This window comes from Nocardiopsis sp. CNR-923, assembly GCF_001942255.1.
In the GTDB taxonomy this organism is placed as follows: Bacteria; Actinomycetota; Actinomycetes; order Streptosporangiales; family Streptosporangiaceae; genus Nocardiopsis.
The window spans coordinates 1-57,671 of record NZ_MKKC01000033.1 but is presented as its reverse complement, the minus strand read 5'-3'; the positions used below and the strand labels follow the sequence as shown (position 1 = coordinate 57,671).

General features: G+C 72.7%; 37 protein-coding genes and 12 pseudogenes (1 of these 49 running past the window's edge). 40 read left to right on the top strand and 9 right to left on the bottom strand.

The window, feature by feature from the left end; all coding sequences use genetic code 11:
• Both metK and BJF83_RS28285 read left to right on the top strand, forming a co-directional pair.
• A pseudogene (gene metK / locus BJF83_RS02220) lies at positions 1-474 on the top strand (methionine adenosyltransferase) (it extends 719 nt beyond the left edge of the window).
• 180 nt (positions 475-654) lie between these two features.
• The gene (locus BJF83_RS28285) at positions 655-1,251 is read left to right on the top strand and encodes a DUF11 domain-containing protein (protein ID WP_083678382.1); all 597 of its coding nucleotides are present in this window, start codon (positions 655-657) and stop codon (positions 1,249-1,251) included.
• A gap of 71 nt (positions 1,252-1,322) precedes the next feature.
• Here BJF83_RS28285 and BJF83_RS02210 read toward each other — a convergent pair whose 3' ends face one another.
• The 4 genes and pseudogenes from BJF83_RS02210 to BJF83_RS28280 form a co-directional block, all read right to left on the bottom strand.
• On the bottom strand, positions 1,323-2,330 hold the full coding sequence (locus tag BJF83_RS02210) for a cell wall metabolism sensor histidine kinase WalK (RefSeq protein WP_262391248.1): 1,008 nt from the start codon (positions 2,328-2,330) through the stop codon (positions 1,323-1,325).
• A 492-nt stretch (positions 2,331-2,822) separates the two neighbouring features.
• Positions 2,823-3,536, bottom strand: a complete 714-nt coding sequence (locus tag BJF83_RS02205) for a response regulator transcription factor (RefSeq protein ID WP_075924970.1) — start codon at positions 3,534-3,536, stop codon at positions 2,823-2,825.
• Between the two features lie 103 nt (positions 3,537-3,639).
• Positions 3,640-4,871: pseudogene (locus tag BJF83_RS02200) on the bottom strand (DUF349 domain-containing protein).
• The gene (locus BJF83_RS28280) at positions 4,868-5,122 is read right to left on the bottom strand and encodes a hypothetical protein (RefSeq protein ID WP_075924969.1); all 255 of its coding nucleotides are present in this window, start codon (positions 5,120-5,122) and stop codon (positions 4,868-4,870) included. The pseudogene BJF83_RS02200 and the gene BJF83_RS28280 overlap by 4 nt, the downstream one beginning before the upstream one ends.
• Before the next feature lie 243 nt (positions 5,123-5,365).
• On the opposite strand from BJF83_RS28280, the gene BJF83_RS02190 reads away from it, so the two are divergent.
• Together BJF83_RS02190 and aspS are read left to right on the top strand one after the other, a co-directional pair.
• Positions 5,366-6,040 carry an MBL fold metallo-hydrolase gene (locus BJF83_RS02190; RefSeq protein WP_075924968.1) on the top strand — a complete coding sequence of 225 codons (675 nt, stop codon included), beginning with the start codon at positions 5,366-5,368 and terminating at the stop codon, positions 6,038-6,040.
• Positions 6,041-6,307: 267 nt separating this feature from the next.
• Positions 6,308-7,992, top strand: a pseudogene (aspS, locus tag BJF83_RS02185) (aspartate--tRNA ligase).
• Between the two features lie 102 nt (positions 7,993-8,094).
• Here the strand turns inward: aspS and BJF83_RS27755 are convergent.
• Positions 8,095-8,235, bottom strand: coding sequence for a hypothetical protein (locus tag BJF83_RS27755; protein WP_187347061.1), 141 nt, complete (start codon positions 8,233-8,235; stop codon positions 8,095-8,097).
• 601 nt (positions 8,236-8,836) lie between these two features.
• On the opposite strand from BJF83_RS27755, the pseudogene BJF83_RS02180 reads away from it, so the two are divergent.
• Together BJF83_RS02180 and BJF83_RS02175 are read left to right on the top strand one after the other, a co-directional pair.
• Positions 8,837-10,854, top strand: a pseudogene (locus BJF83_RS02180) (SpoIIE family protein phosphatase).
• Between the two features lie 35 nt (positions 10,855-10,889).
• A complete protein-coding gene (locus tag BJF83_RS02175; protein ID WP_075925026.1) occupies positions 10,890-12,227 on the top strand; it encodes a replication-associated recombination protein A in 1,338 nt (445 codons plus the stop codon).
• On the opposite strand, the gene BJF83_RS02170 is transcribed toward BJF83_RS02175, so the two are convergent.
• Entirely contained in the window at positions 12,217-13,779 is a 1,563-nt protein-coding gene (locus BJF83_RS02170; RefSeq protein WP_075924967.1) for a serine/threonine-protein kinase, read from the bottom strand. The two genes, BJF83_RS02175 and BJF83_RS02170, sit on opposite strands and share 11 nt — an antisense overlap.
• 374 nt (positions 13,780-14,153) lie before the next feature.
• On the opposite strand from BJF83_RS02170, the gene BJF83_RS02165 reads away from it, so the two are divergent.
• The 33 genes and pseudogenes from BJF83_RS02165 (at position 14,154) to BJF83_RS02010 (ending at position 52,849) form a co-directional block, all read left to right on the top strand.
• The gene (locus BJF83_RS02165; RefSeq protein WP_075924966.1) at positions 14,154-14,546 is read left to right on the top strand and encodes a DUF948 domain-containing protein; all 393 of its coding nucleotides are present in this window, start codon (positions 14,154-14,156) and stop codon (positions 14,544-14,546) included.
• Positions 14,543-14,824, top strand: coding sequence for a hypothetical protein (locus BJF83_RS02160; protein ID WP_075924965.1), 282 nt, complete (start codon positions 14,543-14,545; stop codon positions 14,822-14,824). Before BJF83_RS02165 ends, BJF83_RS02160 begins: the two co-directional genes overlap by 4 nt.
• Positions 14,825-15,243: 419 nt before the next feature.
• On the top strand, positions 15,244-17,913 hold the full coding sequence (gene alaS, locus BJF83_RS02155) for an alanine--tRNA ligase (protein ID WP_075924964.1): 2,670 nt from the start codon (positions 15,244-15,246) through the stop codon (positions 17,911-17,913).
• 473 nt (positions 17,914-18,386) lie between these two features.
• Positions 18,387-18,874 (top strand): annotated as a pseudogene (gene ruvX / locus BJF83_RS02150) (Holliday junction resolvase RuvX).
• Positions 18,875-19,615: 741 nt separating this feature from the next.
• On the top strand, positions 19,616-21,478 hold the full coding sequence (mltG, locus tag BJF83_RS02145) for an endolytic transglycosylase MltG (protein WP_075924963.1): 1,863 nt from the start codon (positions 19,616-19,618) through the stop codon (positions 21,476-21,478).
• Between the two features lie 17 nt (positions 21,479-21,495).
• On the top strand, positions 21,496-22,329 hold the full coding sequence (locus tag BJF83_RS02140) for a shikimate dehydrogenase (protein ID WP_075924962.1): 834 nt from the start codon (positions 21,496-21,498) through the stop codon (positions 22,327-22,329).
• A gap of 291 nt (positions 22,330-22,620) precedes the next feature.
• Complete coding sequence (infC, locus tag BJF83_RS02135; protein WP_083678385.1) at positions 22,621-23,283, top strand: translation initiation factor IF-3; 663 nt, start codon at positions 22,621-22,623, stop codon at positions 23,281-23,283.
• Between the two features lie 188 nt (positions 23,284-23,471).
• Complete coding sequence (gene rpmI / locus BJF83_RS02130; RefSeq protein WP_075924961.1) at positions 23,472-23,666, top strand: 50S ribosomal protein L35; 195 nt, start codon at positions 23,472-23,474, stop codon at positions 23,664-23,666.
• A gap of 166 nt (positions 23,667-23,832) precedes the next feature.
• Complete coding sequence (rplT, locus tag BJF83_RS02125) at positions 23,833-24,201, top strand: 50S ribosomal protein L20 (protein WP_187347060.1); 369 nt, start codon at positions 23,833-23,835, stop codon at positions 24,199-24,201.
• A 20-nt stretch (positions 24,202-24,221) separates the two neighbouring features.
• Entirely contained in the window at positions 24,222-25,079 is an 858-nt protein-coding gene (locus BJF83_RS02120; protein WP_075924960.1) for an RNA methyltransferase, read from the top strand.
• A 480-nt stretch (positions 25,080-25,559) separates the two neighbouring features.
• A pseudogene (locus BJF83_RS02115) lies at positions 25,560-26,799 on the top strand (ATP-binding protein).
• Positions 26,800-26,968: 169 nt separating this feature from the next.
• A pseudogene (pheS, locus tag BJF83_RS02110) lies at positions 26,969-28,078 on the top strand (phenylalanine--tRNA ligase subunit alpha); the annotation flags it as partial.
• Positions 28,079-28,085: 7 nt separating this feature from the next.
• On the top strand, positions 28,086-30,575 hold the full coding sequence (gene pheT / locus BJF83_RS02105; RefSeq protein ID WP_075924959.1) for a phenylalanine--tRNA ligase subunit beta: 2,490 nt from the start codon (positions 28,086-28,088) through the stop codon (positions 30,573-30,575).
• A gap of 650 nt (positions 30,576-31,225) precedes the next feature.
• Positions 31,226-32,452, top strand: a complete 1,227-nt coding sequence (locus BJF83_RS02100) for an aspartate aminotransferase family protein (RefSeq protein ID WP_075925023.1) — start codon at positions 31,226-31,228, stop codon at positions 32,450-32,452.
• A 400-nt stretch (positions 32,453-32,852) separates the two neighbouring features.
• Positions 32,853-33,344, top strand: a complete 492-nt coding sequence (locus tag BJF83_RS02095; RefSeq protein WP_075924958.1) for a MarR family winged helix-turn-helix transcriptional regulator — start codon at positions 32,853-32,855, stop codon at positions 33,342-33,344.
• Positions 33,345-33,540: 196 nt separating this feature from the next.
• Entirely contained in the window at positions 33,541-34,965 is a 1,425-nt protein-coding gene (locus BJF83_RS02090; protein ID WP_262391247.1) for an FAD-binding oxidoreductase, read from the top strand.
• A gap of 173 nt (positions 34,966-35,138) precedes the next feature.
• Positions 35,139-36,165: pseudogene (gene argC, locus BJF83_RS02085) on the top strand (N-acetyl-gamma-glutamyl-phosphate reductase).
• 78 nt (positions 36,166-36,243) lie between these two features.
• A pseudogene (locus tag BJF83_RS02080) lies at positions 36,244-37,013 on the top strand (bifunctional ornithine acetyltransferase/N-acetylglutamate synthase); the annotation flags it as partial.
• Between the two features lie 34 nt (positions 37,014-37,047).
• Positions 37,048-38,073: an acetylglutamate kinase gene (gene argB, locus BJF83_RS02075; RefSeq protein WP_075924957.1), complete on the top strand. Its 1,026-nt coding sequence runs from the start codon at positions 37,048-37,050 to the stop codon at positions 38,071-38,073.
• Positions 38,070-39,281 (top strand): acetylornithine transaminase, encoded by a 1,212-nt coding sequence (locus BJF83_RS02070; RefSeq protein WP_075925021.1) that lies wholly within the window; start codon positions 38,070-38,072, stop codon positions 39,279-39,281. Before argB ends, BJF83_RS02070 begins: the two co-directional genes overlap by 4 nt.
• Positions 39,278-40,225, top strand: a complete 948-nt coding sequence (argF, locus tag BJF83_RS02065) for an ornithine carbamoyltransferase (RefSeq protein ID WP_075924956.1) — start codon at positions 39,278-39,280, stop codon at positions 40,223-40,225. The genes BJF83_RS02070 and argF overlap by 4 nt, the downstream gene beginning before the upstream one ends.
• Positions 40,222-40,749, top strand: coding sequence for an arginine repressor (locus tag BJF83_RS02060; protein ID WP_075924955.1), 528 nt, complete (start codon positions 40,222-40,224; stop codon positions 40,747-40,749). The genes argF and BJF83_RS02060 overlap by 4 nt, the downstream gene beginning before the upstream one ends.
• A gap of 111 nt (positions 40,750-40,860) precedes the next feature.
• The gene (gene argH / locus BJF83_RS02055) at positions 40,861-42,261 is read left to right on the top strand and encodes an argininosuccinate lyase (RefSeq protein ID WP_075924954.1); all 1,401 of its coding nucleotides are present in this window, start codon (positions 40,861-40,863) and stop codon (positions 42,259-42,261) included.
• 375 nt (positions 42,262-42,636) lie between these two features.
• A pseudogene (locus BJF83_RS02050) lies at positions 42,637-45,215 on the top strand (nitrate- and nitrite sensing domain-containing protein).
• A 1-nt stretch (position 45,216) separates the two neighbouring features.
• Positions 45,217-45,651, top strand: coding sequence for a roadblock/LC7 domain-containing protein (locus BJF83_RS02045; protein ID WP_075924953.1), 435 nt, complete (start codon positions 45,217-45,219; stop codon positions 45,649-45,651).
• Positions 45,652-45,805: 154 nt separating this feature from the next.
• Positions 45,806-46,165 (top strand): DUF742 domain-containing protein, encoded by a 360-nt coding sequence (locus BJF83_RS02040; protein WP_143831760.1) that lies wholly within the window; start codon positions 45,806-45,808, stop codon positions 46,163-46,165.
• Entirely contained in the window at positions 46,146-46,763 is a 618-nt protein-coding gene (locus BJF83_RS02035) for an ATP/GTP-binding protein (RefSeq protein WP_075924952.1), read from the top strand. Before BJF83_RS02040 ends, BJF83_RS02035 begins: the two co-directional genes overlap by 20 nt.
• A 155-nt stretch (positions 46,764-46,918) precedes the next feature.
• Positions 46,919-47,836: a sirohydrochlorin chelatase gene (locus BJF83_RS02030; protein WP_075924951.1), complete on the top strand. Its 918-nt coding sequence runs from the start codon at positions 46,919-46,921 to the stop codon at positions 47,834-47,836.
• 311 nt (positions 47,837-48,147) lie between these two features.
• Positions 48,148-50,445 (top strand): nitrate- and nitrite sensing domain-containing protein, encoded by a 2,298-nt coding sequence (locus tag BJF83_RS02025; protein WP_075924950.1) that lies wholly within the window; start codon positions 48,148-48,150, stop codon positions 50,443-50,445.
• Between the two features lie 19 nt (positions 50,446-50,464).
• Positions 50,465-50,941: a DUF742 domain-containing protein gene (locus BJF83_RS02020; RefSeq protein ID WP_075924949.1), complete on the top strand. Its 477-nt coding sequence runs from the start codon at positions 50,465-50,467 to the stop codon at positions 50,939-50,941.
• 47 nt (positions 50,942-50,988) lie between these two features.
• Positions 50,989-51,366: pseudogene (locus BJF83_RS30790) on the top strand (FAD-dependent oxidoreductase); the annotation flags it as partial.
• Positions 51,248-52,204: an FAD-dependent oxidoreductase gene (locus BJF83_RS02015; RefSeq protein ID WP_394329287.1), complete on the top strand. Its 957-nt coding sequence runs from the start codon at positions 51,248-51,250 to the stop codon at positions 52,202-52,204. The pseudogene BJF83_RS30790 and the gene BJF83_RS02015, both read left to right, overlap by 119 nt.
• Before the next feature lie 138 nt (positions 52,205-52,342).
• The gene (locus tag BJF83_RS02010; RefSeq protein ID WP_075924948.1) at positions 52,343-52,849 is read left to right on the top strand and encodes a hypothetical protein; all 507 of its coding nucleotides are present in this window, start codon (positions 52,343-52,345) and stop codon (positions 52,847-52,849) included.
• Between the two features lie 102 nt (positions 52,850-52,951).
• On the opposite strand, the gene BJF83_RS02005 is transcribed toward BJF83_RS02010, so the two are convergent.
• From BJF83_RS02005 to BJF83_RS01995, 3 genes are all read right to left on the bottom strand, one after another.
• The gene (locus BJF83_RS02005) at positions 52,952-53,683 is read right to left on the bottom strand and encodes an HNH endonuclease family protein (protein ID WP_075924947.1); all 732 of its coding nucleotides are present in this window, start codon (positions 53,681-53,683) and stop codon (positions 52,952-52,954) included.
• A gap of 463 nt (positions 53,684-54,146) precedes the next feature.
• Positions 54,147-54,773, bottom strand: a complete 627-nt coding sequence (locus BJF83_RS02000; RefSeq protein ID WP_083678380.1) for a TetR/AcrR family transcriptional regulator — start codon at positions 54,771-54,773, stop codon at positions 54,147-54,149.
• Positions 54,766-55,575 (bottom strand): alpha/beta fold hydrolase, encoded by an 810-nt coding sequence (locus tag BJF83_RS01995; RefSeq protein ID WP_075924945.1) that lies wholly within the window; start codon positions 55,573-55,575, stop codon positions 54,766-54,768. Before BJF83_RS01995 ends, BJF83_RS02000 begins: the two co-directional genes overlap by 8 nt.
• Positions 55,576-55,779: 204 nt before the next feature.
• On the opposite strand from BJF83_RS01995, the pseudogene tyrS reads away from it, so the two are divergent.
• Positions 55,780-57,083 (top strand): annotated as a pseudogene (gene tyrS / locus BJF83_RS01990) (tyrosine--tRNA ligase).
• Positions 57,084-57,671 lie beyond the last annotated feature (588 nt).

The window sequence follows — 57,671 nt, the reverse complement described above, 5'->3', positions numbered from 1 at the left end:
GGTCGCTTCGAGATCGGCGGCCCGATGGGTGACGCCGGCCTGACCGGCCGCAAGATCATCGTCGACACCTACGGCGGCTACGCGCGCCACGGCGGCGGCGCCTTCTCCGGCAAGGACCCGTCGAAGGTCGACCGCTCGGCGGCCTACGCCACCCGCTGGGTCGCCAAGAACATCGTCGCCGCCGAGCTCGCCGAGCGCGCCGAGGTCCAGGTCGCCTACGCGATCGGCAAGGCGCACCCGGTCGGTGTGTTCATCGAGACCTTCGGCACCGAGAAGGTGGCCCCCGAGCTGATCGAGAAGGCGGTCAAGGAGGTCTTCGACCTGCGGCCCGCCGCGATCGTGCGCGACCTCGACCTGTTGCGCCCGATCTACTCCAAGACGGCCGCCTACGGCCACTTCGGCCGCGAGCTGCCCGAGTTCACCTGGGAGCAGGCCGACCGCGCCGCCGCGCTGCGGTTGGCCGTCGGCGCCTAAAGCCAACGAGACAGGCCCCCTCTGACCTGGAAGTATCACACATGGCCACATATGATGTGCGCACAGTGATTATGGTCATCGGAGGGGGTCCGTCATGTCCGCGTTCACGGCGCTGTCCGCCGGAGGACTGGCCGCCCTGCTGATGGCCCCCGTCCCGGGCGCGACACCCTCCACGTCGTCCTGGAGTCCACCGTCGCGGAGACCCCGCTGCGCCGGGGCGGACACGTCGACTTCACCATCCGGGTCCGCAACGCCGGCGGCGAGAGTCTCCCCGAGGCCCAGGTGGTGCAGTTCATCCCCCCGGGCATGACGGTCCGGCCCACCTCTCCCGGGGCCGTCGCCGAGGACGACCGGATCGTCTGGACCGGCGCGCTGGAACCAGGCGAACGCGCGGTCCTGCACGCCGTCGGCGAGGTCACGGGCACCGCCGACGCGGCGCGTACGGTCACCACCGTGTGCGTTCGGCCCGACCCCGGCGCCACGCTGGCGACGTGCGCGTCGTCGGCCCAGAATGTCCGCGGCCCCGCGATCGTCCCGTGGATCATCGGCGGCGCGAGCCTGCTGGTGCTGCTGGTCACGGGTGCGATCGCGCTGTACCGGCGGCTGCGGCCACCCGCGTCCGCGACGCCGGTGCCGGAGGGACCCGAACGGCGGGGGCCGGAGACGGCGCCCGGTGCCGAGGGCCCGGAGACGGCGGCGCGGGAGCGGGAGTCCGAGGGGGAACCGGACGGGGAGCCCGCGCCGACGAACGTCTACCACCTGGACGCACGCCGCTGAGGCACGGACGGGCGCCGACCCGGGTGGCCGTGCGGCTCACCCCGTGACGGGCGGCGTCCACGGACCCCGCCCTAACCCAACGGCAGCAACATCCGAAAGAGCGTGCCGTCGCCGGGCCCGCCGACCGCCTCCAGGACCCCGTCGTGCGCGGTCACGATCGCGGCCGAGATCGACAGGCCGAGCCCGCTGCCGCCCTCCCGCGGCGAACGCCCGTGGTCGGCGCGGAAGAACCGGTCGAACAGCCGCTCCCGGTCCTCGGGGCGGATCCCGGGCCCCTCGTCGCGCACGCACACCGCGACCACCCCGCGCACGTCCTCCGGGAGCGCGCCCACGCGGACCGTCTCCGGTGGCGGGGCCACGTCCCCGGCCGCGTCCTCGCGCACCTCCATCCAGACCCGCACCGGAGTTCCCGGCGGCGTGTGCGTCTGCGCGTTGGCGATGAGGTTGTCCAGCACCTGCCGCAACCGAGACCGGTCCCCGACCACCCGGACTCCGGGCACGTCCCCCAACGACAGGCGGTCCCCGCCCTCCCCCTCCCGGGCACGCGCCGCCGCCACGCTCTCCCGCACGAGACCGGCCAGGTCGACGTCATCGGCGGCCACCTCCGGGTGCTCGTCGTGACGGGTCAGCAGCAGCAGACCCTCCACCAGCGACCCCATGCGTTCGGCCTCGGACTCCACCCGCCGCATCCAGTCGTCCACCACCGGATCGGCCGCGATCCGGCCGCGTTCCCGGCCCAGGCGAAACAGCTCCGCGAAGCCGCTGACCGACGCCAGCGGGGTGCGCAACTCGTGCGAGGCGTCGGCGACGAACCGCCGCATCCGCTCCGCGGTGGCCTCCCTCTCCCGCAGCGCCTCCGACAGACGCGCCAGCATCGTGTTGAGCGCCGCACCCAGGCGCGCGGTCTCCGAGGCCCCGCCTCCGCGGTCCCACGGAACGCGCGCCCCGAAGTCACCGCCCGCGATGGCGTCGGCCGCCCGCTGCATCCGTTGCAGCGGGCGCAGCTGCACGCGCACGATCGCGACCGTTCCCGCCGCCAGCACCGCCAACACGACGCGCCCGACCCGACCTGCACCCACGCGAGCGACGTCAACGTGGTGTCCACCCCGTCCAGGGACTGCGCCATCATCGCGACCGTCCCGTCCGGCGCCTCCCTGACCACGGCCCGCCAGTCGGATCCGCCCTCGGTGTCCGGCAGTTCGACGACGGTCCCCTCCGCCGCGCGCAACCCCCGCGCGTCCAGCCCCGACACGTCCGGTCCCGAGGGGTCGTCGTCGGTCTGGCCCACGCTCCACAGCAGGTTCCCGTCGTCGTCGAACCGCAGCTCCCGCAGGTCGGAGGGGAGGGCGGGCGGCTCGGCGCGCCGCCTGACGGGCGGTGTGTCCCCGCCAGCGACGGCCGGCGCCACCATCCGGTTCAGCCGGTGGTCGACCTCCGCGACCAGGGAACCCCGGAGCAGCACGGACCCGGCGACCCCGAACACCCCCATCGCGAGCGTGGTCAGGACCAGCACCGACAGCACGAGCCGCCCCCGAAGCGTCCCGGGCGCCAGACGCGGGACCGGCCGCCGCTCAGCCATGGTCGCGGCTCCGCCGCAGGCTGTACCCCACGCCCCAGACCGTGTGGATCAGCGGCGGCCCGGCCCCGTCCACCTTGCGGCGCAGGTAGCTGATGTACGTCTGCACCACACGGCTGTCGTCGCCCTCCTGCCCCCACACCGTCCGCAGGATCTGCGGCCTGGTCAGCACGCGTCCGGCGTTGGCCATCAGGTATCTGAGCAGGGCGAACTCAGTGGGGGACAGGCGGATCGTCCGACCCGCGCGCCGCGCCTCGTAGGCGTCCTCGTCCAGCTCCAGGTCCCCGTACCGCAGGACCGGTCCCTCCTCGGCCTCCTCCGCCGGGCGCACGCGCCGCAGGATCGCCCGGATGCGGAGGACCACCTCCTCCACGCTGAACGGCTTGGTCACGTAGTCGTCGGCTCCGGCCCGCAGACCCGCCACCCGGTCGCTGACCGAGTCCCGCGCCGTCAGGAACAGCACGGGCAGGCCCGGGTGGTCGGCACGCAGGTCGGCGGCGAGCGCGAAACCGTCCGCGTCCGGCAACATGACGTCCACGACCGCCAGCGCGGGCCCGTGCTCCCGAGCGCTCGCCAGCGCGTCCGCCGCGTTTGCGGCCCGGACCGCGGTGAAGCCGTCCAGTTCCAGCGAGGCGGCCAGGAGCTCTCGGATGTTGGGTTCGTCGTCCACGACCAGGACGGTCGGCGACGGCGCGGTGGAGTCGGGCATGGGGACCTCGGAGCGTGTCGGCGGGCGCGGGCCCAGCGCCCGGACCCGGAATACCTCCATTCTCGCCAATGCCGACGGGCCGCACTCCCACCAGGAGCACGCGCTAGCTCAGTTCGCCGAGCGCCTTCTCCGCCTCGGCCAGCCAGGAACGGCGCGCCTGCAGCGCGTCCTCGTGCTCCCTGATCCGTCGGGCGTCGCCGCGTTCGCGGGCCTTCTCCAGCTTCGCCTCCAGGTCGCTGATCGCGGACGCCAGCTGTTCCACCGTGGCCTGGGCGCGGGCCCGGGCCTCCGGGTTCGTGCGCTCCCACTCCGCGTCCTCGTCGCGCCGGACGCCGTCCTCGATCTGCCGGAAGGCGCCCTCCAGCTGGTCGCGCACGTCGCGCGGCAGCTCACCGGCCTCCTCCCAGGCCTCCTGGAAGTCGCGCAGGCGCGCGCGGGCGCGGCGCGGATCGGAGATCTGGGCGATCTCGTCCTTGGCCTCCGCCAGGATCCGCTCCTTGGCCTCGGCGTTGACCCGCAGCTCCGCGTCGCGTTCGGCGAAGACCGCGTTGCGCGCGTCGAAGAACTGGTCCTGCGCCGCCTTGAAGCGCGCCCACAGGCGGTCCTCGCTGGCTCGGTCGGCGCGACCGCTGCTCTTCCACTGCTGCATCAGGTCGCGGTAGGCGCGGGCCGTGGCGCCCCAGTCGTCCGAGCTCGCCAGCGCCTCGGCCTCGGCGACGATGCGCTCCTTGACCGAGCGCACCTCCTCGCGCTGCTGGTCGAGACCGGCGAAGTAGGCCTTGCGCCGTTTGGAGAAGGAGTTGCGGGCCGCCGACATGCGCTTCCACAGCGCCTGCTCCGTCGGGCGGTCGGCGCGCGGGGCCTTCTTCCACTCCTCGATGAGCTGGAGCATCCGCTCGCCGCCGGACTTCCAGTGGGTGGTCTCCACCGCGACCCGCTCGGCCTCGGCGACGATCCGCTCCTTGATCTCGCGAGCGTGGCCGCGCGCCTGCTCCTGGGCGTGCTTCTGCTCGACCTTGCGCTCCTCGGCGCGCCCGGCGAGGGCGTCCAGACGTCTCGCCAGGGAGTCGAGGTCGCCGACCGCGTGCGCCTCCCTCACCTGGGTGCGCAGCTTGTCGACGCTGGACATCGCCGAGGCCGCGGACAGGTCGGTGCTGCGGAGCCGCTTCTCCAGCAGCTCCACCTGGGTGACCAGGCGTCGTACTTCTGGCGGAAGAAGGCCAGGGCCTCCTCCGGGGCCCCCGCCTGCCACGATCCGACGACCCGTTCGCCTTCGCTCGTGCGCACGTAGACCGTGCCGTCGTCGTCTACGCGGCCCCAAGGGTCCGTGGTCACCGTGTCCTCCTGCTGTCATGAGCCCGGCTGTAGGCGGGTTCGGGTCGTCGCGGCGTACCGCACCGGATCGTGATGGGAACCACCGCGCTCAGCACGATATCCATCAGTTGGGGCGGCATCGACGCGCCGTGGTTCACTCCTGCGCGGATCGCCGTGTCCGCGGCGGCGCCCTCGTGTGCCTGGCCGGGCCGGGGACCCGCCGTGGAGAGGCGCTGGTCGGCGGTCGCGGCGCACACGGCACCGGTGACCAATATGGCATTACCACGCGGTTTGGCAAAGAGGCCGGACGCGTGCGGTGATCGAATGGTGATCAAAGCCGCGCACCCCCTCAGACGCCGGTTCGCCGCCTCGACGGCGCGTCGGTAGGCTCTGTACGTAGGGTACGTCCGCGCTGGACCGCCGGGACGGACCCGCGACGGGGCTTCGGGCGGGGCTCGCACCCCATCCTCCCCCCGCAGCCAGACGGACCCCGACCGAGGAAGCAGGACGACGCCGTGCTCATCACCGCACTCGCCACCGGACCCCTCGCCGCGAACTGCTACATGGTCGCTCCGGCCCCGGGTGGTGACTGCGTCCTCGTCGATCCGGGCCAGGACGCCGTGGAACGGGTGGACAAGGTCCTCGCCGAGCACGGTCTGACCCCGACCGCGGTGCTGCTCACGCACGGCCACTTCGACCACGTGTGGTCGGCGGCCGAGCTGGCCGACCGCGCGGGACTCCCGGTCCACCTGCACGCGGCCGACCGCCGCCTGCTCACCGAACCCGGCGCGGGGGTCGACCCCGGCTTCGCCGCGCAACTGTCGGCGCTGCTCGGCCCGGGCCCCTTCCGCGAGCCGGAGCACCTGGTGGAGGTCGGGAGCGGTGACACCCTGACCCTGGCCGGGCTGGAGTTCACCGTCGAGCACACCCCCGGGCACACGCCGGGATCGGTCGTCTACCGCCTGGCCGCGGGAGACGGCCACCCGTCGGCCATGCTGGCGGGCGACCTGGTCTTCGCCGGGTCCATCGGCCGCACGGACTTCCCGGGCGGGGATCCCGCGGCCATGGACGCCAGCCTCGCCTCGGCCGTCCTGGCGCGCGGAGACGACACCCAGATCCTGCCCGGCCACGGCCCCGCCACCACCGTCGGGCGCGAACGGGCCGCCAACCCGTACCTGCGCGCCCTCTGACCGATCGCCGACCGGTCCCGGCCCTCGCGCGGTCAGGGGTGTCGCCGGGGCCTGGAAACCGGGCGGTCGGGTCACGGTCGTGGCGGTAGGATTCCAGAAGTCAAGGGGCATGCCGTGCCTCCGGCCGGACCCGCTACCGGGATCCCCGGCATTCTCGCCCAGCCGTGTAGTTAGTGGACTTGGTAACTCATGCATCGTTACAGGACTCATTCGTGTGGTCAGCTCCGGAAGGAGCACGTCGGGCAGCAGGTGCGCCTTTCGGGCTGGGTGCACAACCGCCGCGATCTCGGTGGTCTGCTCTTCGTCGACCTGCGTGACCACTACGGCGTCACACAGCTCATGGCGCGCCCTGAGTCCCCGGTGTTCGAGCAGCTCAGCCGTATCCCCAAGGAGTCGGTGATCCAGGTCACCGGGCAGGTCCGGGCCCGCAGCGACGAGAACGTCAACCCCGGTCTGCCCACCGGCGAGATCGAGATCGAGGCCGCGGAGCTGGAGGTCCTGGGCACCACCGAGGAGCTTCCCCTCACCGTCTTCCCGGAGGACAACACCTCCGAGGAGCGCCGCCTCACCTACCGCTTCCTCGACCTGCGTCGCGAGCGGATGCACCGCAACATCATGCTCCGGTCCCGGGTGATCGCGTCGATCCGCGAGAAGATGACGAGCCTGGGCTTCAACGAGTTCCAGACCCCCATCCTGACCAGCTCCAGCCCCGAGGCGCCCGCGACTTCCTGGTGCCCTCCAGGCTCCACCCTGGCCAGTTCTTCGCCCTTCCCCAGGCGCCGCAGCAGTTCAAGCAGCTCCTGATGGTCTCCGGCTTCGACCGCTACTTCCAGATCGCGCCGTGCTTCCGTGACGAGGACAGCCGCGCCGACCGCTCGCCCGGCGAGTTCTACCAGCTCGACGTGGAAATGAGCTTCGTCGAGCAGGAGGACGTCTTCGAGGTCATCGAGAAGGTGATGACGGACGTCTTCCGGGAGTTCTCCGACGGCTGGGAGATCACCTCGCCCTACCCTCGCATCGCCTTCCGGGACGCTCTGGAGTGGTACGGGACCGACAAGCCCGACCTGCGCGTGCCGATGAGGATGCTCGACGTCACCGCTCTGTTCGGCAAGACCGACTTCCGTGCCTTCGAGGGCAAGAGGGTGCGCGCCCTCGCGGTCCCGGGGGTGGGCGACAGGCCCCGGAAGTTCTTCGACGGCATCGGCGACTTCGCCGTGGAACAGGGCGCCAAGGGGCTGGCCTGGCTCAAGGTCGGCGAGAACGGTGAGCTCACCGGTCCCATCGCCAAGTTCGTCACCGGGATCAGCGACGAGCTCCTGTCCACCCTGGGCGCCGGCCCCGGCCACGGCCTGTTCTTCTGCGCGAGCGAGGACGAGGCGGAGATCAACCGCATCATGGCACCGGTGCGTGTCGAGGCGGGCAGGCGCGCTGACCTGTTCGAGGAGAAGGTCTACCGCTTCTGCTGGATCGTCGACTTCCCGATGTTCGAGATCAACGAGCAGGGCGACGTCGCGTTCAGCCACAACCCCTTCTCCATGCCGCAGGGCGGGATGAAGGCTTTGGAGACCCAGGATCCCCTGGACATCCTCGCGTGGCAGTACGACATCGTCTGCAACGGCGTCGAGCTGTCCTCCGGGGCGATCCGGAACCACTCGCCCGAGATCATGTACCGGGCCTTCGACATCGCCGGGTACGACAAGGAGGCCGTCGAGGCCGAGTTCGGCGGCATGCTCAGGGCCCTGAAGTTCGGCGCCCCCCCGCACGGCGGCATCGCGCCCGGCGTGGACCGGATCGTCATGCTCCTCGCGGACGAACCCAACATCCGCGAGACGATCGCCTTCCCCCTGAACCAGAACGCGCAGGACCTGATGATGGGAGCACCCTCCACGGTCTCCGAACAGCAGCTGCACGACGTGCACATCCGCACGGCCCTGCCCCCGGCGGGGAAGTAGTCGCCGGGACGGCGGCGGAGGGAACCGAAGGGGGGCGGTTCGCGACGCGCGTGCCGCCCCCTCCTGCGGCGGGGCCGCCGGACGTCGCGCGGCGGTGTGGCGTCAGCGCTTCATCGCTCCGCAGCGCTGGCAGCAGATGTCCTCGTCGTCCGGATTGCTGTGGCTGCACAGTCGACAGGTCCAGTTCCAGGTGGTGCCGTGGACGGTCAGGTCCACCACGGCGGCCTCGCATACCAGGTACATGAATGCGTCCTTGCGGCTTCGGCGAGTTTTCGAACCTGACAAGTGGGGTGCCCGGATTCCTTGGACTTTGAACCTGCCACATTCGGTCACTTGGCGGCATTCCGGGATTATGGGACATCACTCGCAGGCGGGAATTGTGGCCGGACTTGGCTGCGGACGACCTCAGATCCCCGCCACGGATGCGGATAGGCGCGTCATCCCCTACGGTTGGGGGCGAATCACCCTTTCCGAACCGCGGTTCGCCCGTGTCAGGGGAGTGAACGCGGGCAGCGGCGGGTTCACCGCTTTCGTGGTCGGATCGGTGACCGAGTGCATTGTGCGCCAATGAGTCACACGAGCGTAACGATTTGCGCCCTGAGGTCGGTCAAAGTCCCACCTCAAGTGGGGTCGGCCGCTCAGCCCCGCCCCAAGCCCCCTCTCCGCGTCCCGTGTCGCCCCAGGTCACACGGGTGGGGAAGGCGCCGACCGGCGGGCACGGCAGTGGGCTCCCCACCCGAGGCATACGGTCCCCGACACTAGAATGGCCCGAATCGGAACGTTCCGGGGGTACCGCGTCCGGGCGCGGGTGTGACGTCCGAGACGACATGAGGATGAGTCATACGTGAACGGAAAACGCGCCTCAGGCGACGGCTCCGAGAACGCGCTCGCGGGGGCGTTCTCCCACGCCCCGGAGCCCATGGTGCTGACCCGGGACGACGGCGCGATCCTGCACGCCAACCTGGCCTTCGCCGAGCTGGTCGGTCTCGACGGCGAGGGGCTGGCCGGACACGCCTGGTACGACCTCCTCGACGGTGACGACGCCGCCCGAGGCGCCCGGATCCACGGCGAGGTCGCCGGCGGACGCCGTGCGGAACGCACCCACCTGCGACTGGGGCCCGCGGCCGCCCGCCCCGGTGTCGTCGAGGCCGAGCTGCGCCCCGTGCCCGGTTCCAACGGCGACCGGCCCGGCGCGCGGGTGGTCGTGCTTCTGCACGTGCTGTCCGCCAACGACGCCGATCTGCGGGTGGTGGGCGAGCTGCGCACGGACAGCTCCGACTCCGTGCTCTGGAGCCTGGACCTGACCACCGGGCGTCTGCGCGAACTGTTCGGCCCCACACCCCTGGGCGATCTCCTCGCGGGAGGGGAGCGCCAGCTTGAGACCATCCTGGAGCGCGTGCACCCCGACGACATCGCCCGCGTCCGCGACGCGATGTCGGCCGCCTTCATCGGCCGCGACTACGAACAGCGCTTCCGTGTCTTCGACCGGCTCGGCGACGAACGTTCCCTGCACGTACGGGCGCGTTTCGTCCCCGGGCAACCCGACCGGCTCGTCGGCATCGTCGACGACGTCACCGAGCACGTGCAGCTGGTCCGCCGCCTGGCCGACCGCCGCCGCACCGAGGCCGAGCACGGCCGCCTCGTCACCGAACTGTCCTCCAAACTCGTGTCGGCCACCACCGTCGACGACGTCATGGACCTGCTCAGCGAGGAGTTCCTGCCGATCTTCGGCGGTATGAACGCCACCGCACTGTACGTCCAGGACGGGCTGCTGCGTTCCTCGCCCAGCGCACGCTCGCGCGGCGGCAACATCGAGCGGCTCGACGGCCGCCGGGCCGACGACACCGACTTCCCGATGGGCGCCGTCATCCAGGACCGCCAGCCCCGCTTCTTCGAGAGCCGTGCCGAGATCATCAGCCGCTTCCCCGCGGCCGTGGGGCTGATGCGCAACGTGAGCGGACAGGCCTGGGCGACCGTCCCGATCTTCGGCGACGGCAAGGTCGCCCTCGGCGTGTGGCAGATGACCTGGGACCGCCCCCACCACGCCAGCCGCGACGAACGCGCCCTCATGCTCACCTTCGCCGGTCTGGCCGGACAGGCGCTCCAGCGGATCAAGGCCCAGCAGGCCGAACTCGAACTCGCCGACGCGTCCAGCGCCGGATGCTGCCCCGCCAGGTCGCCAGCTTCCCCGACATGGCCATCGCCACCAAGTACCTCCCCTCCCGCGCCGACTGGCGGATCTGCGGCGACTTCTACGACGTCATCGAACTCCCCGACAACCGCGTCGGGCTGCTCGTCGGCGACGTCCAGGGACACGGTGTCGAGGCGGCAGCCGCGATGGGGCAGATCCGCGTGGCCTTCCGCGCCTACGCCACCAACCAGTCCGACCCCGGCGTGGTCCTCGGAGAGACCAACCGGTTGCTCACCGAGACCGGCGAGATCGTCTTCGCCACCTGCGGCTACCTCGTGCTGGACCGACAGACCGGCGTCATGCAGGCCGCATGGGCCGGACAGCCGCCCGTGGTCCTGGCCACCAAGGGCAGCTACGAGTTCTGGGAACCGGAGACCGGCCCGCCGCTGGGCGTCCTGCCGGACACCGAGTACGCCGTCTCCACGCGATCGCTCCCGCCCGGCGGCGCCCTGCTGCTGTGCTCGGACGGTCTCGTGGAGAGTTCGGACCTGCCCATGGCGGACGGGCTCGCCCTCGTGGGGGAGGCCCTGGCCGAGCACGGCGAGGACCCGGAGGCGGCGGCCGACATCCTGGCCGAGATGGCGCCCGCCGGCCGCGGGGACGACATCGCCCTGCTCATCACGCGCATGACCGACGTCGAGGACGCCGACGGCGACGAACCCCGGGACTGACCGGCGTCCCGGAGCGGGTGCCCTACCCTGGGTGGGTGTCCGAAACACTGTTCGACGACGCCGGAGCCGAGGCCGCCAAGGGGCAGGAACCGCTTGCCGTGCGCATGCGCCCCCGCACCCTGGACGAGGTCGTGGGCCAGCGCCACCTGCTCGGTGAGGGCAGCCCGCTGCGCCGCCTCGTCGAGGACGACGCCCCCATGTCCGTCTTCCTGTGGGGGCCGCCGGGCACCGGCAAGACCACCCTGGCCACCGTGGTCAGCCACGTCACCGAGCGCCGCTTCGTCGAGCTCTCCGCGGTCAACGCCGGGGTCAGGGACGTGCGCGCGGTCGTCGACGAGGCGCGCAGGCGCCTGGGCATGCACGGCACACGGACGCTGCTCTTCGTCGACGAGGTGCACCGTTTCAACAAGACCCAGCAGGACGCCCTCCTGCCCGCGGTCGAGAACCGCTGGGTCAGCTTCATCGGCGCCACCACGGAGAACCCCTTCTTCTCCGTGGTCAGCCCCCTGCTCTCCCGGTCCCTACTCCTGTCCCTGGAGTCCCTGGACGACGCGGACGTGCGCGCCCTGCTCGACCGGGCGCTGACCGACGAGCGCGGGCTGGACGGTCGCTACGTGCTCGCCGACGACGCCGTCGAGCACCTCGTCCGCCTCGCCGGGGGCGACGGACGGCGTTCGCTGACCTACCTGGAGGCCGCGGCGCTCGTCGCCGGAGCGCCGGCGGCCGAGCCCGTGACCGTCACCGCCACCCACGTCGAACGCGCCGTCGATCGGCACGCCGTCCGCTACGACCGCTCCGGAGACCAGCACTACGACGTCGTCAGCGCGTTCATCAAGAGCATGCGCGGCAGCGACCCCGACGCGGCCCTGCACTACCTCGCCCGGATGATCGAGGCGGGGGAGGACCCCCGGTTCGTCGCCCGCCGCCTCGTCGTGCACGCCAGCGAGGACGTGGGCATGGCCGACCCCACCGCCCTGCGGACCGCGGTGGCAGCCGCACAGGCCGTGGACCTGGTGGGCCTGCCCGAGGCGCGGATCAACCTCGCCCAGGCGGTCATCCACATCAGCCTCGCGCCCAAGTCGAACGCGGTGATCACCGCGATCGACGAGGCGATCGCCGACGTGCGGGCGGGCCACGCCGGACCGGTCCCCGCCCACCTGCGCGACGGTCACTACAAAGGCGCGGCCGAATTGGGCCATGGCGAGGGCTACCGGTACGCGCACGACTACCCGGGCGGGGTGGCGCCCCAACGGCACGCGCCCGACGGGCTGGGCGACCGGGAGTACTACCGGCCGACCGGGCACGGCGCCGAACGCCGTTTCGGCGAGGTCCTGCGGCGGATCAAGGGCGTCCTGCGCGGCGTCAGTCCGTGAACAGCTCGGTGACCGCCACGATCTCCCGGGGCCCGTCCTCCTCGGAGGACTCCTCCGCGAAGGTGACCTCCACGATCATCACCGGGCCCCACGACAGGTAGTCGATGAAGTCGGAGCCCGTCAGCTCCCAGGTGCCGCGCCCCTCCACGTCGATGAACAGGTGGTCCGGCGCGGCACAGAACTTGGCGCACAGCACCGCGGCGTCCTCCCGGACGACCGCCTCCCGGGGCTCGCCCGACGCGTCCCACTGCTCGGCCCACTCGTCGTGGGTCGGCACGCCCCGGCCGCGCACGGGTTCGTCCTCACGGTCGACCGGTGTGAACACCCACGGCCCCTCCACCGGGTCCTCCTGCTCGGCGGGGTCGAACCGGACCACCATGGTCAGCGGCTCCTCCTCGCTGGGTTCGGGGGAGACCTCCTCGGCCACCTCCGAGACCAGGGCGTCCTCCTCGTCCTGGCCGAAGAGCCCGAAGAGGAACCACCCGCCGCCCCCGATCATGCCGAGCGCGAGCGCGCCGGTCCCGGCCATGGCCAGGGCCCTGCGTGGCCGGTGGCGGGCCAGGCGGCCCTCCAACCGCACCACCTCGGGTACCCGAGCGGGGGGTTCGACGCCCTCCCATGCGTGCTCCAATTGGCGCAGCAGCTCGGCGCGGTCGGAGACGGGCGAGCCGCCCTCCTCCGTCTCCTCACGGGCCGCGCACTCGGCCGCCCACACGGCGAGGACCGCCTCGACCGCCTCGGCCACGGTGGGCCGGCGGACCGGGTCCGGGGCCAGTGCCCGGGACACGATCGGTCGCAGGCCCGAGTGCAGGCCGCCGAGGTCGAACGCCCCGCGGGCCGCGCGTTCGACGATCTCCTCCGGCTCTCCCGAACCGAACGGCAGGCGGCCCGTCCCGGCGAACGCGACCAGGGAGCCCCAGGCGAACACGTCCGCCGCCGGGGTCGCCGCGCCGCCCCGCGCGCGCTCCGGGCCCGTCCAGCTGGGGGCGGTGGCGCGCAGGCGCTCCGCTGAGGCCACCACGGCGCACTCCATCACCTGCGCGCCGTGCGGTCCCACCACCACGTCGCTGGGGCGCAGCGACCCGTGGGCGACACCGCGCGCGTGCAGGGCGGACAGGGCCTCGGCCAGTCCGACCGCGAGCGCGACCACCTTCCCGCTGGCCAGGCCGCCCCGCGCTGAGACGTAGTGCGACAGGCGCTGCCCGGCGACGTAGGGCAGGGCCACCCACGGCGGTTCGGCGTCGGAGTCGAAGGCCAGGGGCGTGACCACGCGCGTCGAGTCGACACCGGCCAGCGCGCGCAGACGTCGTGCGAGCGCGGGGTAGGCCTCGGGCGGGTCGAGTTCCGGGCAGACCAGTGTCTTCACCGCGAGCAGACGGTCCCCGGGCGAGGCCGCGCGTACGTCCACGGCCGCGTAGACCGTGCCGGTGGCGCCGTGGCCGAGCCGACCCAGGACCAGGTAGGGGCCGATCCGCTCGGGGTCGGTCGGGTACAGGGGAGACAGGTCCGCGGGTACCAGTACGGAGATCTCTCGGGGAGGACGAGCGCTCATCAAGGGTCCTGTCAGTGCGGCCCGGGTGGTGTGGCGGAGTGTCGGGACTTCATGGGGAAGATCCCACCCGGTACAGATTCTTCCGGAAGGCTGCCCGGCCGTCGATCCCTCGCGCCGGTCACCAGCGTAGCGGTGATGGACCCGTGACCGTTTCCTCCCGGGGCTCGCCGAGGCGCGCCCGGTCGAAGGGTGTCCGGACGCGATAGGGTCAGCCGAAACCGGGCGCCCCGACCCATCCCGGGGCCGCCCTGCACGGTTCCTGCGGCCCGACCCGGCGCAGTCGACGGCCACACCCGGGAGCCTCCCTCGACGCCCGTGCGCGAGGGACCGTTCACACACCCTCGATTCGTCCCCGATCTGCTCACGGAGCCCGCATGCTTACCGGAGGAGAGGTCGCCGCGCTCGTCGCCGCGGTGGTCTGGGCGGTGCTGGCCACGTTCCTGTGCGTGGCGCTCGTCAAACTCATCAAGCTCATCAACGCGGCCACCGCGGTGGTCTCGGACCTCGGGGAACGGACCCCGCCGCTACTGGAGGACGTCGCCTCCACGGTGGAACGCACCAACACCTCGCTGGAGCGGGTCGAGGAGATCACCGCCAACGTGCAGGCCACCTCCGAGGACGTGTCCACCATGACCGCGCTGACCCGTGCGGTGTTCACCGGCCCGCTCGTGCGCGTGGCGTCGGTCACCTACGCGGTGCGCCGGGTCGTGGGCCAGCGCCGGGCGCTGGCGGTCGTGCGTTCGCGCAGGCGGAAGGAGAACCGGTGATCGGCAGACTGTTCTACCTCGCGGCCGGGGCCGCCCTCGGCGGATACGTCGTCCACCGGGTCAACCGGGCTCGCCGCGCGCTCACGCCCGGCGGCCTCGCCGAACGAGTCGAGGTCCAGGTCACGGAGTACAGGGGGGCCCTGCGCGAACTCAACGAGGACCTGGCCGAGGAGGTGCGCGCCCAGGAGAGCGAACTCCTCGCGCGGTACGCGCCGAGGAGGGGCCGGGCCCGGCTGACCGCCCCGCGGGACGTCCCGGAGCGCCTCTCCGGTCGGTGAGGCGCCGCGCGCGACGCGATCCGGGACGCGCCGGGACGTCGCGTGAGGTGTCGGGGGCGCACCGTGGGGTCCGGGTCCCGGTTGCACACCACGAGGGGCGCGCGGTGCATCCCAGGTCCCCTCGCGACCGTCCCCACGGCCACGGGCCGGAGCCCCGGCGCCAGCCGCGCGGGCCCTCCTCGCACGGGGCCCGTGCGGTGGTCGGCGGCGATAGCCTTGGACCAACACCCAAAGCCTCGGAACAACCGGGCTGCCGCCGTTGTCGTCATCAGCACGGGCCCCGGCGGCCACCGCAAACCACGCGCGCTGGCGGAGCGGTCCCCTCTACGATGGGCCGGTCACCAGATCACCGCGCCACGACGGTCCCGAGGGACCCCCACGTCGCCCAGGGCGGCGCAGGCGAGCACAGGAGGGCATCAATGGAGACGGCAGAGATCGCGCGCCGCTTCCTCAGTTTCTTCGAGAAGAACGGACACACCGTGGTGCCCTCGGCAAGCCTGATCGCCGAGGACCCCACCCTGCTGCTGGTGCCCGCAGGCATGGTCCCGTTCAAGCCCTACTTCCTGGGCCAGCGCACCCCGCCGTGGGACACCGCCACCAGCGTGCAGAAGTGCATCCGCACCATCGACATCGAGGAGGTCGGCAAGACCTCCCGGCACGCCACCTTCTTCCAGATGCTGGGCAACTTCTCCTTCGGCGACTACTTCAAGGAGCGGGCCATCCCGCTCGCGTGGGAGCTGGTCACCAGCCCCGTCGAGGACGGCGGCTTCGGCATCGACCCCGAGAAGCTGTGGGTGACCGTCTACCTCGACGACGACGAGGCCGCCGGGATCTGGCGCGACGAGGTCGGTGTGCGGCCCGAGCGCATCCAGCGCCTGGGCAAGGAGGAGAACTACTGGGACATGGGCGTTCCCGGACCCTGCGGCCCCTGCTCGGAGATCTTCTACGACCGCGGCCCCGAGCACGGGGCCGAGGGCGGACCCGCGGCGGACGACAACCGCTACATCGAGATCTGGAACCTCGTCTTCATGCAGTACGAGCGGGGCGAGGGGTCCGGCAAGGACTACCCGATCCTCGGCGAGCTGCCCAAGAAGAACATCGACACCGGACTCGGCCTCGAACGCCTCGCCGCGGTCCTCCAGGGCGTCGACAACATCTACGAGACCGACATCATCGGCCGCGTCCTGAACCGGGCCGCCGAGCTGACCGGCACCCGGTACGGCGGGAGCCATGACGACGACGTGATGCTCCGCGTGGTCGCCGACCACGTCCGCAGCGCCGTCATGCTCGTCGGCGACGGCGTCAAGCCCGGCAACGAGAAGGCGGGCTATGTCCTGCGCCGCATCCTGCGCCGGTCCGTCCGCAACCTGCGGCTGCTCTCCGGGGAGAGCGACACCCTCTTCCTGCACGAACTGACCGACGTCAGCATCGACGCGATGAAGGACATCTACCCCGACCTGCTGGACAAGGCGGAGGTCATCCACGGCGTCATCGACGCCGAGGAGCGCAACTTCGCCGACACCCTGCGCGCGGGCACCGCCCTGTTCGGCCGGGCGGCCGAGCGCACCCGCGCGGCGGGCGGCAACGTGTTCTCCGGCGCCGACGCCTTCCAGCTGCACGACACCTACGGCTTCCCCATCGACCTCACCCTGGAGATGGCGGCCGAGCAGGGCCTGAGCGTCGACGAGCCCCAGTTCCGCGAACTCATGCAGCGCCAACGCGACACCGCCAAGGCCGACGCGCGCGCCAAGAAGCTCGGCAACGCCGACATCTCCCTGTACGCGCGACTGCACGAGAACGCGGGGGACACCGACTTCCTCGGCTACACCGAGTCCGAGGCCGACGCGCGCGTGCGCGGCATCGTGGTCGACGGCGAGGGCACGCCCGTGGCGCGCGCGGGGCAGAAGGCCGAGATCATCCTGGACCGTACTCCGTTCTACGCCGAGAGCGGCGGTCAGCTCGCCGACAAGGGCACGCTCACCGTCGACGGCCGCGGTGTGGTGGACGTCGAGGACGTGCAGAAGCCGCTGCCGGGCCTGTTCGTGCACCGGGGCACCGTGCGTTCCGGCGAGGTCGTCCTGGACGACTCCGTGCACGCGGTCATCGACACCGGCCGCCGCCACGCGATCGAGCGCTCCCACTCGGCGACCCACCTCATCCACTCCGCCCTGCGCAACGCGCTCGGCCCCTCCGCGGGCCAGGCGGGCTCGGAGAACCGACCCGGTCACCTGCGTTTCGACTTCACCGCCGACAACGCGCTCGGCGACGAGCGCCTGGCGGGAGTCGAGGAGGAGGTCAACCACGTCCTGGCCGGAGACATCGACGTCCAGACCGAGGAGAAGAGCCTGGAGGAGGCGCTGGGCATGGGCGCCCTGGCCATGTTCGGCGAGAAGTACGGCGACCGCGTCCGCGTGGTCGAGATGAGCGACTACTCCGTCGAACTGTGCGGAGGCACCCACGTCGCCTCCACGGGCAAGCTGGGCATCGTCAAGCTGCTCGGCGAGTCCTCCGTCGGCTCGGGCGTACGCCGCGTCGAGGCGGCCGTCGGCGTCGACGCCTTCCGGCGCCTGACCAAGGAGTCGGCCCTGGTCGGCCAGCTCTCCGAACAGCTCAAGACGCCGCGCGAGGAGCTGCCCGAACGGATCGACGCCATGGTCTCCCGGCTGCGCGCCGCGGAGAAGGAGATCGATCGGCTCCGCGCCGCCCAGGTCCTTCAGGCCGCGAACTCCATCGCCGACGGCGCGCGCCGCCACGGCTCCGCGCTCGTCGTCGCCACTCCGGCGCCCGACGGCGCCGGCGCCGACGACCTGCGCAAGCTCGTCCTGGACGTGCGCGGCCGGCTCGGCGAGGACGAGCCCGTCGTCGTCGCCATGACCTCGGTCCCCAAGGACCGCCCGGTCGTGGTGATCGCGGCGAACAGGGCCGCGCAGAAGGCCGGGATCAAGGCGGGCGAACTGGTCGGCGTCGCGGCGCGCGCGCTCGGCGGCGGTGGCGGCGGCAAGCCGGACATCGCCCAGGGCGGCGGCAGCGACCCGGGCAGGGTCGACGAGGCCCTGCGCGCGGTGGAGGCGCGCGTGGCCGCCGTCTAGCACCGGCGCCGGCCGAGGGGCGCCGACGGCGGTCCCACGGCGCACGACACGCCAGGCGGGTGCGGGGCCGACCTCCCACCCGCCTTCGCGTTTCCGCCCAACTGGGGGCGTGTCGGCCCACGGCGGTACGTAGTGGTACACCCCTGTGGAAACCGGCCTGCCCGGACATCCCACGTGGGTGGCTTACACTCGGACGGTACGTTCGGGCCCCGGAACCGCCGCCTATGGGGGTGACACCGAGTTCCGCGGTCCACGACGGGCCGCTCCCGGTCGCCGTCCGCGAGGCTGCGCACGGTCACCGAATCGGGCATACTGTGGCGCGTCACAGCCGATCACGCGGCTGTCCATGCGGCGTTTCCCGCGATCCAGCTGACGAACAGGACCACCGTGTTGAGGATTTCCCAGCAGCGGTGCCGCGCCGTCAACGGCACGGCCCGCCCGCACGCCGTCCCCGTTCACGGGGAGACACGTCCTTGAGACACGGTGTGCGCCTGGCGATCGACCCCGGTAACGCCCGCGTCGGGGTCGCCGTCAGCGACCCGAGCGGCGTGCTCGCCAGCCCGGTGGAGACCGTGCGGCGCGGCAAGGGTGACATCCACCGCATCGCCGAGCTCGTCGTGGAACGCGGGGCGCGCGAGGTCGTCGTGGGCTACCCCGCCTCGCTGTCCGGTGACGAGGGTCCCGCCGCCCGGTCGGCACGCGAGTTCGCGACCGTCCTCGCCCGAACCCTCCACCCCGTCCCCGTCCGCCTGGTCGACGAGCGCCTCACCACGGTGACGGCCCAGTCACAACTGCTCTCGGGAGCCTCCTTCGCCAAGAAGGGCGCGAAGGGGGGCAGGGCCCGCCGGTCGGTCATCGACCAGCGGCCGCCACCGTGCTCCTCCAGAGCACCTTGGACCAGGAACGGGCAACAGGCCACCCCCCGGGCGAGATCGTCCGCCCCAGCCAGGGAGAATCATGAACGACAGGGATGCCTACCCCGACGATCCCTCCCGTGGACGCGTCGAGCGCGGTGACGACTACGACCCGCTCACCGATCCCTTCCACGGGCAGCCGCGTCCGCGCGGACGCAGAGCCCGCCCCGAACCCCCTTCGGGCGAGCGGACCGACCTCGGCGGGCGCGCCCAGGCGCGCCCCGCCGCGGGTGACCGCCGCACGCCCGCGGACCCCCGCCGCGCCCCGGGAGACCCCCGCACGTCCGGCCGCGCCCCACGCGCGGGCGCGGACGAGGACCCCGTGAACCCGGGATCCCCAGCACCGGGACGCCGCCGCAGGCCCGGCCCCCCGCCGAACCGTCGCGCCGTGCCGGCGCCGCCGACGCCCTGCGCGGCGGACGCGCCGCGAGGTCCACCGCCAACAGCGACCAGCGTCCCGAGGCGGGCCGCCGACCGTCGCCCGACGGCGGACGACGGCCGCCGACCGGCACGGGTCGTCGCCCCGGCCCGGACGGGGAAGGCCGCCAGGAGCCGGGCGGCGGCCGTCCGGACGGCTCCGGCACGGGCCGAGGCCCGGCGCCTGAGGGCGCGGAGCCCCGACGCCGCGCCGCCGACCCCACACAGGACGCGCTGGCCGCCCTCGCCGACCTCGGCGGCCCCGGCGGCCAGAGCACCGCCCCGACGAACCCCTCCGCCCCGGCCGAGGAGACATCCGGCGCGGGCGTCGGGCCCGGCCCGGCCAGGAGGAGCGCAAGTCCTCGTCACCGTTGTGGGGTGAGGACGACGGTCCCACGCTCTCCTTCCTGGAGGACGACCCGGAACCGGAGCCCCGCCCTCGGCGCGGCCGTCGCAAGCGCGAGGCGCCGGCCGACCCCTCCGCCGGCCGCCGCGGCCGTCGGCGCGCCCCCGAGCCCGCCGCGGACGACGTCGGCGCCGCGCCAGAGGCTCCCCTCGACGCTCCGACCACCGGTTCCACGCCGGTGGTCGACGCGCCCCGCCGCGGCCGCCGCAGGCGCGGCGGCGAGGAGGAGCCGTCCCCCGCGAGGCCGGCCGAGGAGACCACCGGGCGGCGCGGCCGCCGCCGTGCCACCGGCGCTGCGGAGGCCGCCGACAGCGGTTTCCTCGCCGACGTTCCGGCCGACACCGCCGCTCTGGCCGCCTTCGGAGGGCGGTCCGCGCGGGACGGAGACGCTCACGACGACCTCCGCCACGACGGCGGAGCCGCCGGTGAGGCGCACGGCGACGACGGGCACGGCGACGACGCGGACGCGCCGCCCGCCGGTGAACCCGTCGGCCGTCGCGGTCGCCGTCGGCGCGGTCGCGGTGACGTGGAGGCCGCCGACCGCCGGGGCCGCCGCAGGCGCGGCAGGCGTACGGCGGCCGAGGACGCCGCTCCCGAGCCCCGGACGGTCGACGACGACCCGCTGGACGACGAGGACGACGGCTACGAGGAGCCCGACCTCAACGACATCGCCGAGGCCTACGGCGGCAGCCGCAGCAGTCGCAGGAAGCTCAAACAGGCGCAGAAGGCCAAACGGGCGGGCGGGGCCAGGGCCCGCAAACGCAAGGGTGGAAACAGGGGCCGCACGACGACGGCCGCGGCCGCCGTCGCACTCGTCCTGGTCGTCGGGGCGGGCGGATACGGCGCGTTCCGCTACGTGGTTCCCGCCGACTACGGCGGAGAGGGCGTCGGCGAGGTCATCGTCGTCATCGAGGACGGGGACTCCGGAAGCACCGTCGGGGAGCGACTGGTCGAGGCGGGTGTGGTCGCCAGCGTGCGGGCCTTCACCGCCGCCCTCGGCGCCGCGGAGCGCGACGGAGCGGGCGGACTGGTGCCCGGCACGTTCTCCCTGGCGGTCGAGATGAGCGGGGAGAGCGCCGTGGCCCACCTACTCGACCCCGAGAACCGCCTCGGCGGACGGGTGACCGTCCCCGAGGGACTGCGTGCCCACACCGTCGAAAGCCGACCGGGGGTCCTGGAGACACTCTCGGCGGACCTGGGGATCCCGTTGGCCGACTTCGAGGCGGCCTACGAGGACGGTGACGGGCTCGGCCTGCCCGAGTACGCGACCCAGGGCCCCGAGGGCTACCTGTTCCCCCAGACCTACCGGTTCGACCCCGAGGTCGACGCCGGGGCGGTGCTGCGCACCATGGTCACCGAGTTCCGCCGGGTGGCCGAGGCGACCGACCTGGAGGAGCGGGCCGCGCAGCTCAACCTCGAACCCAACGAGATCATGGCGATCGCCGCCATCGTCCAGGCCGAGACCGGAAGGAAGGAGGACATGGCCAACATCTCGGCGGTCGTCCACAACCGACTGGACCAGGGCATGCAGCTCCAGATGGACAGCACGTGCTTCTACGTGCTCGACGCGGAGGGCACGTTCCTCGACGACGAGCAGCGTGCGGCCTGCGAGGCCGACCCGCAGGGCTACGGAACCTACGGCACGACCGGTTTGCCGGCCGGACCGTACGTGGCTCCCGGGCAGGACGCCATCGAGGCCGCGCTGGCGCCGTCCGACGAGGACTACCTGTACTTCGCGCTCATCGACCCCGAGAGCGGCGAGACCGGCTTCTCCAGGACCCTGGCCGAGCACGACCAGATGGTGGCCGAGAACCAGGCCGAGTGGTAGGGAAGGCAGGAGGTGCCGTGCGCGCCGCGGTCCTGGGCTCGCCGGTGGCCCATTCGCTCTCACCGGTCCTGCACACCGCCGCCTACACGGCGCTGGGTCTGGACGACTGGTCCTACGGGTTGCACGAGTGCGACGAGGAGGGCTTGGCGCCCTTCCTCGACCGCCTCGGCCCGGAGTGGGCGGGCCTGTCGCTGACGATGCCGCTCAAGCGCCGCGCGCTGGACCTGGCCGCCGCGGTCACCGACCTGGCGCGCCGGGTCGGCGGGGCGAACACCCTCGTCCGCGCCGACGGCGGCTGGCACGCCCACAACACCGACGTCGAGGGCGTGGCCGTCGCGCTCGCCGAGGCCGGGATCGGCGCTCCGCGCGACGCCGTGGTCCTGGGCGCCGGCGCCACGGCCGCCTCGGTGCTCGCGGCGCTGCGCCGCCTGGGCCTCACCTCGCCCGTCACGGTGCTGGCCCGGGACACCGCCCGCACCGGCGAGGTCACCGCAGCCGCCGAGCGGCTCGGGCATCCGGTCCGGGTGGCCTCGCTCACGGAGATCGGCGACCACCTGGACGTGGACCTGGTCGTGTCGTCCCTGCCCTCGGGGGCGTGCGACCGGTACGCCGAACCGCTGGCCGCCGCGCGCGCCGACCTGTTCGACGTCGTCTACGCGCCGTGGCCCACCGCCGCCGCGCGGGCGGTGTCCGCACGCGGCGGCCGGGTGGTCGGCGGCTTCCCGATGCTCCTGCACCAGGCGGTCGCCCAGGTCCGGCTGATGACCGGTGTCGAGGACGTCCCGGTCGAGGCCATGCGCGCGGCCGGGGAGGCGGAACTGGCCCGCCGCGCGACCGCCGCCGGCGCGTGACCTGAGCAGGTCACGGGTCCTGCTAAAGTAGTGCAGTATCGACTTGGTCCGGTGTGCGCGCATACCGGAGCCGCAAGCGGAGAAGATCCTCCCACCTGCCGGGCACCGCCCGAGTGGGTCCGGTTCGATGGACGGGTCGGACGTGCCGTGCCCGCCTGGCGCCCCTCGGGGCTCCGGCGCACCCGCGTGCCCGCCATCGGGAACACCGGTCGGATCACCCCGCTTGCACATGCTGGCGGGGTTTTCGCGTTTCGAGGGCCCCGACGCGGCCGGAGCGCCCGAAGGTTCGGGATCCCCGGTCGAGCAGGTCGTCCTCCACCCGGCGGACGACCGGTCCCAGGTAATCCGAGAAAGCTAGGGAGGGGTCTCATCAGCGCCGAGCCCCGCATCAATGACCGCATCCGGGTGCCCGAGGTCCGTCTTGTCGGACCCAACGGTGAGCAGGTCGGCATCGTCTCCGTGCAGGACGCACTGCGTCTGGCGCAGGAGTCCGACCTCGATCTCGTCGAGGTCGCGCCGACCGCCCGCCCGCCGGTCGCCAAGCTGATGGACTACGGCAAGTTCAAGTACGAGTCCGCGGTGAAGGCGCGCGAGTCGCGCAAGAACCAGTCGAACACGATCATCAAGGAGATCAAGCTCCGCCCGAAGATCGATCCGCACGACTACGAGACCAAGAAGGGTCACGTCGTCCGGTTCCTCAAGAGCGGGGACAAGGTCAAGGTGACGATCATGTTCCGCGGGCGCGAGCAGTCCCGGCCCGAACTGGGCCGCCGACTGCTGGCGCGACTGGCCGAGGACGTCCAGGATCTTGGCACGGTCGAGTCCCAGCCCAAGCAGGACGGCCGCAACATGGTCATGGTGATCGGGCCGCACAAGCGGCGGTCCGAGCACAAGGCCGAGGCCCGTGCGGCGGCGGGGGACAGGACCCGCCGCCAGCAGCGCGAACAGGCGTAGCGGCGTCAGGGGAAGTCCCCCACCGCCCGGTCGCCGTGAGAGCGGAAGCCGGGTGGTGGGGCGGGCTGTGCGCGAACGGTCCGGAAGCGTCGGTCGGACGGCGCGCCGGGGCCCGCCATAGCAGCGGAAGAACCGCGTCACCAGCCCACCGCTGGTGACGCGCCGACGGAGTAGGAGACGACGGCGACATGCCGAAGAACAAGTCCCACAGCGGAGCCAAGGACCGTTTCAAGGTCACCGGCTCCGGCAAGATCATGCGCCGCCGTGCCAACAAGAACCACATCCTTGAGCACAAGACCTCCAAGCGCAAGCGCAAGCTGAGCAACGAGACCGTGCTCGCTCCCGCCGACACCAAGAGCATCAAGAAGCTCCTCGGCAAGTAGGCCGAACCCTTTCTCCTCCCGTCTGGGAGTGCCCGCGCGGCCGACGCGTTCGGCGCGGTGACGGCCCCGGAGGAGAACAACCTGAAGCGACCACGGCCGCCGGGCTCGCCGAAGCCGGGCCGGTCGGCGCGCCGTGCGCGCCGGAAGAGACAACGAGGGAGTCACAGTGGCACGCGTGAAGCGGGCTCTCAACGCCAAGAAGAAGCGCAAGGTCGTCCTCGACCGCGCCAGTGGTTACCGCGGTCAGCGCTCGCGCCTGTACCGCAAGGCCAAGGAGCAGATGCTCCACTCGATGACCTACTCCTACCGGGACCGCAAGGACCGCAAGGGGCAGTTCCGTCGTCTGTGGATCCAGCGCATCAACGCCGCCTCCCGCGCCAACGGCCTGACCTACAACCGGCTCATGCAGGGCCTGAAGCTGGCCGGCATCGAGGTCGACCGTCGCATGCTGGCCGAACTGGCCGTCAACGACGAGGCCGCGTTCGCCGCCCTGGTGGAGAAGGCCAAGCAGGCCCTTCCCGCCACCGCCGCCTGACGCCCTCGGGAGACGACGCGATGGCGAGCCACGAGTTCACGAGCATCCGTTCGCCCAGGATCAAGGGGGTTCGGCGGCTCGCCAAGCGCACCTTCCGTCAGCGTGAGCGACGCTTCCTGGCGGAGGGGCCGCAGGCGGTCCGGGAGGCCCTGGCCGCCGCGGCCGACGACGGCCGGTCCCACGCGGGAACCGGCGCGGGCGTGGTCGAGGTCTTCGCCACGGCGGAGGCCATGCAGCGCCACATCGATCTGGTGGACGCGGCCCGCGCGGCCGACGTCCCCACCCACCAGGTCAGTCTCGACGTGATGTCGGAGCTGGCCCAGACCGTGACCCCCCAGGGGATCATCGCGGTCTGCGAGTTCGTCGACGTTCCCCTCGACCGGGTCGGCGAGGTCCGGCTGGCGGTCGTGCTCTCGCACGTGCGCGACCCGGGCAACGCGGGCACCGTCCTGCGGACCGCCGACGCGGCCGGGGCCGACGTCGTCGTCTTCACCGACGCCTCCGTCGACCCCTACAACGGCAAGTGCGTGCGCGCCTCCGCGGGAAGCCTCTTCCACCTCCCGGTGGTCGTCGGCGTTCCGGTCTCCCGGGCCGTGAACTTCCTGCGCGGGCGGGGCGCGGCGGTGTGGGCCGCAGACGGTGGCGGCCCGCGCGACCTGCACGGGGTCGCCGACGGGGGCGATCTCGACGGCCCGGTGGGCTGGGTCTTCGGCAACGAGGCCTGGGGGCTGCCCGAGGAGACCGTCGCCCTCACCGACGGCGCGGTCAGCGTCCCGATCTACGGCGGGGCCGAAAGCCTCAATCTGGCCACGGCCGCCGCGGTCTGTCTCTACACCACCGCCCGTCAGCAGCGACGCCCCCGGAGCCCTGGCGACTGACGCCGAGGTCCGAGGCGAACGAAGCCCGTGATCACTCCGCGTAGCGCGCCGAGGCGCCCCCTCGGCGTCCGAACCACACGTCATCGCCGCGGAACGCGCCTGCGCGGGCGGTGGGTGACGGTAGGGTCGTTGCGAAGCCGCCGCCTATGCGGATACCGCGTAGCCGCCTGACCGCCGACCCGGGTGACGGGTGGGGTGGTGCGGTGGGCCACCTCGGCCGGGCAGGCTTGACGACACCGTGTGAGCACGCGTCGCGCCGTCCGGGGAGGAGCCCGGTTTCCGGATCGCGGTGCGCTCGGGGAGTGCTTGTACGCTCGTCGACCGTCGGACGCCCGAACCCGGCCGACCAGGCGTATCAGGTCGGAGTGCAGGGTAGACAACCTGCGGTGGCGCTCGCGGACGTGAGTCGCACGCCATCGGTCAGCGGTCCTGGGCCCGAAGGCGGGCGGTCGTGGATCTTCAAGGGGAGCGGGGAGAGGCGTGGGCAGCGGCCGGCAGGCGGATCACCCGGCGGAGGAGTCAGGCGACGGGACCGGGCACTCCGCGGGGGACCCCGGGCGAGGGGCCGAACCAGTCACCGACATTCCCCATGAATCGGAGAATACGCACGATCCGGGCGTTCGTTCCGCGCGTGCGACGGACGCCGGCGCCACCGACCTGTGGGACGTCGACGGCGTCTCCGGCGGGCCCGGAGGAGCGCCCCTCCACGCCGACGACCTCCCCGACGGGGTCGTGGTCGCCGACGCGCGCGGCCGCGTCGTCCTGTTCAACGCCCAGGCGGCACACCTGACCGCCACCCCCGCCCGCACCGCCCTGGGCCGTCACTTCCGCGAGGTCCTCCCCCTCGTCGGCCCCGACGGCCACGACTGGTGGGACGCCAGCGACCCCTACGGCGCGACCGCGACCGCGTCCGCCAGGCCGAGCGTGCCCTCTACCTGCCCGACGACCGCGAGATCCTCGTCGCCGCCCGGTACGTCCGCGCCCGCCCCGGCGGGGACCTCGTCCGCCTCGTCGTCACTCTCAGGGACGCCGCCACCAGCGCCGACCGCAGCCGCGCCGACCTCGTCTCGGAGGTCGCCCACGAACTCCGCTCGCCCCTGACCAGCGTCAAGGGTTTCACCTCCACCCTGTTGACGAAATGGGAACGGCTCACCGACAAGCAGAAGCTGTTCATGCTGGAGACGGTCAACGCCGACGCCGACCGCGTCACGCGCCTGATCCACGACCTGCTCGACGTCTCCAGGATCGAGTCCGGACGCCTGGAGGTGCGCCGCCAGGTCGTCGACCTCCCCGACGCGGTGCGGCGGGTGGTCGCCGGGCGGGTCGCCGCCGGGGAGTCGGAGGAGCGGTTCCGCGTCGAGACCCGCGGGGAGCTCCCGCAGATGTGGCTCGACGCCGACAAACTCGGCCAGATCCTGTCGAACCTCGTGGAAAACGGGGTGCGGCACGGCGCTGGTACTGTCAGTGTGGTGATCGAGCCGTGTGAAGGAGGAGCAGCGGTGTCGGTGCGCGACGAGGGCCAGGGCATAGCGCCCGAGACCATTCCGCGCGTCTTCCGTCAGTTCTGGCGCAGCAAGCACCGGAGCGGGACCGGCCTCGGGCTGTTCATCGTCAAGGGCCTCGTCGAGGCCCACGGCGGCACGATCACCGTCGGGCGCGCCCCAGCGGCGGCGCCGAGTTCCGATTTACCATGCCCGCCGGGACACCCGAGTTCGTCTGAGCGCTCAGACCTTCGGCCCCGGCGGGCGTTCCAGCGTGCTCGGGCCCGGCGGCGGCACCGTCACCCGGGCGCCCCGCTCGTGCTCGTCCTGTCGGCTTCGTCCGCCCCCGAGGCGGACCGTGACTGCCGCCCGCCCCCGTCACGGGGTCCGGCGGCGAGGCAACCAACCATGTCTGCACCGAACGATTCCTTCGACCCCGTCGAGGTGACCCCCCTGCACCCCGACGAGGTCGCCCGTATGCGTGAGGAGGCTCTGGCCGCCGTCGAGGCAGCCCGAGACCTCGACGAACTCAAGCAGGTCCGGCTCGCGCACGCCTCGGACCGCTCCCCGCTGGCGCTGGCCAACCGGGAGATCGGCGCGCTGCCCCCGGCCGCCAAGGCCGACGCGGGCAAGCGCGTGGGCGGGGCCCGCCGCGACGTGGGCCAGGCCCTCAAGGCCCGCCAGGCCGTCCTGGAGGTCGAGCGCGACGAGCGCGTCCTCGTCGAGGAGCGGGTCGACGTCACCCTGCCCTGGGACCGCGCCGCGCGCGGTGCGCGGCACCCGTTGACCACCGTCGCCGAGCGGATGGCCGACATCTTCGTCGGCATGGGGTTCGAGATCGCCGAGGGGCCCGAGGTCGAGGCGGAGTGGTTCAACTTCGACGCCCTCAACTTCCTGCCCGACCACCCGGCCCGCACCATGCAGGACACCTTCTTCGTGCGCGGCCCCGAGGGCGGCGAGTCCGGGCTGGTCATGCGCACGCACACCTCGCCGGTGCAGGTGCGCGCCCTGCTCGACCGCGAGCTCCCGGTCTACGTGGTCGCGCCCGGCAAGACCTTCCGCACCGACGAGCTCGACGCCACGCACAGCCCGGTCTTCCACCAGCTGGAGGGCCTGGTCGTGGACGAGGGCATCACCCTGGCGCACCTGCGCGGCGCCATCGACGCGTTCGTGCACGGCATGTTCGGCGCGGGTTTGAGGACCCGGTTCCGCGCCTCCTACTTCCCGTTCACCGAGCCGTCCGCCGAGGTGGACATGGAGTGCTTCGCGTGCCGGGGCGCGTCCGTGGGAAACGCGGACGCGCCGTGCCGTACCTGCTCCAGCGAGGGCTGGATCGAGATCGGCGGCTGCGGTGTGGTCAACCCCCGCGTGCTCACCGCCGCCGGGGTGGACCCCGAGGTGTACAGCGGCTGGGCCTTCGGCCTGGGAATCGAACGGACACTGATGTTCGCGCACGGCGTGCGCGACATGCACGACATGGTCGAGGGCGACGTCCGCTTCACCTCGCGTTCGGGAGTGAGAACTGATGCGCGTCCCCATGACCTGGCTGCGGGAGTACGTGGACCTTCCGTCCGACGTCACCGCTCGCGACCTCGCCGCCCGGCTCACCCTGGCCGGCCTGGAGGTCGAGACCGTCGACGAGCTCGGCTCCGACCTCACCGGGCCGATCGTCCTCGGCCGTGTGCTGGAGATCGAGGAGCTCACCGAATACAAGAAGCCCATCCGGTTCTGCCGGGTGGACGTCGGATCGGCCAACGGCACCGGAGAGCCGCAGGAGATCGTCTGCGGCGCCCGCAACTTCGTCGAGGGCGACCTCGTCGTCGTGTCGCTGCCCGGCGCGGTGCTGCCAGGCGGCTTCAGCATCGGAGCCCGCAAGACCTACGGCAGGATGTCCGCGGGCATGATCTGCTCCCCCCCGGAGCTGGGGCTGTGGGAGGACCCGGACGGCATCATCGTCCTGCCCCAGGGCTTCGGCGAACCCGGCGCGGACGCCGTGGGCCCACTCGGGCTGCGCGAGGACGTCCTCGACATCGCCGTCACCCCGGACCGCGGATACGCGCTGTCCATGCGCGGTGTCGCCCGCGACGTCGCCGCCCTGTACGGGGCGGACCTGCGCGACCCGGCGGCGCTCGACGTCCCCGCGCCCACCGGTCAGGGGCACCCCGCCGAGACCGACGCGCGACTGTGCGACCGCTACGTCCTGCGCGGCGTCACCGGGTTCGACCCGCAGGCGCCCACCCCGATGTGGATGCGCCGCCGCCTGCACCAGAGCGGCGTGCGTCCCATCTCCCTGGCCGTCGACGTCACCAACTACGTGATGCTCGAACTCGGCCAGCCGCTGCACGCCTGGGACCGCGCCCGGCTCAGGGGCGGCCTGGCCGTGCGCGCCGCCGCGCAGGGCGAGAAACTGGAGACCCTGGACCACGCCCAGCGGGCCCTGGCCCCCGACGACATCGTCATCGCCGACCCGTCCGGGCCGATCAACATCGCGGGCGTCATGGGCGGCGTGTCCACGGAGATCTCCCTGACCACGACCGAAGTCCTGGTGGAGGCCGCGCACTTCGAGGCGATGCACATCGCCCGCACCTCGCGCCGCCACCAGCTGTCCTCGGAGTCCTCCCGCCGCTTCGAGCGCGGCATCGACTCCCAGGTGCAGCTGGCCGCGGCCACCCGTGCGGTCCGGCTCCTCGGCGAGCTGGGCGGGGCCGACGTCGAGAGCGCCTACACGCACCTCGACGGGTCCACGCCCCGCGAGCCGATCCGGATCGGCGCCGCCCACGCGTCCTCCGTCGCCGGGGTCGACTACCCCGAGGGAACCACGGAAAGGTGGCTGGGCCTCGTGGGCTGCGCGGTCGAGGTCGACGGCGACGAGCTGTCGGTGATCCCGCCGACCTGGCGGCCCGACCTGACCGACCCGAACGACCTGGCCGAGGAGGTCATCCGGTTCGAGGGCTACGAGAACATCCCCTCGATCCCGCCGCGTGCCTCCTCCGGGCGCGGGCTGACCGCCAGCCAGCGGCTGCGTCGGGCGGTCGGGCGGGCCCTGGCGGCGACCGGGTTCGACGAGGTGCTCAGCTACCCGTTCGTCGGTGAGCGCGACCTCGACGGGCTCCAGCTGCCCGCCGACGACGCCCGCCGCGCGAGCCTGCGCCTGGCCAACCCGCTCAACGACGAGGAACCGCTGCTGCGCACCACGCTGCTGCCGGGCCTGGTCAAGGCGCTGGCCCGCAACGTGGGCCGCGGTTTCACCGACGTTTCCCTCTTCGAGACGGGCCTGGTCTACCTGCCCAAGCCCGGGGCGACCCGCGCGCCGCTGCTGCCGGTCGGCCGTGGCCCCAGCGCGGAGGAGCTGGCCCGGATCGACGCCGCGCTGCCCGACCAGCCGCGCCGCGTCGCCGCGGTCCTGGCGGGCGACGCCGAGCGCGCTGGCTGGTGGGGGCCGGGCCGCGCGGCCTCCTGGGCCGACGCCGTCCAGGTCGCGCGTGAGATCGCCCGGATCGCCGGGGTCCCGCTGGAGGTCGAGGCCGACCAGCACGCCCCCTGGCACCCCGGACGGTGCGCCGCGCTGTTCACCCGGGTGGACGGCGAGCGCCTGCTCGTCGGGCACGCCGGTGAGCTCCACCCGCGCACGGTCAAGGCGTTCGGCCTGCCAGAGCGCACGGCCGCCGTCGAGGTCGACCTCGACCGCATCGAGCGGGCCCGCACGAAGACCGTGGCGCCCGTGGTGTCCACCTACCCGGTGGCCATCCAGGACGTCGCGCTGGTCGTGGACGAGTCGGTCCCGGCCGCGGCCGTGAACGACGCCCTGACCGAGGGCGCGGGTGAACTGTTGGAGAGCGTCCGGCTGTTCGACGTGTACACGGGTGAGCAGGTGGGGGAGGGCCGCAAGTCGGTCGCCTTCACCCTGCGCTTCCGGGCCCACGACCGCACGCTGACCGCTGAGGAGGCCACCGCCGCGCGCGACGCGGCCGTGGCCCGGGCCGTCGAACGCACGGGAGCCGCGCCGCGCGCATAGGCGGTGTTCGCTGGGTCCTGCGCTTCGCTTCGGACCCTGGTCAGCGCCGGCGGGGATTCCTCGTCCTCGGCGGCGCCCGTCGCTCGTTCCTCGCCGCGCGCGCCCCCCACTTCGTCACCCTCCACCACCCTCGAACGACGCCTCCGGCGCGGTCATACCCCCGCGAACCCCGCCGGTGCCCGAACCGCCCCTCGGGTGACCGTTCCGAAGTCAGGCCCTGGCCCGAACCGGGCAGCCCCGAGTGCGGGGTGAGAAGGTGCGTCGCCGGGGCGCCTCGCAGTCGCCCCGGCCACCCGGCGCACGGCGAAAACCTCAGCGCGCTGACACGGATTCTGATCGGATTCTTGCCCTGTTTTTCCTGCGTGGAGGGGGTTTTGGCGACGATTGCCAAGGGTAGCGCGCATGAAGTTTAGGTTTCGGGGCATGAAGGATCGTTTTGGCTCTTGCTAGCAGCCGGGTGGAGAACTTAGCCTGCAAGCACCTGACACACTCTGGGGCCCGGGTGTGGGTCGGTTCAACCTGAGTTTTCCGCTGCGCTCATGCGCATGACTCGGCTCGGAGGTCGCCATATGACCGAAACGGTTGTCTCGTCCGCGCTCATCCCCAAGGAACACCGGGAGCCCAGCCGCCTCTGGCACACCTTCTGCGACATGAACACCGTGGCCGCGGGCCCCGAGTTCGTCGTGGAGCGCGCGGAGGGTGTGTGGCTCTGGGACACGGCCGGCGACCGGTACCTGGACGGCACGTCCAGCCTCTGGTATTGCAACGTCGGGCACGGTCGTACCGAGATCGCGGACGCGGTGCATCGCCAGATCAGTGCCCTCGACGCCTACACCGTCTACGGCGACTTCACCAACCGGCCCGCGCGGGAACTGAGCGAGCGCCTGGCCGCGCACGCACCGGTCGACGACGCCAAGGTCATCCTGACCTGCGGGGGCGGCGAGTCGATCGAGACCGCCACCAAGCTCGCCCGTCGCTACTGGGACGTCCTGGGCCAGCCCCAGCGCACCCACCTGATCAGCCGCACCGGTGGATACCACGGCCTGCACGGCTTCGGCAGCAGCATCATCGGCATGGAGCGCTTCCGCGCCGGCTTCGGCCCTCTCGTGGAGGACACCTCCGTGGTCCGGCACGACTCCGCCGCGGCGTTGGAGGCCGAGATCCTGCGCGTGGGTCCCGACCGGGTCGCGGCCTTCTTCGCCGAGCCGGTCATCGGGGCCGGAGGCGTGTTCCCGCCGACCGAGAACTACTTCGCCGAGGTCGCGCGGATCTGCCGCAGGTACGGCGTGCTCTTCGTCGTGGACAGCGTCATCTGCGGCTTCGCCCGCATGGGCAACTGGTTCGGGATCGAGCGCTTCGGCGTGAGCCCGGACATGATCGTGTTCGCCAAGGGCGTCTCCAGCGGGTACCTGCCCCTGGGCGGTGTGGTGACCAGCGGGCGGATCGCCGACCCCTTCTGGAACGAACCGGGCAACGCGTTCCTGCACGGCACCACCTACGCCGGGCACCCCGCGTGCTGCGCCGCGGCCATGGCCAACCTGGACATCCTGGAGCGCGAGGACCTGTTCACCGTGGCTCTGGAGGTCGAGCGTCACCTCGACAGTGCGCTGCGCACCCTGGCCGACCACCCGCTGGTGGCGGAGGTGCGCTCGGGGGTCGGCGTCATGGGCGCAGTCGAGCTCACGCGGGAGGCGCTCGTCGACCGGGGGATCACCACGGCGGAGGTGTTCGCCGAGGCGCGTGCCCGCGGCGTCATCCTGAGGCCGGTGCCCACGGCGCTGCTCGTCTCGCCGCCGCTGGTCATCGCGTGGGAGCAGATCGACCACCTGGTCTCCACCCTCGCGGCAGCCTTGGACGCGGTGGCGGCGCGGCACTAGGGCGTGTGCCCGCCCGTCGCGAGCGGCGCGTGCGGTGGGGTTGTCGCAGGGCCGAGGAAGGTGTGAGGGGTGGGGCCCCTGCGACTGATGGGAACGCGGCGAGAGCCGTGCCGGGGCGTCGCGCGGCAGGGTGCGTAGCCGCTGACGAGTCCCTGACCGTCGGTGTCCCCGCCGTCGTCCGGGGGCACGGCGGGGACACGGCCGAGGACGTTCCCCTCCGACGGCCGCCGTCCCCGAGCGGCCCCTCGACTCCGTGCAGCGGCAGCCGACGCGTACTCCTCCGCGTCGGGCACACGTGTCCGACCGTGCTGGTGCGCATCTCGCCCATCGAGTATTATTTTCTGGGAAGATACTTCTTGTGGGTGAAATGGGCGTGACACGTCCATGAGGGGACGGGGACATGACCGCGGGGACGACGGGTGCCAGGCCGGACACGGGGGCCGAACCGCCCAGTGACGACGACCTCATCACGGCCTGGGGCCTGGTGCACGAGGCGGTGAACGCCCTCCAGCCCGCGTTGCTCGGCGGAGTGACGCCCGACGGCCGGGACATGGCCGGCCCCTGGTTCGAGGTGCTCATACGGCTCCAGCGCACCCCTGGCCACCGCCTCCCGATGAGCCGTCTGGCCCGCGAGGTCAGCCTGAGCACGGGCGGCTTCACCAAACTCGCCGACCGGCTGGAGCGTGAGGGCTACCTGGAGCGGGAGTCCTGCGACTCCGACCGCCGGGTCGTGTACGCGACGCTCACCGAGACCGGCCTGGCCTTCATCGGCGAGGTGCGCGTCAAGCACGTCGAACGGCTGCGCGAGCACGTCCTGGGCCCGCTCGGCTCGGACGGGGTACGACAACTGGCCGCGCTCGCGCGTACTCTCCGTGACAGCGCCTGTCACTGAGGGTCCGTGCGGGCCGGACATCTCGTAGTCGTTTCCCTCCGACACTCCCATGGCGATCCGCCCGAACGTGTCGAAAACATCCCACGCGCCGCCGACCCCGTGTAGGTTGGCGGGAGTTCTTGGGCCCCGGGCGGGGTGGGCCGCGGGCGAAGAGGCACCGGGGGAAATGATGAGACTTTTCACGACTGCGGCGCAGATGAGGCCGATTCCCCGGTCCTCGCGCTTCCGCAACGGCGGCGTCTCCTTCTGGTTCCGCGAGTCCGGGTTGCCCGAGCGGCGCGCGGCCCTGCCGGGTGACGCGGACTACGACGTTTGCGTGGTCGGCGCTGGTTACACGGGTCTGTGGACCGCCTACTACCTCAAGAAGGCCCAGCCGGACCTGCGGGTGGCCGTCGTCGAGCGCGAGTTCGCCGGATTCGGCGCCTCTGGTCGTAACGGAGGGTGGTTGTCGGCCGAGTTCGCGGGCTCCCGCGAACGGTACGCGCGGTCACACGGCAAGTCCGCCATGATCGCCCTGCAACGCGCGATGATGGCCACCGTCGACGAGGTCGTCTCCGTGGCCGAGGCCGAGGGGATCGAGGCCGACATCGTCAAGGGCGGGATGCGTCTGGTCGCCACCAACGCCGCCCAGCGCGAGCGCCTGGCCGAGGAGATCGACTACCTCCAGGAGTGGGGCTACTGGCCCGACGACATCCACCTCGTGGAGGCCGACCACGAACCGCGCCTGGCGGTCCACGGCGCAGTCGCCGCCGCCTACTCCCCGCATGCTGCCCGGGTCCAGCCCGCCAAGCTCGCCACCGGTCTGGCCCGCGTGGTGGAAGCGCTCGGCGTCGACGTCTACGAGGGCACCGCCGTGCGGGAGATCCGCTCCCGCACCGGCGCCGCGCGCCCCGCCGCCGTCACCGATCACGGCACCGTCTACGCCGACCACGTCGTCCGGGCCACCGAGGGCTTCACCTCCACCCTGCGCGGACAGCGCCGAGAGTGGCTGCCGATGAACTCCTCGATGATCGCCACCGAGCCGATCGCCCCCGCCCTGTGGGAGAAGATCGGATGGAACGGGCGCGAGGTCCTCGGCGACACCGCGCACTCCTACGTCTACGCCCAGCGCACCGCGGACGACCGCATCGCCATCGGCGGCCGGGGCGTGCCCTACCGTTTCGGCTCCGCGCGGGACCGGGACGGCGCCACCCAGCCCCAGGCCATCGCCGAACTCTGGCGCGCCCTGACCCGCATGTTCCCCGACGTGGCCGACGTGCCGGTCGAGCACGCCTGGTCCGGGGTGCTGGGGGTGCCCCGCGACTGGTGTCCGACAGTGCACCTGGACGCCGAGACCGGCCTGGGCTGGGCGGGCGGCTACATCGGCAGCGGGGTGGCGACCAGCAACCTGGCCGGGCGCACCCTGCGCGACCTGATCCTGGGCCGGGAGACCGACCTGACCCGTCTGCCGTGGGTCGGCCACCAGGTCCGCGGTTGGGAGCCCGAACCCCTGCGCTGGGTCGGCACGCAGGTCATCTACGGCCTGTACCGCACCGCCGACCGGCGCGAGTCCCGCACGCCCGAGGAGCGCGCCCACACCTCCCGCTTCGCCGGACTGGCCACGCGCATCGCCGGTCGCTAGGGCGTGTGCCGCGCACGCATACCCCGCCGCGCGACGGGCGCCATCCCGGCACACGCCCCAGGAACGCGTCCCCACCCACGCCCGGTCCACCTGGCCGGGGCCCTTCGGGTACGTTTGCATAAACTTGCAGAGGCGTGCATGATAGTTCAGTCAGGTTCGAATGGGGGAGCACCATGAGATACACCGCCGCGATCGCCGGAGCCAGCGGATACGCCGGAGGCGAGCTGCTGCGCCTGCTGCTCGGCCACCCGGAGATCGAGATCGGCGCCCTTACCGCCGGCGGCAACGCCGGATCCCCCCTCATCGAACACCAGCCGCACCTGCGCCCGCTCGCCGGCCGTGTGCTGGCCCCCACGACCGTGGAGGAACTGCGCGGCCACGACGTCGTCTACCTCGCCCTGCCGCACGGTCAGTCCGCCGACATCGCCCAGCGGCTGGGCGAGGACGTCCTGGTCGTCGACTGCGGCGCGGACTTCCGGCTCAACGACGCCTCCGCGTGGGAACGCTTCTACGGCACACCGCACGCGGGCACCTGGCCCTACGGCCTCCCGGAACTGCCCGGACAGCGCGAACGTCTCACCGGCGCGCGGCGCGTCGCCGTACCCGGATGCCACGTCACCGTCGCCACCCTCGCCCTCTTCCCCGGTTTGGCCGAGCAGTTGGTCGAGCCCGACCTGACCGTCGTCGCCGTCACCGGCGCCTCCGGAGCGGGCAAGCGCCCAAACCGCACCTGGTCGGCAGCGAGATCATGGGCGCCCTCAGCCCCTACGCGTCGGCGGCGCCCACCGGCACAACCCCGAGATCGTCCAGAACCTGACCGCCGTCACCGGCGAACCGGTCCGGCTGTCCTTCACCCCGGTCCTCGCCCCGCTGCCGCGCGGCATCCTCGCCACCTGCACCGCGCCGCTGCGCCCCGGCGTCACCGCCGACCAGGTCCGGGCCGCCTACGAGACCGCCTACGCCGACGAGCCCTTCACCGCACTCCTGCCCGAGGGCACCTGGCCCAGCACCGCCATGACGCTCGGCGCGAACACCACGCTCGTCCAGGTCACCGTCGACCCCGACGCGAACCGGATGGTCGCCGTCGCCGCCCTCGACAACCTCACCAAGGGCACCGCGGGCGGCGCCGTCCAGAGCACGAACCTCGCCCTCGGGCTGCCCGAGACGACCGGTCTTCCGCTCACCGCGGTCGCCCCCTAGGGCGTGCACGGCGGACACACCCCCCGCTGCGCGACGGGCAGCATCCACCACACACGCCCTCGACCAGGAAGGCACACCGTGAGTGTCACCGCCCCCCGGGGCTTCCGCGCCGCCGGAGTCGCCGCGGGTCTGTCCACCGGCGGAGCCGGGACGTCGCCGTCGTCGTCAACGACGGACCCTCCCGCGCGGCCGCTGCCGTGTTCACCGAGGCCGCCGACCGCGCGGCGCCGGTGCTGTGGTCCGCTCGGGTCGTCGCGGGCAAACGCGTGCGCGCCGCCGTCCTGCACTCCGACGGCGCCAACGCGGGAACCGGTCCCCCCGGCTTCCAGGACGTCCACGCCGTCGCCGAGCACGCCGCCGACGCCCTGTCCGACTCCGCCGCCGAGATCGTGCTCTGCTCCAGCGGTCCGCTCTCGGTCCGACCGCCCCTCGACGCCCTGCGCGACGGCGTCACCGCCGCGCTCGACGAGGCGGGCCGGAGCGGGGGCCTGGCCGCCGCCGACGCCATCCGCACCACCGACACCGTCGCCAAGTTCGTCTTCCGGCGTGGGGACGGCTTCACGGTCGGTGCGATGGCCAAGGGTCCCGACGCCTCCGTGGCCTCGGTCCAGTGCGTCATCACCACCGACGCAGACCTGACCGCCGAGCGCTGCCAGGAGCTGCTGGCCGCCGCGGTCGCCAAGACCTTCCCCCCGCTGACCGCCACCAACGACACCGCCCTGCTCATGGCGAGCGGCGCCAGCGGTGTCCGACCCGATCCGGACGCCTTCGCCGTTCTGCTCACCGAGGTGTGCGCCGACCTCGCCGCCCAGGTCGCGCCGACGCCCCCGGCGACGCCGCGCCGACGACCGACGTCCCCGCCACCGACCACGGAAACTCCGGATGATCTCCCGACCGCCCAAACACGGCACGAACCCCGCACCCGACCGAGACCCGCAGGACGAGCGGGCCCAGGCCATCGACAAGGCCGCCAACCTCATCGAGGCGCTGCCCTGGCTCTCCCGCTTCCACGGCCGCACCGTCGTCGTCAAGTACGGCGGCAACGCCATGGTCAGCGAGGAGCTGCGGGTCCGCTTCGCCGAGTCCGTCGTCTTCCTCTACTACGCCGGCCTGTGCCCCGTCGTCGTCCACGGGGGCGGTCCCCAGATCAGCGCGCAGCTCGAACGGGCGGGGGTGCAGTCCACCTTCACCGCCGGGCTGCGCGTGACCACCGACGAGGCCATGGACATCGTCCGCATGGTCCTCACCGGCCAGGTCAACAGGGAGATCGTCGGACTGGTCAACCAGCACGGCCCGTTCGCCGTCGGGCTGTCGGGCGAGGACGCCAACCTCCTCACCGCCGAACGCAAGACCGTCACGGTCGACGGCGAGACCGTCGACATCGGACGCGTGGGCGAGGTGACCGCCGTCGATCCCGGAGCCGTGGCCGCCCTCATCGCCGACGGCAGGATCCCCGTCGTCTCCAGTGTCGCCCGGGCCGACGACGGCGGCGTCTACAACGTCAACGCCGACACCGCGGCGTCCGCGCTGGCCGTCGCCCTGGGCGCCAGCAAGCTCATCATGCTCACCGACGTCGAGGGCCTGTTCGCCGACTACCCCGACAACACCGAGCTGATCAGCCGCCTCGACGTCGACGAGCTGCGCTCCCTGCTCCCCACCCTGTCGTCGGGCATGGTGCCCAAGATGGAGGCCTGCCTGCACGCCGTCGAGGGCGGTGTGCCCCAGGCGCACATCATCGACGGTCGCGTCCCGCACTCGCTCCTGCTGGAGGTCTTCACCGACCAGGGCGTGGGCACCATGGTCGCCGACGAGGAACTCGAATCCGCCCTGTTCGCCGGGAACGGCCACCACCCGCGCCCCTGGCGCCCCATCGACACCACCATCCACAGCACAGGAGGCGTGAAGTGACCAACGGTGCCACCCTGCGCGAACGGTTCTCCGCCGCGCTCATGCCCACCTACGGAGTGCCGCCCATCGCGCTCACCCTCGGGCGCGGTTGCGAGGTCTACGACGCCGACGGCCGCCAGTATCTGGACCTCATCGCGGGGATCGCCGTCTCCAGCCTCGGCCACGGGCACCCCGCCCTCGTCAAGGCCGTCGCCCACCAGGCCGCCACGCTCGCCCACACGAGCAACCTGTTCGTCCACGAACGCGAGGTCGAACTCGCCGAACGGCTCATCGGACTCCTCGGCGGCGACGCCAAGGTCTTCTTCGCCAACTCCGGCACCGAGGCCAACGAGGCCGCGCTCAAGCTCGTCAAGCGCGCCGCCGGGCCCGGCCGCCACTACTTCGTCGCCGCCACGCTCGGCTTCCACGGCCGCACCTCCGGCTCCCTCGCCCTGACCGGCAAGGACGCCATCCGCGAGCCCTTCGGACCCTACGGCATGGACGTGCGGTTCGTCCCCCACGGCGACCTCGACGCCCTCACCGCCGCCGTCGACCAGGGCTGCGTCGCCGTCTTCACCGAACCGACCCAGGGCGAGGCCGGGGTCGTCCCCGCGCCCGAGGGCTACCTGGCCGGCGTCCGCGCCGTGTGCGACGAAACCGGCGCGGCCTTCGTCCTCGACGAGATCCAGAGCGGCATCGGCCGCACCGGTCAGTGGTTCGCCCACCAGGACGCGGGCGTGCGCCCCGACGTCCTCACCCTGGCCAAGGGCCTGGGCGGCGGGCTGCCCATCGGCGCCTGCGTCGGCTTCGGCCGCTACGCCGACGCCTTCCAGAAGGGCGACCACGGCTCCACGTTCGGCGGCAACCCCGTCGCCTGCGCGGCCGCCCTCGCCGTCCTCGACACCATCGAGGCCGAGGGACTGCTCGCCCATACCGCCGTGATGGGCGACCTGCTCGCCGAGCAGCTCGAAGTCGTCGAACACCCGCTCCTGGAGGGACAGCGCGGCAGTGGACTGTGGCGGGCGCTGGCCCTGGCAGCTCCCGTCGCCGCCCACGTCCAGGAACAGGCCGCCGTGCGCGGCTTCCTCGTCAACGCCGTGGGCCCCGAGACCATCCGCCTCGCCCCGCCCCTGGTCATCACCCCCGAACAGATCGGCGTGTTCATCGAGGCGCTGCCGACCGTCCTCGACGCCGCCGAGGCCGCGGCCAGCAAGGAGACGCAGTCATGACCCGGCACTTCCTGCGCGACGACGACCTCTCCCCGGCCGAACAGGCCCGGGTGCTGGACCTCGCCGACGCGATGAAGAAGGACCGCTTCGACCGCCGTCCGCTCGCGGGGCCGCGGACCGTCGCGCTCCTGTTCGACAAGCCCTCCACCCGGACCCGGCTCTCCTTCAGCGTCGGCGTCAGCGACCTCGGAGGCGCCCCGTTGGTGGTGGACACCGCCACCACCCAGATGGGCCGGGGAGAACCGCTGGAGGACACGGCCCGTGTCCTGGAGCGCCAGGTCGCCGCCGTCGTCTGGCGGACCTTCGCCCAGGCCGACCTGGAGACGCTCGCACGGTTCAGTTCGGTGCCCGTCGTCAACGCCCTCACCGACGAGTTCCACCCCTGCCAGATCCTGGCCGACCTCCAGACCGTGCGCGAGCACAAGGGAACCCTGGCGGGGCTCACCCTCGCCTACCTCGGCGACGGTGCCAACAACATGGCCCACTCCTACCTCCTGGGCGGCGCCACGGCCGGCATGCACGTGCGCGTCGCGGCACCCGAGGGCCTGCGCCCCGACCCCGCCGTCCTGGCCCGCGCCGCCGAGATCGCCGCCGGCACGGGCGGATCGGTCACCGTCAGCGCCGACCCACGCGGGGCGGCCGACGGAGCCGACGTCCTGGCCACCGACACCTGGGTGTCCATGGGCCAGGAGGACGAGGCGGCCGACCGCGAGGCGCCCCTGCGCCCCTACATCGTCGACTCCGCCCTGCTGGCCGCCGCGCACCCCGAGGCGATCGTCCTGCACTGCCTGCCCGCCTACCGGGGCAAGGAGATCGCGGCCGAGGTCATCGACGGTCCCCGGAGCGTGGTGTGGGACGAGGCGGAGAACCGCCGCCATGCCCAGAAGGCCCTCCTCGCCTTCCTCCTGGACTCCGAAGCTGACGCCGGGAGCGAGCGCCGATGACCAACGAGGGCGGCTCCGCGCCGATGACCAAGGCGGCCCGGCACGCCCGGATCACCGACGTCCTCACCCGCGAGGACGTCCGCTCCCAGGGCGAGCTGGCCAAGCGCCTGGCCGCGGCCGGCGTCCAGGTCACCCAGGCCACACTGTCCCGGGACCTGGACGAGCTCGGGGCGGTCAAGCTCCGCACCGCCGACGGGCACCTGGCCTACGTCCTGCCTGGGGAGGGCGGGGAGCGCCTGCAACGCACCCGGCCCGACACACTCGACCTCTCTGAGGCCTCCGGCGCCCGTCTGACCCGACTCGCCGAGGACCTGCTGGTCTCGGCCGAGGCCTCCGCCAACATGGTCATCGTCCGCACTCCGCCCGGAGCCGCCCAGTTCCTGGCCTCGGCCATCGACCACACCGACTTCCACGCCATTCTGGGCACCATCGCCGGGGACGACACCATCCTGGTGATCTCCCGCGACCCGGGGGGCGGCGAGGACCTGGCCGACGCTCTGCTGCGCCTGGCCGACCGAAGATGACGGGCGCGGCCCCGCCGCACCCCCGCACGTCCACGACCACGTTCCACCGAAGGAGACCACCATGGCCGATCAGCCCGGCACCGAGACGCCAGCGCCGGCCAGCCCGAGGCACTGCGCCTGTGGGGCGGCCGCTTCGAGGGCGGCCCGGACCAGGCGCTGGCCCGGCTCTCGCTGAGCACCCACTTCGACTGGCGGCTCGCCCGCCACGACATCGCCGGATCACGCGCGCACGCCCGCGCGCTGCACCGGGCCGGGCTGCTCACCGCCGACGAACTCGACCGGATGACCGAGGGGCTGGACCGCCTGGAGGCCGACGTCGCCTCGGGCGCGTTCACGCCCGTCTTCGAGGACGAGGACGTGCACACCGCCCTGGAGCGCGGTTTCATCGAACGGGTCGGCCCCGAACTCGGCGGACGGCTGCGCGCCGGACGGTCCCGCAACGACCAGATCGCCACCCTCGTGCGCATGTACCTGCGCGAGGAGGCCCGCTCCATCGCCGACGAGGTCCTGGCGCTGGTCCAAGCCCTGGCCGACCAGGCCGCGGCGCACCCCGACGCCGCCATGCCCGGCCGCACCCATCTCCAGCACGCCCAGCCCGTGCTCCTGGGCCACCAGCTGATGGCGCACGCCTGGCCGCTGCTTCGCGACGTCGAGCGCCTGCGCGACTGGGACCGCCGGGCCGCCGTGTCCGCCTACGGGTCGGGGGCGCTCGCCGGATCGTCGCTGGGCCTGGACCCGGAGGCGGTCGGCGCCGAACTGGGCTTCCCCGCCTCGGCGGAGAACTCGATCGACGGCACGGCCGCCCGCGACGTCGTGGCCGAGTTCGCCTTCGTCACCGCCATGATCGGCGTCGACCTGTCCCGCCTGTCGGAGGAGGTCATCCTCTGGGCGACCAAGGAGTTCTCCTTCGTCACCCTCGACGACGCGTTCTCCACGGGCTCGTCGATCATGCCGCAGAAGAAGAACCCCGACGTCGCCGAACTCGCCCGGGGCAAGGCGGGCCGACTCGTCGGCGACCTCACCGGTCTGCTCACCACCCTCAAGGGGCTCCCGCTCGCCTACAACCGGGACCTGCAGGAGGACAAGGAGCCGGTCTTCGACGCCGTCGACAGCCTCCACCTGCTGCTGCCCGCGATGACCGGCATGATCGCCACGCTCGCCTTCCACACCGAACGCATGGCGGAGCTGGCGCCGCAGGGCTTCTCCCTGGCCACGGACATCGCCGAGTGGCTTGTCCGCGAGCGGGTGCCCTTCCGCGAGGCGCACGAGATCGCCGGGTCCTGCGTACGCCTGTGCGAGGAGCGCGGGATCGACCTGCCCGACCTGAGCGACGAGGACTTCGCGGCCGTCTCCGGGCACCTGACGCCGAAGGTGCGCGAGGTCCTCACCGTCCAGGGCTCCCTCGCCTCCCGCGCGGGCAGGGGCGGCACCGCCCCCGTCCGCGTCGCCGAACAGCTGGAACGCCTGCTCGCCGGGGTCGCCGGGCACCAGGACGGCTGGCTCGCCGAGTAGCGGCGGCCCACACCGTCGACGGGCGCCTCCCTCCGGGGGGCGCCCGCCCGCGCGTCGCCCCCGTCCGCGAACCGCCCAGGACGCCAGCGGAGCAGCCCCGCCTGGATCGCGCACCCTCCCAGCGCGTCCGCTTCCACGGCCCGGACCGCCCGCTCCCCGTCCATTTCGGCGTTCCCCCAGTACCCGGGGGGCGCGTGCGGTAGCGTCCTGAATCTGCGGGCACCAAACGTGGCCTTGTCTGTACTCCCCGCGCACAGCGGGATCGCGCGCCCCCGGGCTCGGTCCACCGCGTGACGGACGCGTCGGATGGTCGGTCCGCCGGGCGCGGCGACGCCGAACCGGGTGCCCGCGACCAGTCGGTGGGGAAGGAGTGCGATGGGACAGCCGGGCGCCGCCGGGCACGGCATCAGAGCACAGCTCAACAGGATGGTGCTGATCCCCAGCATCACCTTCCTCGCTCTGTTCGCCGTTCTGAGCACGGCCACGCTCGTCCAGGCGGTGTCCCTCCGCGCGGCCGTGAACGACGGACGCGACGGCATCGAACTCGCCGACGCGCTCGGCCGCCTCCAGGAGGAGCGCCGGCTCAGCGTCGAGTTCCTCGCCGACCCCGGCCCCGAGTCGCGCCGGGCCCTCGCCGACGCCGCGGAGTCCACCGACGCCTCCCTCGACCGCGTCCGCGACCTGCGCGGCAGCCTGGGTTCGCGCGACGAACCGGGCGTCGCCGACCTCATCGACGCGTTCTTCGCCTCGCTGGACGACGTCGAGTCCACGCGGGACGACAACCTCGTCGACCCCGGCGAGACCGAGGCCACCCTCGCCGCCTACACCACCGCCGTCCACCACGCATCCGCCTCTACTCCAGCATCGCGCGCGCCCTCGACGACGGACCCGCCTCCGCCGAGGCCTCCGCCGCCACCGACCTGATGTGGGCGATGGAGAGCTTCAGCCACGCCGACGCGCGCGTCAGCGCGATCCTGGCGTGGGACCGCCTCACCCGCGAGGACCAGCTGCGCGTCGCCGAACTCGCCGCCGACACCCGCCACCGCGTGACCTCCGCCCGCCCCGGCCGGGCCGTGCTCGGTCCCGGGGTCCCCACCGCGCTCGCCCTCGCCGAGAGCGACGCCTGGCGCGCGGCCCTCGACATCACCGACACCCTCGCCCGCCACGAACCCCCCGTCGCCATCGACCCCCTGACCGCCGAGCCGACCCGCGGCACCACACCGCCCTCGGGACTCGACGGGTGGCGCGAGGCGGCCGACCGCGTCACCACCGACCTCGGCGCGGTGATCGAGACCCGCACCTCCTCCGTGGTCACCGCCGGCGAGGACGCCAGCTCCTGGATGCTGACCCTCGCCTTGGGCGGCGGCATCATCTCCCTCTTCGCGGGCACCCTCGCCTACGGTGTGGCCGCCCGCTCGGCCAGCAGGCTCACGTACCGCCTCGCCAAACTGCGGGCCGAGACGCTCGGCACCGCCCGCTCCGACCTGCCCCGCATCGTCCGACGCCTGGAGGCGGGGGACACCGTCGACCTCGACGCCGAGATGAAGCAGCTCGACCACGGCGACGACGAGGTGGGGCAGGTCGCCGACGCGTTCAACATCGCACAGCGCACCGCGGTCAGCGCCGCCGTCAAGCAGGCCGACCTGCGCGCGGGCGTCAACCGGGTGTTCCTCGGCATCGCCCACCGCAACCAGTCGCTCGTGCAGCGCCAGATCCAGCTCCTGGACCGGGTGGAGCGCGAAGAGGAGGACCCCGACCTGCTGGAGAGCCTCTTCCAGCTCGACCACCTGGCCACCCGGGGCCGCCGCCACGCGGAGAACCTGATCATCCTGGGCGGGGCCCAGCCCGGTCGCCGCTGGCGCCACCCCATCCCCCTGATGGACATCCTGCGCGGGGCCATCTCCGAGACCGAGGAGTACGCGCGGGTCAGGGTGGCGTCAGCGCCCGAACTCTCGCTGGCCGGGGCGGCGGTCGCCGACGTCATCCATCTGCTCGCCGAACTCGTCGAGAACGCCACCGCCTACTCCCCCCCGCACACCGAGGTCACCATCGCCACCGAGACCGTGCCCAAGGGCGTCGCCGTCGAGGTCGAGGACCGCGGGCTGGGCATGACCGAGGACGCCCTGGCCAAGGCCAACACCACCCTGAGCGAGGCGCCGGAGTTCGACGTGATGGGCCCGGGAACCGACGCCCGGCTCGGGCTGTTCGTCGTGGCCCGCCTCGCGCACAAACACGGCATCGGCGTCCAGTTGCGCTCGTCGCCGTACGGGGGGACGCGCGCGGTGGTCCTCATCCCCTCAGCCCTGATCACCTCCACCCCCGGCGCCGGGTCCGAACGCTCCAGGATCGGTGGTGCGGCGCCGCCCGGCGAGCCAGCCGAGCGCGGGCCGCGCGAGGCCCACCGGTCACAGGACCTGCTGGCCGCCGCGGGAGGTCCGTCCGGTCGGCAGCGTCCCCTCCTGCGTCCGGTGCCGCCCCACTCCGACGGCGGCGGTGTCGACCGTGCTCCACGCGTGTCCGGGGCGCCAGTGTTGCGCCAGGTGCCCGATCTGGCGGTCGCGGACGGCGGAGCCGACGCCGCGGGCGACCATGACCTGTCGGACCCCGCCGCTGGCGAGGACGCGGATCCCCGTCCGGCGGGCGACGCCACGCGCCTGCCGCGGCGCGGGACCGGCGGCGCTCGTGGCGGCGGCCGGGTGGGCGGCGGCCCCGACCGGCCCGGGCTGCCCAGGCGCAGGCGACAGGCCAGCCTCGCACCGCAACTCAGGGAGGATCGGGGCGCGGACTCCGCACCGAAGGCGCAGGGCAGGACTCCGGAGCAGGCCCGCCGACTGATGGACGCCTTCAGCGCGGGCACACGGCGGGGCCGAGCCGAGGACGTCGACGGGAGCGAACACGCAAGTGACGGTCAGGTCGGTGCGAGCGCCGACGATCACACGGGAGAGAGCGACTGAGATGGTGGGCAAGAGCAAGGCCGCGGACAACCTGGACTGGTTGTTGGACGACTTGGTGGACCGCGTCGTCGGTGCGGACCACGCGATCGTGCTGTCGGCCGACGGGCTGTCCCTGGGACGTTCCCGGGCGTTGACCCCCGCGGACGCCGAGCACCTGTCGGCACTGGCGTCCGCGTTCCAGAGCCTGGCGCGGGGGACCGGGCGGCACTTCGGCGGCGGCGAGGTCCGTCAGACCGTGGTCGAGATGGAGCACTCCTATCTCTTCGTCACCGCGGCGGGGGCGGGGGCCTGCCTCGCCGTGCTGGCCGGCGAGGACGCCGACGTCGGTCTGGTGGCCTACGAGATGAACCTGCGGGTCAAGAGGGTGGGGCAGTTCCTCACGGCCGCGCCCCGGCGGCCCGCGGGACTCAGCGCCATGGGAGGGACCGGTTCGTGAACACGTCGGGCGAACAACGGGGCCTCGCCCTGCCCGGTCCGGTGCCCGCGGAGGGGGCGGGCACCGGACGGTCGGGGCGGGGGTCGGGCGGCGGCCCGGCCGAGCCTGGTACAGGGGGAGGACCCATCCCAGCTCCGAGGGGCCCTCGGCGGGCGTGCTCGCGGGCGACGCCCCGGGAGGATCGCTGGTCCGCCCCTACACGATGACGCGTGGGCGCACCCGCCCCAGCGACTTCGGGCCGCCGCTGGACATGATCACCATCGTCGTCGCCGCCCGCGGTCGGGACGACCGGCCCCTGGAACCCGAGCAGCGGGAGATCGTCCGGCTGTGCCGGCGGCCGATCTCGGTCGCGGAGATCTCGGCACGGCTCGACGTCCCGCTGACCGTGGTGAAGGTGCTCCTGGGCGACCTCGTCGCCGAGGGGGACGTTCGCACCCGGGCCGCCGTGCCCGTGACCCAGCTTCCCGAGAAGAAAGTACTTCAGGCGGTACTCGATGGCATCCGCAGACTCTGAGACCAGGCCGGGGGCCCGCGAGCCGCTCCAACAGGAGCCGATCCCGCAGGCGGTCAAGATCATCGTCGCCGGGGGGTTCGGCGCGGGCAAGACCACGATGGTCGGCTCCGTCAGCGAGATCGCCCCGCTGAGCACCGAGGAGCTCATGACCGAGGCCAGCTACGGGGTGGACGACACCGGAGGGGTGGAGGACAAGACGACGACCACGGTCGCCCTGGACTTCGGCCGCATCACGATCAACGAGGACATCGTGCTGTACCTGTTCGGCACGCCCGGCCAGGACCGCTTCTGGTTCATGTGGGACGAACTGTCAGAGGGGGCGCTCGGCGCGGTCGTGCTCGCGGACACGCGCAGGCTCGACACCTGCTTCCACGCGGTCGACTTCTTCGAACGGCGGGGGGTGCCGTTCGTGGTCGCGGTCAACCGGTTCGACGGTGCCGACGACTACCGGGTGGAGGAGGTGCGCGAGGCACTCGACGTCACCGAGGGGGTGCCGATCCTGCTGGCCGACGCCCGAGTCCGGGAGTCGTGCAAGGAGGTGCTGGTCGAGCTGGTCACGCACGTGCTCAGAGTGCGGAGTCCGGCGCTGAGCGGATAAGTCCGGCCGCCCCCGGCGCCCGGTGGGCGGGTGGGCCCGGTATACGTTCGGGAGACACGCCCGTGAACGCGGTGTTGAACGCTACAATGTCGCGGCAGTGACCTTGGCCGTGATCTGCCCTGATCGCCCCATCCGCCTCTCATCTGAATCCTGGTATGCGAAACTCAGACCGACTTCCTCCACGCGAACTCCCCAAGCGTCGTTCTGGTCGACACCGCAACCCGCTGTCCTTCGACAACTGGTTCGGCACCCCCACCCTCGTCATGGCGGTCCCGGGTACGGCCGACCAGGCCAGGGACGCCGACGGCGGGTCGATCGGCGCGCGGATGGCCGATCTCGTGCGTGCCTACCGACCCGAGGTCACGATCCGGTACGGGCACACCGAGGGCGACGGGCAGACGCTGACCGAGGCGCTCACCGATCTGGACGAGGGCGGGGAGCGGCCACTGGGCGGGATCGTGGTGCCGCTGGTCACCGCGCCGCACGAGGGCGTGGCCCGGTCGATCTCCGCCGCCGTGGGGGCCACCGGCGCCAACGTGCGGATCACCGAAGGGCTCGGCCCGCATCCGATGCTGGCCGAGGTCTTGCACCTGCGCCTGGCCGAGGCCGGGTACGTGCGGGCCGACCGCATGCGCCTGATCAGCGTGGTCGCGCGGGACACCACGATGGCGGACGGCGTCGTGGTCGGTGCGGTCGGTGGCGAGGGGGCGGTCGGAGCGGCCGGGGTGAGCGCGGTCCTCCTCGCGGCCCGACTCGGGTTGACCGTCCTGCCCACAGACCTGGACAGCGAGGCCGCGCTGGAACAGACCGTCGGTCAGCTGCGCCGGGGCGGGTGCCAGCGTCCGGTGATCGCGCCCAGCGCCCTGGGGCCGGAGCTGCGCCGGGCGGAGCTGACGGCACTCGCCGAGCGGTTCGGGGCACGGCTGGGCACGCCGCTGGGCGCGGACAGTCTCCTGGGCAAGATCGCGGCCCTGCGCTACGCCGAGGTCCTCAACTCTTTGGGGGTGGAGCAGCCGCCGACCATCGACGAACTGCCCGCGCCGGTGGGCTCCCGGCACCGCCCGGAGTCCTGATCGGGGTAGGTGCGCGGCGGGATCGGACACGTCGCGGCAGGGTCGCGACACGCCGCGTCGGTGAGGAGAGTTCGGTGAGGGCCATCCGTGCCACGGATGGCCCTCACGCGTGTCCGCACCCGTGACCAAGGGTTCGAACCGGACACCCCGGGCGTTGGCGCGCGTCCGTGGCGTCGCGCTCACACCAAAGGATAACTAGTCGTGATTGTTTGACAGCGTAGGGCAATGAAACTCCGATAGCCTCGCATCGACCGCACTCCGCAGACGCACCCCGCCGAGGAGCCCGGCGGACCCACAGGCTGGAGGGGGCCATGCGTAGAACCCGCCACCGCGCGTCCACGATCCGCGCGCAGCTGACCCGAATCGTGCTGATCCCGAGTCTGTGCTTCCTCGCGCTGTGGCTCGTCGTGGCCGCCGTCGGCACGGTTCGGGCGGTCCAACTGATGGGCGCGGTCTCCCAGGCGAGGGACGGATCGCGCGCCTACGCCGAGACCGCCAACGAACTGCGGGCCGAGCGACGCCTGTCCGTGGTCCATCTCGGCCTGCGGGAACGGGGCGTGGCCGATGACCGGTTGCGTGCCGCCCTCGACGAGCAGCGCGAACGGACCGACGCCAGCCTCGCCCAGGCGGTCGGCACCGCCGCGCGGACCCGGACGGCGGGCGACGACGCGGTCGAGCGCAGCGCGGCCGCCTTCGAGGAGACCTCCGCGTCGGTGGCCGCGCTGCGCACCGACATCGACGAACGGGCCACGGGACGCGACGAGGCGCTGATGCGCTACGGCGACGTCCTCGACGACGTCCAGGACGCCACCATCGCGCTCATCCACGCCACCGACGGCGGCGAGAACCTCACCGACGCGGTCCTGACCCAGGAACTCCTGGGCGCCCGGTCGGACTTCGCCCGGGCCGACGCCCTCCTGGCCGGGGTCATCGCGGCGGGTGAGATGAGCTACGAGGAGACCGCCCACTTCACCTACCTCACCGCCGCCTACCGCGACACGTTGGAGGGCGCGGGCCCGGTCATGCACCCCACCGTGCGGACCCGCTACGAGGAGATGCTCGACCTGGACTCCTGGAGCCGGGCCGAGCGGCTCAGCCGCGGTGTGGTGACCCGGCCGCCGATCGCCGAGACCGACGCGCGGGAGGGCGACCCCGTGGACGATTCGGCGTCCGCCGCGTGGAACACCGACATCGAGGTCACCGGCATCGAGTGGGACGGCTCCTCGGCCGCCGCCGCGCTGGTGCTGGACGGGCTGGCCAGGGCACAGACCGAGCGGACCGTCGACCTCGCGTGGAGCGCCGCGCTGCTGCGCGTCTCCCTCGGTGTGGCGGCGGCGGTGGCCACCCTGGGCATGGGGGTCGCCGCGATCGCCGTCGTCGGCCGTTCCTCGCGCCGCCTCACCGACCGCCTGGCACGCCTGCGCGAGCAGATCCTCGACCGAGACGAGGACCTACCCGACATCCTCGAACGGGCGCAACGCGGGCAGCGGGTCGACGTCCACGAGGAGCTGCCCCTGCTGGACGAGTGCGGGGACGACGAGATCGGCCAGGTGGCCGAGGCCCTGGACAGCGCCCAGGTCGCCGCCGTGGAGGCGGCCGTCCGCCAGGCGGAGATCCGGCGCGGCGCCAACCGGGCCTTCCTCGGCGTGGCCTTCCGCAACCAGACGCTGGTCCAGCGCCAGCTGCGCCTGCTCGACGAGATCGAGTACCACGAGCAGGACCCCGAGGCGCTGCGCAGGATCTTCCGGCTCGACCACCTGGCCACGCGGGCCCGTCGTTACGCCGACAACCTCATCATCCTCGGCGGCGGGCAGTCGGCGCGGCGGTGGCGCCACCCGCGTCCGCTCGTGGACGTCCTGCGCGCCGCCATCGCCGAGACGGAGGACTTCGAGCGGGTGCGGCTGACCTCGGCGCCGCGCGCGCTCATGCAGGGGCAGGTGGTCGAGGACGTCGTTCACCTGCTGGCCGAGCTGATCGAGAACGCCACCCAGTTCTCGCCGGCGGGCACCCCCGTCGACGTCAGCTGCACGCCGGTCGTGGACGGGCTCATGGTGGAGGTCGAGGACCGGGGCCTGGGCATGTCCGAGCACGGGTACGCCGCGGCCGAACGGACGTTGAACCAGCCTCCGGAGTTCGACGTGATGGCCGTGCCTGAGGACCCGCGTCTCGGGCTGTTCGTCGTGGCCCGACTCGCAGGTCGGCACGGTGTGCGGGTCTGGCTGCGCCCGTCCCCGTACGGCGGGACACGGGCGACCACGCTCATCCCGGACACCCTCCTGGAACCCTCGGAGAACACGGTGCCCGATCCCTCGCCGCCCGTGCCCGTCCACGGGCATCCCGGCCCGACCCCGACGGGACCGGCGGTCCCCCCTGAGCAGGCGCCCACAAGTCCGGTCCCGCCGCCCGACCACGGCCCGGCGACCCCGGTGCCGTATCCCTACCGCGAGTCGGAGGATTCCGCGCCGGAACCGGACTGGCGGCCCGATCCCGCGTTCGCGGACCGGGCTGGCGCCCCCCGCGGCACGGCACCCCCCCGCCCGCACCCCGAGCAGCCGAGCGGACCGCAGGTCACGCACCGCACACCACCCGGGGGCGACGGTGAACTCTGACGGCTCCCGGGCCCGGTCCATGGCCGGACGTGATCACGCCCGCGGCGTCGCCGCGCCGCGCGTGCCCGTGCGGAACGCACCGCGCGTCACCGTCCACGACTCCCTCAGCGCGGCCCCGTGGCCCGAGGCGGCAGCGGGCGGCGAGGCCGGGAGGGAACGGTTCCTGCGTCCGTTCGCGGTCGACGCGGGCCACCCCGACGGGGCGGGGGCGCGTGACCATGGACGGGGGGCGGACCTGGTGGGACACGTCGTCGCCGCGCGGACACCCGGCCGGGGCGAGTGGCTGCGCCCCGAGCGCGCGGCGATCCTCGAACACGCCCGGCACGCGCGGACCCTGGTGGAACTGGCGGTCGAGGTCCGGCTGCCCGTCGGACAGGTCCGGGCCATCGTCGCCGACCTGGTGGACGACGGTGCCCTCCAGGTCTGCGGCCCCTCCCGACCGCTCGACCGCCAGGACATCCTCCACGCCGTCCTGGTGGGTCTGCGCTCACTCTGACCGCCCCGGGGCCGAGCCTTCCGGCGCGGAGTTGCTAGCGTTCCGCCATGCGCAGCACCGAACACATCGGCGTCATCGGGGCCGGAATCGTCGGACTGGCCCTCGCCCGGCGGCTGACCCTCCAGCGGCCCGGCGTCCGCGTCACGGTCCTGGAGAAGGAGGACCGGGTCGCCGCGCACCAGACCGGCCACAACAGCGGCGTCGTCCACGCCGGTCTGTACTACCGGCCCGGCTCGCTCAAGGCCACCCTCTGCCGTCGCGGAGTCGGTCTGCTCAAGGACTACTGCGCCGAACACGGCCTGCCCTATCAGGAGGTCGGCAAGGTCCTGGTCGCGGCCGACGCCCACGACCAGGCGCGGCTGGAGGACATCGAGCGGCGCGCCGAGGCCAACGGCGTCCCCGGCGTGGTCCGCCTCGGCCCCCAGGGCCTGCGCGACGTCGAACCCCACGCCCGCGGGCTCGCCGCACTGCACTCGCCCACCACGCGATCACCGACTTCGTCGCCGTCGCCGAGCAGCTCGCCGACGACGTGCGCCGCTGCGGAGGACGCGTCCTGCTCCACACACCCGTCATCGACCTGCGCCAGGACCACGACGCGTCGAGGCGCTCACCGGAACGCCCGAGAGCGAACGGCGCATCCACCGCTTCGACCGTCTGGTGGTCTGCGGCGGCCTGCGCGGCGACGAACTCGCGCGCATGGCCGGGGCGGCGCCCGACCCGAGGACGGTGCCGTTCCGCGGCCACTACCACGAACTCGTCCCCGAGCGCCGCCACCTCGTGCGCGGCCTCGTCTACCCGGTCCCCGACCCCCGCTACCCGTTCCTGGGCGTGCACCTGACCCGCCACGTCCACGGCGAGGTCATGGCCGGACCCAACGCCGTCCTCGCGACCGCGCGCGAGGGTTACCGCGGCCGGGACCTCGTCCCGCGCGAGCTCGCGGAGACCCTCGCCTGGCCCGGATTCTGGCGGCTGGCCCGACGCCACTGGACGATGGGCGCCCGCGAGGTCCTGGTGTCGTCCTCGCGCGCCGTCTTCGCGCGCCAGGCGCGTCGGCTCGTCCCCGAGATCTCCGCGGCCGACCTGCGCCCCGCCGAGTCCGGCGTCCGCGCGCAGGCACTGGGCCGGGACGGCGGCCTGCTCGACGACTTTCGGGTCGACACCCACGGGCGGGTGGTGTGCGTGCGCAACGCCCCCTCGCCCGCGGCCACGTCCGCGCTGGCGATCGCCGAGTTCCTCGCCGACCGCCACGTGCCCGTGCGCTGAGGCGGGAACGGGCCTGGGGTGTGTCGGAACGGCGTTGTCCACAGGTTCGAGAGCACTCTGGTGGAGGGCCTGGAAGGGTCGGACCATGGAGGGAGGCGGAGGATCGGGAGGGACCCGTGATCTCCGTCGGAGGTGCCCATGACCATGGTCGGACGGTTCGCGGCGGCGCTCTTGGCCGTGCTCGCGCTGGTACTCGCGGCGGCCCCGGCCGCCGGCGCCCCCGGAGGAGGAGACGTGGACGGCTTCACCGTCGGCTACCTGCCCGCGCAGGTCGACGAGCGGACGACGGCGGACGAGTTCGACTACGCGTGGGGAGACGTGTCCTTCGCCACTCGCGTGTGGGAGAGGCCCCTGGAAGGGGGAGGGTTCCGGGTGGTGCTCCAGGTCCTGGTGATGCGGGGGGAGCGGCTCACCGATCTCGACGCCGTCCGTGCCTTCCTGGCCGAATACCACGAGCGCGCACCGCACGCCTGGGAACTCACCCCGTTCGACAACCGGGGCACGCCGGGGCTGTTCGGGGAGATCGAGGCCTTCTGGAGCCCCGAGGCCGGGGTCGCGGTGGAGGTCCGGGACACCTTCGGACTCCTCGGCGAGGAGGAACTGCTGGCGACCGCGCGGGGGGTCGGCCCGACCGTCGCGGGTTGACGCGCAGGCCGACCGCGCCCCGGCGGCACGGGCGGCGGAGGCAACCCGCCACGATCAGCCAAGGCCCGAGACGTCGTCAGCGGGGACGCCCTCCTCCGCGACTCAGCAGCCAGCCAGTACTGTGCGCAGGGCCTCCTCCTCGTCCGGGTCGACGGCCAGATTCCAGGTGTGCTTGACCTCGATCCAGTGCGCCGTGTATTCGCAGTGGAAGGACTCAAGAGGAGGCAGCCAGTCACTCGGGTCCGCGTCGCCCTTGGACCTGTTGCTGGACGCGCTGACCGCCCAGAGCTGGGGGCCGTCGAGGTCGTTGGCGAAGCGTCGACGCTCCTCGGTGGCCCAGGTGGCCGCTCCCGACCGCCACGCCTCGTTGAGCGGGACCATGTGGTCGATGTCCAGGTCTCCCGCTTCGGTCAGGGTCTCGCCGTCGTAGACGCTGTACCACGTGCCGGACACGGGCTGGCAGTCCTCGTCGACCTCCACGGCCTCGCCGGCGCGCAGGAGGACCGCCTGCCGGGTGGTGCAGTCGTCCTGGACCCCCGTGTCCCAGTGGGGGAAGAGGGACCGGTCGTAGCCGGGCGGGTCGTTCTCCTCCGCCACACGGAGTTCCTCCAGGAGGGTGAGCGCGGTGCCCGCGTCGGAGGATCCGGCCGCGTCCGGACCGTCGGCGGCGCTTGAGGTTGGTCCGTCGGTGGCGGTCGCGCCCGGCGAGGTGTCACCGCTTCGCTGCTGGCCGGTCTCGTCCGGCGCCAGGTCGATGACGCCCAGTCGATAGAGCGCGAGCGCGGCCACGAGGACGAGGACGCCGGCGACGCCGGTCAGGATCTTCTTGGACATGGGGGGCTCCAACCCGGTCCGGTCTCCCCGGGCGCGGGGGTGCCCCGGGCACCACCAGCTTGGCGCATTCCGATGCTGTGTGGGAACGCCCGCGCAGACCATTGGGTCGCACCGTGTGTGGGCGGGTGAGGTCGGTGCGGGAGCGCACGGAGGGGCGGGCGGGGGAGGGGCACCCCGCGAGGAGGCCGAACGCGAACGAGCCCACCAGGAGCAGACCGACGCCCGCGCTGTACAGCGATGCCCGTGGCCGGCTCGGAACGTCCTGGAAGGTTCACAGCGAGACGGTGCGCTGGTCCAGAGCAGGTTGCGTGCGTCGTAGGGCTGGGCCGCGTCGGCGCGGAACTCCACCGGCGTGGACTCCACGCGCTTCCGCCGCGCCGGTCCCTCCTTGCCGTAGTTCCCGGCCTTGGCGCCGGGCGACAGGCCTTGACGATCCCCGCGACGCCGAAGTGTCCGGCCAGCATCAGAGTCTCCCCCGTCGTTCGCCTTCGGAGCCCTTCTCGGTCCCCACCCCCGCCGAAGCGGCGTCGGGCCAGCGCTGGACGGCCCGCACGAACCCCTCCACCAGGAGTTCGAAGCTCTCGTCCACGCTCTCGGGCAGACCGAAGCCCCCACGCGTCTCCAGATCCACGAACCCGTGGAGCGCGCTGCGGACGGTGCGGACGGCGTGCACCGCCTGACCGCCGCCGATGCCGAAACCGGCCAGCACGGCCGTGAGCACCTCGACCGGTACGGCGAAGACCTTCAGCGCCTCGTGGTCCTCGTCGCCCGGCGCCCGCTGGAGGGCGGCGTACCGGCCCGGATGGGCGTGCGCGTAGCGGCGGTAGGCGGTGGCCACGGCGCGCAGCGCGTCGGGTCCGGCGAGTCCCGTGGCGGCCGTGCGCAGCCGTTCGCCGAGTTCGGCCGCGCCGAGCAGGGCGACCTCGCGCCGTAGCCCGGCCAGGCCGTCCACGTGCTTGTACAGGCTGGGGACCGCGACCCCGAACCGTTGGGCGACCGCGGTGAGCGACAGCGCGTCGAGCCCCCGGTCGTCGACGAGCCGCGCGGCCTCCTCCGCCACCAGCCGCGGGGACAGTCCCGCCCTAGGCACCGGCGCTCACCTGCTCGGCCAGGCGCAGGAGCGCGGGCACGACGACGTCGGGTCGCTGGGACTGGGGGTAGTGACCGCATTCGGGGACCATCTCCACGGACCCGTCGACCACGGAGGACACCCAGGCGGCCTCGGCCGCGGGGTCGGGCCAGTCGGGGTCCTGCTCGCCGACGATCACCGTGGCTCGCGCCCTGAGGCCACCGGCGTCCAGGATCTGCTCGGAGCGGGCGAGGACGGTGGCGACGACGGATCGGTAGTGGGCGCGCGGGCGCAGCATGTCGCGGATCCGGCGCTTGTGTTCCTCGTGGCCCCGCGGCGTCCGGCCGACGTTGAGCCTGTCGTAGAAGGCGACGAGCATCCGGGGACCCCACGGGCGTACGAGCATGAGCCGGTGGCCCAGCCGCTTCAGCGCGCCGTCCCCCTCGTTGCGCAGGAAGGGGGCGAGGAGGGCGATCCCCGCGACGAGGTCGGGGCGTTCCAGGGCGGCGATGGTCACCGCGGCGCCGCCGAGCGAGTTGCCCACCATGATCACGTCCGTACCGCCGAGCTCCTCGGCCAGCGCGATGGCGTCGGTCGCGGCGGCTCGGTTGCTGTGGTCGTCGAAGGTGGCGTCGCTGTCGCCGTGGCCCCGCAGGTCCATGGCGGCGACACGGAACCCTCGGTCGGCGAGGGCGGAGCCGACGAACCGGAACGAGGCGCGGTGGTCGAACATGCCCGGGACGCAGACGACGAGGGGGCCGTCGTTGTCCGCGCCGTGGAGGTCGTAGGCGATCCGTCCCTGGGGACGTCGCAGGTGGTGCATGGCTTCCTCCTGTGGCTAGTGCTCGTAGCCTAAAAGCTATGACGGTTAGCTTTAGGTCGTCAAGGGCCCGGCACGCGACACGTGAACGGGTGATCGCCGGATAGCGTGGGGGTGCAGGAAAGTCAGGTGACCATCCGCAACACCCGGCCTACACTTCCAGGCAGATCGGGCCCGGGGCCCGCCTCATCGACAGAGAGCACCACAGTGACCGACATCATCGACGAACTCCAGTGGCGCGGCCTGCTCGCGCAGACGACCGACCTTGACGCACTCCGCAAGGCGATCGCCGATGGTCCGATCACCCTGTATTGCGGATTCGACCCGACGGCGGGCAGTCTGCACGTCGGTCACCTCACCCAGATCCTCACACTGGCCCGCTTCCAGCAGGCGGGGCACCGGCCGATCGCCCTGGTCGCGGTGGGACCGGGCTGATCGGTGACCCCAAGCCCACCGCCGAGCGTCAGATGAACCCGGTCGAGACCGTGCGCGGCTGGGTCGACAATCTGGCTGCGCAGCTGTCGGCCTTCCTGCGCTTCACTCCCGAGGGAGAGCAGCCCGAGCCGACGGACGCCGTCCTGGCCAACAACGCGGAGTGGCTCGGGCAGATGAGCGCGATCGAGCTGCTGCGCGACGTCGGCAAGCACTTCAGCGTCAACCAGATGCTCGCCCGTGAGACGGTCCGCAGCCGCCTCGACGGTGAGGGGATGAGCTACACCGAGTTCAGCTACGTGCTGCTTCAGTCCTACGACTACGTCCAGCTCTACCGGCGGTACGGGTGCACCCTCCAGACCGGCGGTTCGGACCAGTGGGGCAACATCACCGCCGGACTGGACCTGGTCCGCCGGATCGACGGCAACGAGCCGCACGGTCAGGCGCACGCACTCACCACCAACCTGCTCACCAAGACCGACGGCACCAAGTTCGGCAAGACCGAGACCGGCAGTGTCTGGCTCGACCCCGAACTCACGTCGCCGTACGCCTTCTACCAGTTCTGGTTCAACGCCGACGACCGCGACGTCGTCCGCTACCTCAAGGTGTTCAGCTTCCGGGAGCGAAGCGAGATCGAGGAGCTGGAGCGTCAGACCGAGGAGCGGCCGCAGGCGCGCGCCGCGCAGCGGACCCTGGCGGAGGACCTCACCACGCTCGTGCACGGCCAGGAGGAGTGCCGCAAGGTCGTCGAGGCCAGTCTCGCGCTGTTCGGCCGCGCCGACCTGGCCGACCTGGACGCGCGCACGCTGGACGCCGCCCTGTGCGAGGTGCCCAAGGCCGAGGTGTCCGGGCCGGTGGAGGAACTGCCGACCGTCGCCGAACTGTTCGCCCAGAGCGGTCTGACCAACAGCAAGTCCGCGGCTCGCCGTGCCATCCAGGAGGGCGGGGCGTACGTGAACAACGAGAAGGTGACCGACGTCGAGGCGCGGCTCTCCCCGGAGGACGTCCTCCAGGGGAGGTTCGTCGTGCTGCGCAGGGGCAAGCGCAACGTCGGCGGAGTCATTCTCGCCAGGAGGTGAGACGCTCCCGGCCGTGTCCGTCGGGGCCGGCGTCCTTCAGGGCGACGGCCCCGACGCGTGCCCGCGCCTGGGCGCCCACGGACACGGTCGGCGGTGCACCGAGGATTGCCGGGGCTCGGGGGGTTTCGATCGGGAATGTCCCGGGCACCTAGCAGGTTGACAGTGACAGTAGCCGGCGCGAGCACCCGGTCCTGGTGTGAGGACCGCACGCGCCAGGGGCCTTCAGAAGCCGCCCGTGCGGGGCGACGAGGCCCCGGATCCACGGGTTCCGACCCGATCCGGGGTCTGCCTTGACGTCTGACCCATCCCTCCCTATACTCGAAAGAGTCGCTGCGGGACGGCGAGCGGCCCGTGGGGTCGGCTCGGAACCGGACCGCCAAGCATGTCTTCCCCCGGTTGGCGTGGTTCGAGCACTGGCTCGGGCCCGGTAGGCTCGGGGAGCCGAATTCGAAACCCTGACGACCAGTCGCCGGGATGAACGAGGCAAAACGGGTGCTTTATCCCGTTCGGTTGATCCGGAACCGCCGATTTGGCGGGGCACGGAACACCTGATAAAGTAAAGACACAACAAAGCGGAAACGCAGACGC

Coding starts and splice junctions, on each gene's coding strand:
- BJF83_RS02205 (WP_075924970.1), bottom strand. CDS start 3,536: ATGCCCGACTCCACCGCGCCGTCGCCGACCGTCCTGGTCGTGGACGAC.
- BJF83_RS27755 (WP_187347061.1), bottom strand. CDS start 8,235: ATGTACCTGGTATGCGAGGCCGCCGTGGTGGACCTGACCGTCCACGGC.
- BJF83_RS02170 (WP_075924967.1), bottom strand. CDS start 13,779: ATGAGCGCTCGTCCTCCCCGAGAGATCTCCGTACTGGTACCCGCGGAC.
- BJF83_RS02165 (WP_075924966.1), top strand. CDS start 14,154: ATGCTTACCGGAGGAGAGGTCGCCGCGCTCGTCGCCGCGGTGGTCTGG.
- alaS (WP_075924964.1), top strand. CDS start 15,244: ATGGAGACGGCAGAGATCGCGCGCCGCTTCCTCAGTTTCTTCGAGAAG.
- rpmI (WP_075924961.1), top strand. CDS start 23,472: ATGCCGAAGAACAAGTCCCACAGCGGAGCCAAGGACCGTTTCAAGGTC.
- BJF83_RS02120 (WP_075924960.1), top strand. CDS start 24,222: ATGGCGAGCCACGAGTTCACGAGCATCCGTTCGCCCAGGATCAAGGGG.
- pheT (WP_075924959.1), top strand. CDS start 28,086: ATGCGCGTCCCCATGACCTGGCTGCGGGAGTACGTGGACCTTCCGTCC.
- BJF83_RS02100 (WP_075925023.1), top strand. CDS start 31,226: ATGAACACCGTGGCCGCGGGCCCCGAGTTCGTCGTGGAGCGCGCGGAG.
- BJF83_RS02095 (WP_075924958.1), top strand. CDS start 32,853: ATGACCGCGGGGACGACGGGTGCCAGGCCGGACACGGGGGCCGAACCG.
- BJF83_RS02090 (WP_262391247.1), top strand. CDS start 33,541: ATGAGGCCGATTCCCCGGTCCTCGCGCTTCCGCAACGGCGGCGTCTCC.
- argB (WP_075924957.1), top strand. CDS start 37,048: ATGATCTCCCGACCGCCCAAACACGGCACGAACCCCGCACCCGACCGA.
- argF (WP_075924956.1), top strand. CDS start 39,278: ATGACCCGGCACTTCCTGCGCGACGACGACCTCTCCCCGGCCGAACAG.
- BJF83_RS02060 (WP_075924955.1), top strand. CDS start 40,222: ATGACCAACGAGGGCGGCTCCGCGCCGATGACCAAGGCGGCCCGGCAC.
- BJF83_RS02045 (WP_075924953.1), top strand. CDS start 45,217: ATGGTGGGCAAGAGCAAGGCCGCGGACAACCTGGACTGGTTGTTGGAC.
- BJF83_RS02035 (WP_075924952.1), top strand. CDS start 46,146: ATGGCATCCGCAGACTCTGAGACCAGGCCGGGGGCCCGCGAGCCGCTC.
- BJF83_RS02030 (WP_075924951.1), top strand. CDS start 46,919: ATGCGAAACTCAGACCGACTTCCTCCACGCGAACTCCCCAAGCGTCGT.
- BJF83_RS02025 (WP_075924950.1), top strand. CDS start 48,148: ATGCGTAGAACCCGCCACCGCGCGTCCACGATCCGCGCGCAGCTGACC.
- BJF83_RS02020 (WP_075924949.1), top strand. CDS start 50,465: ATGGCCGGACGTGATCACGCCCGCGGCGTCGCCGCGCCGCGCGTGCCC.
- BJF83_RS02010 (WP_075924948.1), top strand. CDS start 52,343: ATGACCATGGTCGGACGGTTCGCGGCGGCGCTCTTGGCCGTGCTCGCG.
- BJF83_RS02005 (WP_075924947.1), bottom strand. CDS start 53,683: ATGTCCAAGAAGATCCTGACCGGCGTCGCCGGCGTCCTCGTCCTCGTG.
- BJF83_RS01995 (WP_075924945.1), bottom strand. CDS start 55,575: ATGCACCACCTGCGACGTCCCCAGGGACGGATCGCCTACGACCTCCAC.